The following is a 56612-nucleotide window of genomic DNA, read 5'->3' as shown; positions in this document are numbered from 1 at the left end:
CTCGCTCGACATCCGGGCCAGGCTGGTGGAACGGGAGGCGGCGTACCCGCGCCGCCGGGGCACGCAGGCCCCGCCGCCGACGGTGAAGGTCGCACCGGCGGGATCGCGGCTGGCCACGGTGATCGAGGTCCGCGCGCAGGACGCCCCGGGGCTGCTGCACCGGATCGGGCGGGCGCTGGAGGCGGCGGAGGTGCGGGTACGGAGCGCGCACGTCTCGACGCTGGGCGCCAATGCGGTGGACGCGTTCTACGTGACGTGCGAGAAGGGCGAGCCGCTGTCGGGGGAGCGGGCGGCCGGGCTGGTCCAGGAGATGGAGAGCGCGCTGCGCGAGAGGTGAGGACGGAGCGGTGGGGGCGGGCCGGAACAGGCCCTAACCGGGACAGGGGCAGACCCCACCCACGGCGTCCGGATACCCTGGGGGAAACCGTCCCCCCGCCCCCTGACCCGAGGATCCGCGACCGCCGTGTTCGATACCCTCTCCGACCGCCTTGCAGCGACATTCAAGAACCTCCGTGGCAAAGGGCGCCTCAGCGAGGCGGACATCGACGCCACCGCACGCGAGATCCGCATCGCGCTGCTGGAAGCGGACGTCGCCCTGCCCGTCGTCCGCGCCTTCATCAAGCAGATCAAGGAGCGCGCGGCCGGTGCCGAGGTCTCCCAGGCGCTGAACCCGGCCCAGCAGGTCATCAAGATCGTCAACGAGGAGCTCATCGGCATCCTCGGTGGCGAGACCCGCCGTCTCCGCTTCGCCAAGCAGCCGCCGACCGTGATCATGCTCGCGGGCCTGCAGGGCGCGGGCAAGACCACCCTGGCCGGAAAGCTCGGCCTCTGGCTGAAGGGCCAGGGCCACGCCCCGCTGCTCGTGGCGTGCGACCTCCAGCGCCCCAACGCCGTCAACCAGCTGAGCGTCGTCGCCGACCGCGCGGGTGTCGCGGTCTACGCGCCCGAGCCGGGCAACGGCGTCGGTGACCCGGTCAAGGTCGCCCAGGACTCGATCGAGTACGCGAAGACCAAGCAGTACGACGTCGTCGTCGTCGACACCGCGGGCCGCCTCGGCATCGACCAGGAGCTGATGCAGCAGGCCGCGGACATCCGCGACGCCGTCAGCCCCGACGAGGTCCTGTTCGTCGTCGACGCGATGATCGGCCAGGACGCGGTCAACACCGCGGAGGCCTTCCGCGACGGCGTCGGCTTCGACGGCGTCGTGCTGTCGAAGCTCGACGGCGACGCCCGCGGTGGTGCGGCTCTGTCGATCGCCCACGTCACCGGCCGCCAGATCATGTTCGCCTCCAACGGCGAGAAGCTGGACGAGTTCGACACCTTCCACCCGGACCGCATGGCGTCCCGGATCCTCGGCATGGGCGACATGCTCAGCCTGATCGAGAAGGCCGAGCAGACCTTCAGCCAGGCCGAGGCCGAGCAGATGGCCTCCAAGCTGGCGAGCAGCAAGGGCAAGGACTTCACGCTCGACGACTTCCTGGCCCAGATGGAGCAGGTCAGGAAGATGGGCAGCATTTCCAAGCTGCTCGGCATGCTGCCCGGTATGGCGCAGATGAAGGACCAGATCAACAACATCGACGAGCGGGACGTGGACCGTACCGCCGCGATCATCAAGTCGATGACCCCGGCCGAGCGCCAGGACCCGACGATCATCAACGGCTCGCGCCGGGCCCGCGTCGCCAAGGGCTCCGGTGTCGAGGTCAGCGCGGTGAAGAGCCTGGTGGAGCGGTTCTTCGAGGCGCGCAAGATGATGTCGCGGATGGCTCAGGGCGGCGGGATGCCCGGTATGCCGGGCATCCCCGGAATGGGCGGCGGTCCCGGCCGGCAGAAGAAGCAGCAGAAGCAGGCCAAGGGGAAGCGCAAGAGCGGCAACCCGATGAAGCGCAAGGCCGAGGAGCAGGCGGCGGCCGAGCGCCGTGAGCAGGGCGGCGTGCCGGGGCTGCCGGCCGGTCAGGAAGCGAAGAACTTCGAACTTCCCGACGAGTTCAAGAAGTTCATGGGCTGATCCCGCACCGGTACGCCCCGCTCCCGTGGAGCGGACTCGGCGGAGCGGCCCCCCGCTCGGTGAATTCCACCGAGCGGGGGGCCGCTCCGCTGTGTACTAGGCGGTGCGGGCGACCACGTAACGGAAGACGTTCGGCATCCACACCGTGCCGTCACGCCGCAGATGGGGGTGGAGCGCCTCGGCAACCTCCTTCTTCACCTGGGCCCGGTCCGCCGCCTGTATCGCCGCGTCGAACAGCCCGGTCGACAGCAGCCCCCGTACCGCGCTCTTCATGTCCGCGTACCCGAACGGGCACGCCACCCGGCCGGACCCGTCGAGCTGCAGCCCCGCCCGCGCCGCGACCTCTTCCAGATCGTCCCTGAGCGGGCGGCGCGCCTCGTCCGCCGGCCGGGCGGCGACCCGGAGCACGGCCGAGGTCGCACAGCGCTCCGGCGGCCCCCAGCCGGTCAGGACCACCGCGCTGCCGCGCTCCATGAGGGGCACGGCGTCCTCGACGGCCGGGACCAGCCCGTCGGAATCGCCCGCCGTGCAGCCGATCGGCTCGAAGGCGGTGAGCAGGTTGAAGGGCGGCCCCGCACAGGTGCCGGACCCCGCGTCGGACGCGTCGGCGGGGCCGCCGTGGACCAGGCGCGTTCGGCCCGCCCGGCCGCCCGCCGGGGCCATTTCGCCGTCCGCACCGGGCAGCAGTCGCTCACGGGCCAGCGCGATGCGTTCGGCGTGCGAGTCCACGCCGGTGACGCTCGCGCCCCGGGCGGCGGCGATCAGCAGGGCCAGGCCCGAACCGCAGCCGATGCCGAGCAGCCGGGTGGCGCTGCCCGCGTCCAGCCGCTTGTACACCGCTTCGTAGAGCGGTACGAGCATCCGCTCCTGGATCTCGGCCCAGTCGCGGGCACGCGTGATCGCCTCGGCAGAAGGAGCCGCAGCCGTCTGCCGGTGGTTCCGGACGAGCGTTGATGACATCGAATGCGCCCCAATTCGCCGAGAGATCAGTGGTGCTCCGACTGCAAATCTCCGTGCCGGTGTGCGCGTCCCCGTGAGACGGAGACTTCCCGTAAGCCAGAGAACTCCGCATCCGCACGCAAGTCCAGGGGTGGCGAGGCAATGCTGCGAACCCCGAATATGCGCCCTGGACGTGCGTCCCACGAGGAAAATCGAATCGCGGGCCCCGGGGTACTCGCCGTACCATTCGCGCCATGGCAAAGGCTCCCGTTCTCACGCCCCAGGCGGACGACTTTCCCCGCTGGTACCAGGACCTGATCAACAAGGCCGAACTCGCGGACAACGGACCGGTGCGCGGCACCATGGTCATCCGCCCGTACGGCTACGGGCTGTGGGAGCGGATGCAGCAGGACCTGGACGCCCGCATCAAGGACGCGGGCGCTCAGAACGCCTACTTCCCGCTCTTCATCCCCCAGTCTTACCTGACTCGCGAAGCTGAGCATGTCGAGGGATTCGCACCCGAGCTCGCGGTGGTGACACACGGTGGCGGCAAGGAGCTGGAAGAGCCCATCGTGGTGCGGCCCACCTCCGAGACGATCGTCAACGAATACTTCTCGAAATGGGTGCAGAGTTACCGGGATCTTCCGCTGCTCATCAATCAATGGGCCAATGTGGTCCGTTGGGAGCTGCGGCCGAGGGTCTTCCTGCGTACGACGGAATTCCTCTGGCAGGAGGGCCACACCGCTCACGCGACCCGCGAGGAGGCCCGTGACTACGCTGCGCACATCCACCGGAATGTCTACGCGGATTTCATGGTCAATGTGCTCGGCATCGATGTCGTACTGGGCCGCAAGACCGCCAGGGAGCGCTTCGCCGGAGCGATCAACACCCTGACCCTCGAAGGCATGATGCGGGACGGCAAGGCCCTTCAGCTGGGTACGAGCCATGAACTCGGGACGAACTTCGCCAAGGCCTTCCACACCGAGTACCTGTCGAAGGACGGCAAGCAGGAGCTGGTCTGGCAGACCTCCTGGGGCGCCACGACCCGGCTGATCGGCGGGCTGATCATGTCGCACGGCGACGACAACGGGCTCCGGGTGCCGCCGCGGCTGGCCGCCGTCCAGGTCGTGGTCGTCGCGATCAAGGGGGACGAGGCGGTGACGAAGGTCCGGGAGATCGGCGCGAAGCTGCGGGCGGCGGGCATCCGCGCCCAGGTGGACGACCGCACCGACACCCCCTTCGGCCGCCGGGCGGTCGACTGGGAACTCAAGGGCGTTCCGGTACGGATCGAGGTCGGCCCGCGCGATCTGGCGGAGGGCACCGCGGTCCTGGTCCGCCGGGTGGTGGACCCGCACAGCCCCGGCGGCAAGGAGTCCGTACGGATCGACGAACTGACCGAGCTGCTGCCCACGGTGCTCGAAGAGGCCCAGACGCAGCTGCTGCGGGAGTCCCGCGAGCGCCGGGCGTCCCGGACGAGCGAGGTCGCCACCGTCGGGGAGGCCGTCGAGGCCGCGACCGCCGGGGGCTGGGCGCGCATCCCGTGGGCCGAACTCGGCCCCGACGGCGAGGCGGAGCTCGCCGGGCACTCGGTGTCCGTACGGTGCCTGGTCGCCGAGGACGGGTCGGTGCCCGACTCGGACGATGCTCCCGGTACGGTCGCTCTGGTCGCGCGCGCCTACTGAGAGCGACCGGCCGGTGGCGGCAGCGCCCGACGAGGCCGGAACGGCCCTTGCGCGCAGGAGAGTGTGCTGTACCGGCGTGCGCCCCGGACCGCGCGCCGGGGCGCACGCAACCACGACGACTCCGCGCAGTCCTAAGTACCACCTTGGTGGGAGCTGTGAGGCTTCTCCGCAGATCAGCGCACCCGCCCGCGTCCGGACGCATCAAGGGCAACTGACGGGTACGTGCAAATTATTTGGGATGCCCCGGAATAGGAACACAGCGGCACCCCGGCTCGTTGTCACGACGTGAGCACGACACCAACTGTCCTCGCCGCAGAACTGGCGCAGGCGTGGGCCGACATTCAGCGGTACCACCCCGAGCTGCCGGATCTAGCCGCGCCCGAGTCCCTGATCGGCGAGTCCTCGTCCGCCTGTGGCGCTGAACTCTCCTTCGAGCGACTGCTCCATGAGGCAGTCCACGGCATCGCCGCCGCGCGAGGTGTCCGCGACACCTCACGCGCAGGCCGCTATCACAACCGTCGATTCCTGGCCATCGCAGAGGAGATGGGCCTCGACCACCCTGAGGAGCCGCATCCCAGCAGCGGCTTCTCGCTGGTCTCGCTCAACCCCGAGGCGAAGCGCAGATACCGCCAGACGATCGAGCGACTGCAGCGTGCGCTCAAGGCGCACACCGTCGCGACGGCCGCCGACACCAAGCGTTCCTTCCGCGGACCTGCCGCCCGGCACGGCTCCTCCGGTGGTGGCGTGCGCGTGAAGGCGGTCTGCGACTGCGGTCGCAATGTGCGGGTCGTTCCGTCCGTGCTGGCCCAGGCGCCCATCGTCTGCGGTGGCTGCGGGAAGGCTTTCCGTATCCCGGAAGTGGTGGCCGCGGCCGGGTGATCCCGGACGTCGCCCCCGCTTCCGTGCCACCCCCGGCCGCCGGTCGGCGGTGTGGTGACCGGGGCACCGGGTGCTCCGGACGTATGGCACAATGGCTAGCTGTACTCGACAGCCGCACAGGAACCCTCTCGTCCTCCGGCTGACGCGTCCATCGGGCACCCGAGTACCGCAACCCCACGTGGCATCTCGTTGTGCCCAACCACGTCAAGACCAGGAGACACCACTTCCGTGGCAGTCAAGATCAAGCTGAAGCGTCTGGGCAAGATCCGTTCGCCTCACTACCGCATCGTCGTCGCCGACTCCCGTACCCGCCGTGATGGCCGGGCCATCGAGGAGATCGGCCTGTACCACCCGGTGCAGAACCCTTCGCGTATCGAGGTCAACTCGGAGCGCGCGCAGTACTGGCTGTCCGTCGGCGCCCAGCCGACCGAGCCGGTCATGGCGATCCTGAAGCTCACCGGTGACTGGCAGGCGCACAAGGGCCTTCCGGCCCCCGCGCCGCTGCTCCAGCCGGAGCCGAAGGCCGACAAGCGCGCCGCGTTCGAGGCTTTCGCCAAGTCCATGGAGGGCGACGAGCCGAAGGGTGAGGCCATCACCCCCAAGGCGAAGAAGGCCGACAAGAAGGCGGACGAGGCGGCTCCTGCCGCTGAGTCCACCGAGTCGACCGAGGCCTGAGCATGCTCGAGGAGGCTCTCGAGCACCTCGTGAAAGGCATCGTCGACAACCCCGACGACGTACAGGTCGCCTCGCGCAACCTCCGTCGTGGGCAGGTGCTGGAGGTCCGGGTACACCCCGACGACCTCGGTAAGGTGATCGGCCGTAACGGCCGCACCGCGCGCGCCCTCCGCACCATCGTGGGCGCCATCGGTGGCCGTGGTATCCGCGTCGACCTCGTCGATGTGGATCAGGTTCGCTGAGAACAAGTTGAACACCGGCTCGGGCCGGGGAGGGCTGCCAAGCCGTCCCCGGCCTTTGTCGTCCCCCACCATTCAGGCGCATCGAGGAACCACGACGGTCCTCGGCCACCCGGCGCGAGCGGCGGCGGTTCGGCAGCAAGACGCAGCAAGAAGCAGGAGAAGGAGCGGAACGTGCAGCTGGTAGTCGCGCGGATCGGGCGCGCCCACGGCATCAAGGGCGAAGTCACCGTGGAGGTGCGCACGGACGAGCCCGAGCTGCGGCTCGGGCCCGGTGCCGTACTCGCCACCGACCCGGCGGCCACCGGGCCGCTGACGATCGAGACCGGCCGGGTGCACAGCGGCAGGCTGCTGCTGCGCTTCGCCGGTGTCACGGACCGCACGGGCGCCGAGGCCCTCCGTAACACCTTGCTGATCGCCGAGGTCGATCCGCAGCAGAAGCCGGAGGATCCCGAGGAGTTCTACGACCACCAGCTGATGGACCTCGACGTGGTCCTGGCGGACGGCACGGAGATCGGCCGGATCACCGAGATCACTCACCTGCCCTCGCAGGACCTGTTCATCGTGGAGCGGCCCGACGGCAGCGAGGTGATGATCCCCTTCGTGGAGGAGATCGTGACCTCGATCGACCTGGAGGAGCAGCGGGCGGTCATCGACCCGCCGCCGGGGCTGATCGACGAGAGCCAGGCGGAGACCGCGTCCGGCAGGGACGACGACTGATGCGGCTCGACGTCGTCACGATCTTCCCCGAGTACCTGGAACCGCTGAACGTCTCGCTCGTCGGCAAGGCGCGGGCCCGCGGTCGGCTCGACGTCCAGGTGCACGACCTCCGTGACTGGACCCACGACCGGCACAACACGGTGGACGACACCCCGTACGGCGGCGGCCCCGGCATGGTCATGAAGACCGGGCCCTGGGGCGAGGCGCTGGACGAGACGCTGGCCGCCGGTTACGAGGCGGGCGCGAACCAGCCGGTCCTGGTGGTGCCCACCCCCAGCGGACGCCCCTTCACCCAGCAGGTCGCGGTCGAACTCTCCGAGCGCCCCTGGCTGATCTTCACGCCCGCCAGGTACGAGGGCATCGACCGGCGTGTCATCGACGAGTACGCGACCCGGATGCCGGTGTACGAAGTCTCCATCGGTGACTACGTCCTGGCGGGTGGCGAGGCCGCCGTGCTGGTGATCACGGAAGCCGTGGCACGGCTGCTTCCCGGTGTCCTCGGCAACGCCGAATCGCACCAGGACGACTCCTTCGCCACCGGAGCGATGGCCGACCTCCTCGAAGGGCCCGTCTACACCAAACCGCCCGAGTGGCGCGGCCGGGGCATCCCCGACGTGCTGCTCAGCGGGCACCACGGCAAGATCGCGCGCTGGCGCAGGGACGAGGCCTTCCGCCGTACCGACCTCAACAGGCCGGATCTGCTGGAGCGCAGCGACCCCGCTTCCTTCGGGAAGAAGGACCGGGAAATGCTCTCGATCCTGGGCTGGAAGCCGGGGCCCGACGGGCGATTTGGGCGTGAGCCCGAAGCCGTGGAAGAATAGGCCGCTGCTGTACGTCCGGCGTGCGCCCCTGCCACAGGGGGAACGACGTCCGCCCGACGCGATCAGCTCCCGAAACTCATCACGATGATGCCGTCGATGACCTGTGGCATCGGCGAAGAAAGCAGAAGATCATGTCCAGCTTGCTCAATGACGTCAACGCCGCTTCGCTGCGGAGCGACCTCCCGGCCTTCCGCGCCGGTGACACGGTCAACGTTCACGTCCGCGTGATCGAGGGCAACCGCTCGCGTATCCAGCAGTTCAAGGGTGTAGTCATCCGCCGCCAGGGCGCGGGCGTCAGCGAGACCTTCACGGTCCGCAAGGTCTCCTTCTCCGTCGGCGTCGAGCGCACCTTCCCGGTGAACAGCCCGATCTTCGAGAAGATCGAGCTCGTCACCCGTGGTGACGTCCGCCGCGCGAAGCTGTACTACCTCCGTGAGCTGCGCGGCAAGGCCGCGAAGATCAAGGAGAAGCGCGACCACTGAGTCCACAGGGCGGCCGGATAGGCTCTGGCCGCGATGGACACCGAAGCACAGCACACGGAGCGCGATCTCTCCGCCGAACCGGATACGTCCGGTGAGGCGGCGGGGTCGCGCTCCGCGCGTTTCCCCGCCTGGCTGGAGGGGCCCTGGCGCAGGGCCGGGCTGCTCGTGCTGCTCTGCGCCGTGTTCCTGCTGCTGTTGAGCACGTATGTGATGCAGCCGTTCCTGATCCCCAGCGGCTCGATGGAACCCACACTCCAGGTGGGGGACCGGGTGCTGGTGAACAAGCTGGCCTACCGGTTCGGCGCCGTGCCCCGGCGCGGCGACGTGATCGTCTTCGACGGCACCGACTCCTTCGTACGGGAGAAGCCGCCGCAGAACCCTGTGGCCCGTGTGGTGCACGGTGCTGCTGCGGCGTTGGGGCTGGCGGCGCCCGCCGATACCGACTACATCAAGCGTGTGGTGGGAGTCGGCGGCGATCACGTCGTCTGCTGCGACAAGCGGGGGAGGCTCGAGGTGAACGGGCGGTCGGTGGACGAGGCTTATGTGTATCCGGGCAACCCGCCGTCGCAGGTGCCTTTCGACATCGTCGTGCCCGACGGCACGCTCTGGGTGATGGGTGATCACCGGTCCCGTTCCAGCGACTCCCGCGACCATCTCGGTGATCCGGGCGGCGGGATGGTCCCGGTCGACCATGTGATCGGGCGGGCCGGCTGGATCGGCTGGCCCCCCGGACGCTGGACCGCACTCTCGCAGACCACGGCCTTCACGCGGGTACCGCCTCCCGGCGGGGGTCATGGGTAACCGGGGACGAGCGCGGGGGAGCGCCGAGAGCAGTGGCCGGACGGACCTGGAGCCCCGGCCGCCCGGCGAACGGGCCCTGCCCACACGGGCCGAGCGACGCAGACTCGCGCGCAAGGTCAAGCGGCGACGGCGCAGCTCCACGGTGAAGGAGGTACCGGCCCTCCTCGTCTTCGCGGTCCTGATAGCGCTCGTACTCAAGACCTTCCTGGTGCAGGCCTTCGTCATCCCGTCGGGCTCGATGGAGGAGACGATCCGGATCGGCGACCGGGTGCTGGTGGACAAACTGACACCGTGGTTCGGTTCGGAACCGCACCGCGGCGATGTGGTCGTCTTCAAGGATCCCGGTCACTGGCTGCCGCCGGGGGAGGCGAGGACGACGGATTCCCCGTTCGTGGTCAAGGAGCTCAAGCAGGGCCTCACCTTCATCGGACTGCTGCCTTCCGACGATGAACAGGACCTGATCAAGCGGGTCATCGGAGTCGGCGGGGACACCGTGAAGTGCTGCGACAAGAACGGCCAGGTCACCGTCAACGGCGTACCCCTCGACGAGCCCTATGTGCATCCGGGGAATCCGCCCTCAGAGCTGACTTTCGACGTGAAGGTGCCGGCCGGACGGCTCTTCGTGATGGGGGACCACCGGTCCAACTCGGCGGATTCGCGCTTCCATCTCGACGGGCCGTACCAGGGAACGGTCCCGGTGAGCGGGGTGGTGGGACGGGCAGTGGTCATCGCATGGCCGTTCGGGCACTGGAGCCGGCTCAAGGAGCCGCCCACCTTCTCATCGGTGACGGACGCCTCGGGCTTGCCGTCCGGCGCGGGCGGGACGTCGAATAGTGTGACCTCCCAGGATCGGCACCCAATGGGAGAACTCCCGACTCCTGCGGAACTCCCGCTCGTTATGGGAGTGGTGGGCCTGCGTCTCATCGGACGCGGGCGACGGCACGGAGTGAGGAGTGGATGTGGGGGACGTGGCGGTCGGCGCACGATCCGGACACGAGGAGCCGGAGGACCGGCCCGGATCGCCCGTTGGTGGCGCCGGGACCGAAGCCTTTGACATGGGGCCCTCCGGCCCGGTCGACGGCTCCGGCGAGCACGGCGGAGCCGACGGAGCGGCCGAGGAGAACGAGGCAAGCGGACCGAAGAAGCAACGGTCCTTCTGGAAGGAGCTTCCGCTCCTCATCGGCATCGCGCTGATTCTCGCTCTGCTGATCAAGACATTTCTGGTCCAGGCGTTCTCGATCCCCTCCGACTCGATGCAGGACACGCTGGAGCGTGGCGACCGGGTACTGGTCGACAAGTTGACTCCATGGTTCGGATCGGAGCCGGAGCGCGGCGAGGTCGTGGTGTTCCACGACCCGGGCGGCTGGCTCGAAGGCGAGCCCGCGGCGCATCCGAACGTGGCCCAGAAGTTCCTCAGCTTCATCGGCCTGATGCCGTCGGCCGAGGAGAAGGACCTGATCAAGCGGGTGATCGCGGTCGGCGGTGACACGGTTTCGTGCAAGGCGGGGGGCCCTGTCGTCGTCAACGGCAAGGCGCTCTCCGAGAAGTCGTACATCTTCCCCGGCAACACTCCCTGCAACGACCAGCCGTTCGGCCCGATCCATGTGCCCAAGGGCCGGATCTGGGTGATGGGCGACCACCGTCAGGACTCGCTGGACTCGCGTTACCACCAGCAACTGCCGGGCGGTGGCACGGTCTCCAACAAGGAGGTCGTCGGACGGGCCTTCGTCGTGGCCTGGCCGGTCAACCACTGGACGTGGCTGGGGGTCCCCAGCACCTTCGACCAGAAGGGCATCAACGCCGCTGCGGCGATGGGCCCCGGGGCGTTGGGTCTCGCAGGTGCCCTGCCGATCGTGATCCGCCGCAGGCGCAAGCTGACCCGTGAGGGTACTGCCGGGTAGGGTGCCCTCCCAGATGTCGATCTCCGATGCGGGGGAGCCCTGGGATGAGCGGAACGGTACGTACGAGTGACGGCGGCGGCCGGCTCGGCAGCGCGCTGTCGGGTCTGGCTGTGGCCGTCGGCTGTGTGCTCTTTCTCGGAGGGTTTGCCTGGGGAGCGGTGGAGTACAAGCCGTACACCGTGCCGACCGACTCGATGACCCCGACCGTCAAGGTGGGGGACCGGGTACTGGCACAGCGAATAGACGGCAGCGACGTGCACCGCGGAGACGTGGTGGTCTTCAAGGATCCCGACTGGGGCGACGTGCCCATGCTGAAGCGGGTGGTCGGGACGGGCGGGGACGAGATCGCCTGCTGCGACTCCCGGGGGCAGCTGACCGTCAACGGCAAGGGGATCGCAGAACCGTATCTCCAAGCCAATCCGCTGACCAAGGGGCGGGCCTCGGCGGTCGACTTCACCGCGAAGGTGCCGGAGGGCCAGCTCTTCCTGCTCGGCGACGAGCGCACCAACTCGATGGACTCGCGTGTCCATCTCCAGGACGCGGACCACGGAGCCGTGCCGCGCTCGACGGTGACCGGCCGGGTGGACGCGATCGCGTGGCCGTTGAGCGGCGGGGTGCTGGAGCGCCCGAAAGGGTTCGCCGCGCTGCCGGGCGGGGTCTCGCAGCCGGGGCCGCTGAAACTGGTGCTGGGCGCGGTGCTCGCCGGGGCCGTGCTGATCCTGGGCGGGGCCGCGTACGGGCCGGTGGCGCGACGGCTGGGACGGAAAAAGGTGACTGCTGGTGTCGGCTGAGCCGGCGGCGGAGTCGCCGGGAGCGTTGCGCAGGGTCGCGCGCGTGATTCTGCTCGACCCCGAGGACCGGATCCTGCTGATGCACGGGTTCGAGCCCGCGGATCCGGCGAGTACCTGGTGGTTCACACCGGGAGGCGGTGTCGAGGAGGGCGAGAGCCACGAAGAGGCCGCGCTGCGCGAGGTGCGGGAGGAGACCGGGATCGCCGGCATCGAGCTCGGGCCCGTGCTCTGGACGCGGGTGTGCTCGTTTCCGTTCGACGGGCGGCGCTGGAACCAGGACGAGCAGTACTTTCTCGGTCGAACCATGCAGACGGAGACGGCCATGGACGGGCTGACGCCGTTGGAGCAGCGCAGTGTCGCGGGTCTGAGGTGGTGGACTTCCGCCGAACTGTCCACGACGCGTGAGACGGTGTACCCGACCAAGCTCGCCGGGCTGCTGCGCACGCTGCTCGACGAGGGTCCCCCGGTTGCGCCGGTGGTTCTGGCCCCGGAAATCGTGTAGGGGTGCGGAGGACCGGCGCACAATAGGGGGACGCACGGCTGAAGGGGAACATGCCAATGAGCGCCGAGGACCTCGAGAAGTACGAGACCGAGATGGAGCTGAAGCTCTACCGGGAGTACCGCGACGTCGTCGGTCTGTTCAAATATGTGATCGAGACCGAGCGGCGCTTCTACCTCACCAATGATTACGAGATGCAGGTGCACTCGGTGCAGGGGGAGGTCTTTTTCGAGGTGTCGATGGCGGATGCCTGGGTCTGGGACATGTACAGGCCGGCCAGGTTCGTCAAGCAGGTGCGGGTACTCACGTTCAAAGACGTGAACATCGAGGAGCTCAACAAGAGCGATCTCGAACTTCCGGGTGGCTGAGTTGTCCACAACCGGCGAGTAGTCCACCAAGATCCACTCACTGGAGGCCCGCGCGGCACAGTCGGTACCGGAGGTGGTGCCGATATGAACGCACGGGGGGCACTCGGGCGGTACGGCGAGGAGCTGGCGGCAAGGACGCTGGCCGGGGCCGGAATGACCGTCGTCGAGCGGAACTGGCGGTGCAGGGCCGGCGAGATCGACATTGTGGCGCGCGACGGCGACGTACTGGTCGTCTGTGAGGTCAAGACCCGCAGGGAAGGCTCCTTCGAGCATCCGATGGCAGCCGTCACCCCGGCCAAGGCCGAGCGGCTGGTCCGTCTCGCCGAGCGCTGGCTCGCGGCCCATGGCGGGGCGCCACCCGGCGGGGCACGGATCGACCTGGTCGGCGTGGTGCTGCCGAAGCGCGGGGCGCCGCTGGTCGAGCATGCGCGAGGGGTGGCCTGACATGGGCTTCGCACGCGCGTGTTCGGTGGCGCTCGTCGGTGTCGAAGGTGTGGTGGTGGAGGTCCAGGCGGATCTGGAGCCGGGCGTTGCCGCTTTCGCACTGGTGGGACTGCCGGACAAGAGCCTGGTCGAGAGCAGAGACCGGGTCAGGGCCGCTGTGGTGAACTCCGGCGGCGAGTGGCCGCAGAAGAAGCTCACCGTCGGGCTGAGCCCGGCATCCGTACCGAAGAGCGGCAGCGGGTTCGATCTTGCTGTGGCCGTGGCCATCCTGGGCGCGGCCGAGCGGATCGACCCCCGCGAGATCGCCGACCTGGTGCTCATCGGGGAACTGGGTCTCGACGGCCGGGTCCGGCCGGTGCGCGGGATCCTGCCCGCCGTGCTGGCGGCGGCGGAGGCCGGATACCGCCAGGTCGTCGTGCCGGAACAGACTGCGGGGGAGGCATCGTTGGTGCCGGGGATCTCGGTCCTCGGAGTGCGGAGCCTGCGGCAGCTCATCGCCGTTCTGACCGGCGAACCGGTCCCCGAGGAGGCTGCTCCCGCGGAGGGGCGGCCCGACTCGATACTGGCCGGGCTGATGATGCCGGGCGCCGGCGCGGGTACCGGACTGGCTTCGGGCACAGGGCACGGCAGCGGTCCCGAACTGGCGGATGTGGCCGGGCAGGCGGCAGCACGCAAGGCGCTGGAGGTCGCGGCCACCGGAGGGCACCACCTGCTGCTGCACGGACCGCCGGGCGCGGGGAAGACGATGCTGGCCGAGCGGTTGCCGGGCATCCTGCCGACGCTGACCCGGCGTGAATCCCTGGAGGTGACGGCGGTGCACTCGGTGGCGGGCATTCTGCCACCGGGGGAGCCGTTGGTCAGGACGCCGCCGTACTGCGCCCCGCACCACTCGGCGACGATGCAGTCGCTCGTCGGCGGAGGCAACGGACTGCCCAGGCCGGGAGCGGTATCGCTGGCTCACCGAGGGGTCCTCTTCCTGGACGAGGCTCCTGAATTCTCGGTTCGCGCTCTCGATGCCCTCCGCCAGCCGCTGGAGTCGGGGCACGTGGTGGTCGCGCGCAGCGCCGCAGTGGTGCGGCTGCCCGCCCGATTCCTGATGGTGCTGGCGGCCAACCCCTGTCCCTGCGGCCGGCACACGCTGACCGGCGCCGGGTGCGAATGCCCGCCGTCCGCGGTCCGGCGTTACCAGGCCAGGCTCTCCGGCCCGCTCCTCGACCGGGTGGACCTCAGGGTCGAGGTCGAGCCGGTGCGCCGCTCCGATCTGATGGGGCAGGGGGACGCGGGTGAGTCGACGGCAGCCGTCGCCGACCGGGTGCGGGAAGGCCGGGAACGGGCGACCGCGCGGCTGATCGGTACGCCGTGGACCACCAACAGCGAGGTACCGGGCCACGAGTTGCGGACGCGCTGGACGGTCGCACCCGGGGCGCTCGCCGTGGCGGAACGGGACATGGAGCGGGGGCTGCTCACGGCCCGCGGCCTCGACCGGGTGTTGCGGGTCGCCTGGACGGTGGCCGATCTGGCGGGCCGCGACCGGCCGGGCGCCCCGGATGTCGGGCTGGCCCTCCAGCTGCGAACCGGGGTGGACCGGGGGGCGCTGACGGCTTCGGGAGGCCGGGCCGGATGAACGGGGACGTGGGCGACGGCGAGCGGCTGGCGCGCGCCGCGCTGACCCGGGTGATCGAACCCGGAGACGAACAGGGCGGGCGGTTGCTGCGGCAGTTCGGAGCCGTGGAGTTGTGGCGGCGGCTCCGCACCACGGCGGGTGACGTGCGGGAGCTCTCCGGGGGTGAGAGAGCCCAGCGTTCGGAAGAGGGCGAAAGGGCGCCGCTCCCGCGGGTGAGCGCCCGGCGACTGAGCGGGTATCGGCTTCGGGCCGCCGCGGCGGAACCGGAGCGGGACCTGACGGCCGCAGCGGCCGGTGGCGGGCGGTTCATCTGTCCCGGCGACCAGGAATGGCCGGGCCAGCTCGACGACCTGGGCGATGCCCGGCCGATCGGGCTGTGGGTGCGGGGCCGTCCCCATCTGCGGATATGGGCGCTGCGCTCGGTCGCGGTGGTCGGGGCCCGCGCGTGCACGGCGTACGGCGCGCACATGGCCGCAGCCATGGGGTCGGGGCTCGCCGAGCTGGGCTGGGTGGTGGTGTCCGGAGCCGCGTTCGGGGTGGACGGCGCCGCGCACCGTGGTGCGCTCGCCGCGGGCGGGGCCACGATCGCGGTGCTGGCCTGTGGCGTGGACACGGTCTATCCGCGTGGCCACGCCCAGATGATCGGCCGCATCGCCGAACAGGGGCTGATCATCAGCGAGTTGCCCCCGGGAGACCACCCCTCGCCGAGCCGCTTCATTCTCAGGAACCGGGTGATCGCCGCACTCACCAGGGGAACAGTGGTCGTCGAGGCCGAGTACCGGAGCGGCTCACTGGCCACCGCGCGCAGCGCGCAGCGACTGGGCCGCTTCACCATGGGTGTCCCCGGCCCGGTCACCAGCGGACTGTCCGCGGGGGTGCACGAACTGCTGCGCGGCGAGGGCGTACTGGTCACCGACGCCGCCGAAGTCGCTGAGCTGGTGGGGGACATGGGGGACCTCGCGCCGGACCGACGTGGTCCGGTGCTGGCCAGGGATCTGCTCGAACCGGACGCGGTCCGGGTGTTGGAGGCGCTGCCGGGCCGGGAGGCTGCCGACGGGCGGGACGTTGCCCGCGAAGCGGGAATGACGGCCGATGAAGCGCTCGCGAAGCTGTACGAACTGCACTCGTTGGGGTTTGTTGAACGGCGAAGTGATGGCTGGCAGTTGGTCTCGGGGACGACACAGAGTGCCGACGCGCGGCGAGGCGGTGCTTGACCTGGGGCAATCGGGTGAAAAGGTGATGTCGCAGGCCCGGGAGGGCCTCCCGGCAGCGCCCCCGGAATGCGGTCGCCGGGATGCCGTCGCACGGGCGCGATGACCTGCTCATCGCACCCTGCGACCCCACAGTCACGCTACGCTCACAAGGAATCCAGCACAGAGACACGTCCCACGCAGGTCCCAGCAGAACGGCTCAAGGCAACGAATGCCCCAGCACACGTCCGGGTCTGACCGCGCGGCAGCGCCACCGGCTGCACGTGGCCACATGCGGCCCTCCGCGCCATCGACGCTCGATGAGCTGTGGCGGTCGTACAAGTCCACGGGCGACAGGCGGCTGCGAGAGCAGCTGATCCTGCACTACTCGCCCCTGGTGAAGTACGTCGCGGGCCGGGTCAGTGTCGGGCTGCCGCCCAACGTCGAGCAGGCCGACTTCGTCTCCTCCGGTGTGTTCGGGCTCATCGACGCGATCGAGAAGTTCGACATCGAGCGGGCGATCAAGTTCGAGACCTATGCGATCACCCGCATCCGTGGCGCGATGATCGACGAACTCCGGGCCCTGGACTGGATTCCGCGCTCGGTCCGGCAGAAGGCGCGGGCCGTCGAGCGGGCCTACGCGACTCTGGAGGCGCAGCTGCGCCGTACCCCGTCGGAGATCGAGGTCGCCGCGGAGATGGGGATCGCCGTCGAGGAACTGCACGCCGTCTTCAGTCAGTTGTCGCTGGCGAACGTGGTGGCCCTCGATGAACTGCTGCACGTCGGTGGCGAGGGCGGTGACCGGCTGAGCCTCATGGACACCCTGGAGGACACCGCCGCGGACAATCCGGTCGAGCTGGCCGAGGGGCGTGAGCTGCGCAGACTCCTGGCGCGGGCGATCAATACGCTCCCCGACCGGGAGAAGACCGTGGTCACCCTCTACTACTACGAAGGCCTCACGCTGGCCGAGATCGGCAACGTCCTCGGGGTCACGGAGAGCCGGGTCAGCCAGATCCACACCAAGTCGGTACTGCAGCTTCGGGCCAAACTGGCCGACGTCGGACGTTGACCCGGAGCTGAATCGTCCCTGCCGGGAGTATTTCCGTAAAGTAGGGCCGTGCCCAGGATTCGAGCGGCCTCCGTGGCCGAACACCGAACCATGCAGCGCAGCGCCCTGCTGGACGCGGCCCGCACCCTGCTCTCCGAAGGCGGTACGGAGGCGCTGACCTTCCCCGCTCTCGCCGAGCGCACCGGCCTCGCGCGCTCCTCCGTGTACGAGTACTTCCGCTCACGCGCCGCCGTCGTGGAAGAGCTCTGTGCTGTCGACTTCCCCGTCTGGGCGGCGGAGATCGAGGCTGCCATGGAGCAGGCTCCGACGCCGGAGGACAAGGTCGAGGCGTATGTGCGTCAGCAGTTGGCGCTCGTCGGCGATCAGCGACACCGGGCCGTGGTGGCCATCTCCGCCAGTGAACTGGACGCGGGTGCCCGCGAGAAGATCCGTGCCGCCCACGGCGGGCTGATCGCGATGATCGTCGAAGCGCTCCAGGCGCTCGACCACGATCAGCCGCGGCTGGCGGCGATGCTGCTCCAAGGGGTCGTCGACGCGGCGGTGCGCCGGATCGAGACGGGAGCGGTGGAAGATCCCGGTGCGGTCGCCGACGCTGCCGTCGCGATGGCGCTGAGAGGGGTCCGCGGCTGAAGCCCGTGGGCGGGCCAGCGGTTCGCCGGGCCGGGCCGGTCCTCCTGGTTCCCCCGTCCGGGCGGCGTGAGCGGCGCCGGTGCGCCCAGGCCGCGACCGTTGCCAGGAGCAGCGCCCGGACCGCGTCCGGCGTCCCCGCCGCTGTCCGCACGGGGATCCCGAACACCGGGAGCAGCCGTGACGGACCCGGGTGCAGCATCCCGGGCGGGAGCAGCGTCAGCGGGTTCAGATAGGTCTCCCCGCGCAGCAGCCCCCAGTGCAGGCACCCGGACGGGCAGTGGAACGGCCCGTCCTCCAGGGCCCCGACCACCTGGCCCGCGGAAACCTCGTCGCCCTGTTCGGCGAGCGCCCGTACCGGTTCGAACGTCGTACGCAGCTGTGTGCCGGCCACGGTGATCGTCAGTACCCCGCGTCCGGCCACTCTGCCCGCGAATGTGATCCGGCCCGGGGCTGCGGCGCGTACCGGTGTGCCCGGCGCCGCGGCCAGATCCACCCCGCGGTGACCCGGGCCGTACGGAGAGGCCGGCGGGTCCCAGCCGTGCACGACCCGCGGGCGGCCACCGACCGGCCAGCTGCGGTCCCCACCGGGCAGCGTGTGGGCCACCGGTCGATCAGCTTCTCCGGGTGCGGCCAGCGAAGGAGCCGCCGCGAAGAGCGATCCCGCCAGGAGCGCCACCGCGAGCAGGCCCACCACAGGGAGGGCCACCGCCAGGAGGGTCCCCGTACGCGGGGACGGAGTCGTCGTCTGCCCGGCCGTCCGGGCATTGCGGGTCAGGTACATGGAGGGAACCGTCCCGCAGCGAGTCCATTCGCGGGGATCATGGCCGGTATCTGTGGACTACCAGCCGGTTGTGGACAACGCCGTCACCCGGCGCCCACCGGGTCCCGTACACTTCTGATGGCGATCCGGGTCACCGGGTCGACTTCGCACGCCCCCCATCACCCCTTCTGCGGTCGATGGACGCGCCTCTCGGTCCCAGTGGCACGGCGCGTAGGGGCGTCAGGCGCGGCAGCAATCCTGCGGTCGCGACAACCGAGCACCTCAAGGAGTACGGCCATGGCCGTCGTCACGATGCGGGAGCTGCTGGAAAGCGGCGTCCACTTCGGTCACCAGACCCGTCGTTGGAACCCGAAGATGAAGCGCTTCATCTTCACGGAGCGCAACGGCATCTACATCATCGACCTGCTCCAGTCGCTGTCGTACATCGACCGCGCCTACGAGTTCGTCAAGGAGACCGTCGCCCACGGCGGCTCCATCATGTTCGTGGGTACGAAGAAGCAGGCCCAGGAAGCCATCGCCGAGCAGGCGACGCGCGTGGGTATGCCGTACGTCAACCAGCGTTGGCTCGGCGGCATGCTGACCAACTTCTCCACCGTCTACAAGCGCCTTCAGCGTCTGAAGGAGCTTGAGCAGATCGACTTCGAGGACGTGGCCGCCTCCGGCCTCACCAAGAAGGAGCTCCTGGTCCTCTCGCGTGAGAAGGCCAAGCTGGAGAAGACCCTCGGTGGTATCCGCGAAATGCAGAAGGTGCCCAGCGCCGTCTGGATCGTCGACACCAAGAAGGAGCACATCGCCGTCGGTGAGGCGCGCAAGCTCCACATCCCGGTCGTCGCGATCCTCGACACCAACTGCGACCCCGACGAGGTCGACTACAAGATCCCGGGCAACGACGACGCGATCCGTTCCGTCACCCTGCTCACCCGCGTGATCGCCGACGCCGTCGCCGAGGGCCTCATCGCCCGCTCCGGCGCTGCGACCGGCGACCAGAAGCCGGGCGAGAAGGCCGCGTCCGAGCCGCTCGCCGAGTGGGAGCGTGACCTGCTCGACGGTGAGAAGAAGGACGGCGCCGAGGCCGTCCAGACCTCCGCCGAGACCGAGAAGGTCGCGGACGCCGCGGAGACCCCGGCCGAGGCCGTCGCCGAGGCGCCCGCCGCCGAGGCGCCCGCCGCCGAGGCCGCTCCGGCCGCGGACGCCGAGCAGGCCTGACCTTCACCGGTTCGGTAGTTGACGGCGGAGGCCTCAGGGCCTCCGCCGTTCACCCGTAAGATCTTTCAGACTTCGAGAGAGAATTTCAGGATCATGGCGAACTACACCGCCGCTGACGTCAAGAAGCTCCGTGAGCTCACCGGCGCCGGCATGATGGACTGCAAGAAGGCGCTCGACGAGGCCGACGGCAGTGTCGACAAGGCCGTCGAGGCGCTCCGCATCAAGGGTCAGAAGGGCGTCGCCAAGCGCGAGGGCCGCTCCGCCGAGAACGGCGCCGTCGTCACCCTCATCGCCGACGACAACACCTCCGGTGTCCTCGTCGAGTTGAAGTGCGAGACGGACTTCGTTGCCAAGGGTGACAAGTTCCAGGCCGTCGCCAACGCGATCGCCGCGCACGTCGCCGCGACCTCGCCCGCCGACATCGCGACGCTGCTCGCGTCCGAGATCGAGGCCGGCAAGACCGTCCAGGCGTTCGTGGACGAGGCCAACGCCAACCTCGGCGAGAAGATCGTCCTGGACCGCTTCGCGCAGTTCTCGGGCGCCTACGTGACCTCGTACATGCACCGCACCATGCCCGACCTGCCCCCGCAGATCGGTGTCCTGGTCGAGCTGGACAAGGCCGACGCCGAGCTCGCCCGCGGTATTGCCCAGCACATCGCCGCCTTCGCGCCGAAGTACCTGGACCGGGAAGACGTTCCGGCCGAGGTCGTCGCGGCCGAGCGCCGCGTCGCCGAGGAGACCACGCGCGCCGAGGGCAAGCCCGAGGCCGCCCTCCCGAAGATCGTCGAGGGTCGGGTCAACGGCTTCTTCAAGGAGGCCACCCTCCTTGGCCAGCCGTACGCCCTGGACAACAAGAAGTCCGTCCAGAAGGTTCTGGACGAGGCCGGTGTCTCCCTGAAGCGCTTCTCGCGCATCAAGGTCGGCATCTGAGTCTGTACGCGATCCACCGAAGACCCCGATAGGGTCTGACGCAGTCGTCCGCGTCCGCGCCGGACGGCCGCAGATCTGACGAGGAGGCCATTGCCGCACAGGGAACCGCAAGGACCCCCGGCAATGGCCTTCTTCGTATGCGCACGAGGAGATCTCCATGGAACAGGCCGATAAAGCCGATCAGAGCGACAACGGCAAGAAGTACGGCCGCTTCATGCTGAAGCTGTCCGGCGAGGCGTTCGCGGGTGGCGGAGGCCTCGGCGTCGACCCCGACGTCGTACACGCCATCGCCCGCGAGATCGCGGCGGTCGTCCGTGACGGCGCGGAGATCGCGGTCGTCATCGGCGGCGGCAACTTCTTCCGCGGTGCCGAGCTCCAGCAGCGCGGCATGGACCGGGCCCGCTCCGACTACATGGGCATGCTCGGCACGGTCATGAACTGCCTCGCCCTCCAGGACTTCCTGGAGAAGGAGGGCATCGATTCCCGCGTCCAGACCGCCATCACCATGGGGCAGGTCGCGGAGCCGTACATCCCGCTGCGCGCCGTGCGGCATCTGGAGAAGGGACGCGTCGTCATCTTCGGCGCGGGCATGGGCATGCCGTACTTCTCCACCGACACCACGGCCGCGCAGCGCGCTCTGGAGATCGACGCCGAGGCGCTGCTCATGGGCAAGAACGGCGTGGACGGGGTCTACGACTCCGACCCGAAGAAGAACCCCGGTGCGGTGAAGTTCGACGCGCTGGAGTACAGCGAGGTCCTCTCGCGCGACCTCAAGGTCGCCGACGCCACCGCTATCACTCTCTGCCGTGACAACAGCCTGCCCATCCTCGTCTTCGAGCTGCTCGCCTCGGGCAACATCGCGCGTGCCGTCAAGGGTGAGAAGATCGGGACTCTTGTGAACGACCAGGGCACCCGGGCCTGAACACCGGGGGACGGCCGCCGAAAAGGTGGACAAGAACCTGCCGGTCGGACACCGTGCAGGGCAAGACACGGGTTTACTCCAGGGCCTGAGAGCACAGGGCCCACTCAAGACATGCGGGAGCAAGTGGTGATCGAAGAGACCCTCCTCGAGGCCGAGGAGAAGATGGAGAAGGCCGTCGTGGTCGCCAAGGAGGACTTCGCTGCGATCCGCACCGGGCGTGCGCACCCGGCGATGTTCAGCAAGATCGTGGCGGATTACTACGGCGCGTTGACCCCGATCAACCAGCTCGCCTCGTTCTCCGTGCCCGAGGCGCGGATGGCCGTGGTGACCCCGTTCGACAAGAGCGCCCTGCGCAACATCGAGCAGGCGATCCGTGACTCGGACCTCGGCGTCAACCCCAGCAACGACGGAAACATCATCCGTGTGACGTTCCCCGAGCTGACCGGTGAGCGCCGCAAGGAGTACACCAAGGTCGCCAGGACCAAGGCCGAGGACTCCAAGATCTCGATCCGTTCCATCCGCCGTAAGGCCAAGGAGACGATCGACAAGATGATCAAGGACGGCGAGGTCGGCGAGGACGAGGGCCGCCGCGCCGAGAAGGAGCTCGACGACACCACCGCGAGGTACGTCGCGCAGGTGGACGAGCTGCTCAAGCACAAGGAAGCCGAGCTGCTCGAGGTCTGATGAACGACTCTTCCTGGGGTGCCCCGCAGAGCGGCCACTCCGTCGGGGAATGGCGACAGGCCCCCGACCAGGGGCCTGTCCCGGCGGGTCCCGCCTACGGCGAGCACGAAGTTGAGCAGACTCGGCCCATGCCCATCGTGCCCGACGCAGGCAGAGACGCCGAAGATCACGACCGTGCGGAACACGCACGTGCCGCACACGACCGGGGGGCCACTCGCCCGAGTGGCCCCCTGTTCCGTGACGAGATGCCGCAGGAGCCCATGTCCGCCCCGCCGCCGCCCCCCGAGAAGAAGAAAGCCGGCCGTGATCTGCGGTCCGCGATAGGGGTCGGTGTCGGTCTCGGGGTGGTGGTCGTCGCTTCGCTCTTCATCTGGAAGGCCGCGTTCGTCGGAGTGATCGCGGTCGCGGTGGTCGTCGGTCTCTGGGAGCTGACCTCCCGGCTCGACGAGCGCAAGGGCATCAAGGCTCCGCTGGTACCGCTCGCGGTGGGCGGCGCCGCCATGGTCGTCGCCGGGTACGCCCGCGGTGCGGAGGGCGCCTGGGTCGCCATGGCGCTCACCGCGCTGGCGGTACTGGTGTGGCGGATGGCCGCGTCGCCCGAGGGATACCTCAGGGACGTCACGGCGGGCGTGTTCGCCGCGTTCTACGTGCCGTTCCTCGCGACCTTCGTGGCGCTGCTGCTCACGTCGGACGACGGACCCTGGCGGGTGCTCACCTTCCTGCTGCTGACCGTGGTCAGCGACACCGGGGCGTACGCGATCGGCTGGCGCTTCGGCAAGCACAAGCTCGCACCGCGCATCAGCCCCGGCAAGACCCGCGAGGGACTGGTCGGTGCGGTCACCTTCGCGATGGTGGCGGGCGCGCTGTGCATGCAGTTCCTGATCGACGACGGGCAGTGGTGGCAGGGTCTGCTGCTCGGCCTCGCCGTCGCGGCCAGCGCCACCCTCGGTGACCTGGGCGAGTCCATGATCAAGAGGGATCTCGGGATCAAGGACATGGGCACGCTGCTGCCGGGCCACGGCGGCATCATGGACCGGCTGGACTCCCTGCTGCCCACGGCTCCGGTCGTATGGCTGCTGATGGTGCTGTTCGTGGGCTCCTGACACCGGTTCCGACCTGCGTCTTCACCGGAGGGAGGGGCGTCGTCCACAGGGCGGCGGGCCCTCCCTCCAGTGTCTGTGGCACTGGATGAACCATGTACAAGCTCGTCATGCGTAGGTCTCGGGTTCGGATCCCGAAGGCGTCTCGGAATACCCCAGGACTCACTCGCCGTGACCTGGGGTTTTTCATGCCCGGGGCATGCCGGGCCGCACGACGGGGATGCCGCGGAACTGCTTGCGTGGCGATGCGTGAGCCGAGCGGCCAAGCGGTCCACTTCTTGGGCCGCTTGGCCTTGCCCTTCTGGAGTGGCGTAGGGAGACCCGGTTGGCGAGGGTGTCGGGCGCTTCGGGTACAACGGGGGCCGGCCGTGGGTGCTTCGGAGCGTGGCGCCAGGTGCGGTACGGAGGGGGTCAGCTGTGCGGGTCATCGCGGACAGGTACGAACTGGTGGCGTTGCGTCCTGTACGAACTGCTCACCGGGGAACCGCCGTTCACGGCGAGCGACCCGGTGTCCCTGATGACTGCCCATCTGAACAAGGCGCCTGACACGCCGGGGTCGCTGCGCGCCGGGCTTCCCGCCGCACTCGACGCTCTGGTCCTGCGGCTGCTCGCGAAACGACCGGTCGACCGACCGCAGTCCGCGGCTCTGGTCGGTGACGAACTGCGGGCTCTGACCTGACTTCGGCGCAGGTGGCGATGCCTGCCGCTCCCCTCATACCCCAGGCCACGGCTCACCCGCCCACATATGTGCCGAGCACTCCCGAACAGCCTCCCGCGGCGCACCTAGTTGCCGACGCGGACGGCCGATCCGTTCGCACGCGGGAACGCACCGCGAACCGTCTACTTCGCGTGCCGGGACAAGCACATGTACGCTCGACCCGTCGACGGGACACAAGAAGTGGACCCTCGAGAAGGACCTCTCGACGCCGCACACCACGCAGATCGCGGTGGCGAGGGCCTGGTCTTCGTCGGCAGGACCGACCCCCCGACGGCATCGTTCATGCCTTGTCGACGCCGATGACGGCTCCGAGCGCTGGTCCACCTCGACCTGGTCCGGCAGGTCCGAAGCCACGCTGGGCGACGGCTTGGTCACGGCGTACGGCTTCGTGTATGTCAGCACTGCGGACGGTGTGGTGGCCCTCGACGCGGCCACGGGCGCGGCGCCGAGCCCGGCCTGAGCGCGACAACGGCGTCCGGATGACGTCTTGGCTGGGTCCGGCACCGCTGAAAGCGTTGTTCGACCTGGTGAGGCGTCATGGTCGGGGCAGTGGCTGTGTCGTTTTCCGGGCGCCGCACATGAGTTCGTCCCAGGTGGGACCGGGCCGTACTCGGGCCTCGTGTAATAGGTCTCTGGCCGGGGCGACGGGACTCGGCGACAGGAGTCGACACCATCGTTCACGATCTTGTAGGCCCTCGTCATGCGTAGGTCATGGATTCGGATCCGATAGAAGGGAGGCACCGTGGTTGGCGCGCATCCCATCGAGCCAGGGGCCGTGGAGGAGTCCGCGCCCCAGCACGTTTGGTACACCTCGTACGGCTCGAACATGCACCTTGACCGGCTTGCCGCCTACATCGAGGGTGGTCAGCCGCCCGGTGGGAGCATGACGTATCCGGGGTGCAGGGACCGGCGCATGCCCAGTCGATCCGTGCCCGTGGAGCTGAGAGGCGTCCTCTACTTCGCCACGGAATCGCCGGTCTGGGGCGGCGGACGAGCCTTCTACGACCCGGAACAGGAGGGACGGGTCTATGCCCGCGCCCACCTTGTCTCGGCGGCGCAGTTCGCGGACATCGCCGCTCAGGAGATGTACAGGAGCCCCGGCGAAGACCTCGATCTCAGCGCGGTCCTCACCTCGGGCGTCGCGCAGCTGGGGAGTGGGCGGTACGAGACTCTGGTGTGCGCGGGGCAGATGGACGGACTGCCCGTTCTCACCTTCACAGCCCCTTGGGGAGCCGACGACGTGACCTTGGTGCCGCCCTCTCGTGCCTACGTGAGTTTCGTCGCTTCCGGCCTGCTTGAGGCCGGGGCCTGGGACGCGGACACCGTGGCGGCCTACGTCGCTTCGTCGCGCGGGGCCGCCGGTCACTGGTCGGAAGAGGCGATCCGGGGCCTGATCGCGGAGTGAGCCGCAGCTCAGTCGGCCTGAGCGGCGATGCCGTTCGGGCCGTCTGTGGGCCGTCGGAGGGTGGCCAAGGGTGACCGGCAACGACCAACGACGACCGTCCCGAGCCGGGCTCCCTCACCTCCGAGCAGCGCGACGACCGTGAGTACCACCGGGTGTCTGCGACACTGGATGAACCATGCCTAAGCCCGGAGAACTCACTTTCGTCGCGCCCCGCGGAGCCAAGAAGCCCCCGCTCCACCTCGCCGACCTCACGCCCGCCGAGCGCAAGGACGCCGTGGCCGAGACCGGCGAGAAGCCGTTCCGCGCCAAGCAGCTGTCGCAGCACTACTTCGCGCGGTACGCCCACGACCCCGCCGAGTGGACCGACATCCCGGCCGCTTCGCGCGAGAAGCTGCGGGAGGCGCTGCTCCCCGAGCTGATGAGTGTCGTGCGGCACATCAGCTGCGACGACGACACCACCCGTAAGACGCTCTGGAAGCTGCACGACGGCACGCTCGTCGAGTCGGTGCTGATGCGCTACCCGGACCGGGTGACCATGTGCATCTCCTCGCAGGCGGGCTGCGGTATGAACTGCCCCTTCTGCGCCACGGGGCAGGCGGGCCTGGACCGGAATCTGTCGACCGCCGAGATCGTGCACCAGATCGTCGACGGGATGCGCGCGCTGCGTGACGGTGAGGTCCCCGGAGGTCCCGCGCGGCTCTCCAACATCGTCTTCATGGGCATGGGCGAGCCGCTCGCCAACTACAAGCGGGTCGTCGGTTCCATCCGTCGGCTGACCGATCCCGAGCCCGACGGGCTCGGCCTTTCGCAGCGCGGGATCACCGTCTCCACGGTGGGCCTGGTGCCCGCGATGCTGCGCTTCGCCGACGAGGGCTTCAAGTGCCGCCTCGCGGTCTCGCTGCACGCCCCCGACGACGAGCTGCGCGACACCCTCGTCCCGGTGAACACCCGCTGGAAGGTACGCGAGGTGCTGGACGCGGCGTGGGAGTACGCGGAGAAGTCCGGCCGCCGGGTCTCGATCGAGTACGCCCTGATCCGCGACATCAACGACCAGGCGTGGCGCGGTGACCGGCTCGGCCGCCTGCTCAAGGGCAAGCCGGTGCACGTCAACCTGATCCCGCTGAATCCGACGCCGGGCTCCAAGTGGACCGCGTCCAGGCCGGAGGACGAGCGGGCGTTCGTGTCCGCGATCGCCGCACACGGTGTGCCGGTGACCGTGCGGGACACCCGTGGCCAGGAGATCGACGGAGCGTGCGGACAGCTGGCGGCCTCCGAGCGGTAGGCCCGGTGTAACGTGGGCCGCACATTTTCATATTCCGACAGGGGAGCGCCACAGCGCTGAGAGTGCGGCCATGCCGCAGACCCTCTGAACCTCGCCCGGGTCATTCCGGGTAGGAAGTTCGGTCACTACTCGAGCTGTTGCGCCCTGCCCGTTTTCTGCGGGCAGGGCCGCGTCTCTTCCTGGATGTCCCATCCCAGGAGGAATTCAGTGAGCACCACCACGAGAGCGTCCCGCACCCGGCGAACGCTCACCACGAAGAAGCTGACGGTCACCGCGCTGGCCGCCGCGCTGGGTGTCTCGACGCTCGCCGCGTGCGGGAGTTCGGACAGCGGCTCCGGTGCGTCGGGCAAGACGTCCAAGGCGTCCAAGACCGTGACGCTGGTCAGCCACGACTCCTTCGTCGCTTCTCCCTCCGTGCTGAAGGAGTTCACCGAGGAGACCGGTTACACCGTCCACGTCCTCAAGAGCGGGGACGCGGGCGCCGCGCTGAACCAGGAGATCCTCACCAAGGGATCGCCGCGCGGTGACGTCTTCTTCGGTGTCGACAACACGCTGCTGTCGCGGGCGCTCGACAACGGGCTCTTCACGCCGTACGAGGCGAAGGGCCTGGACCGGATACCCGCCGACGTACAGCTCGACGCGGAGAAGCACCGGGTCACCCCCATCGACACCGGTGACCTCTGCGTCAACTACGACAAGAAGTACTTCGCCGACCACAAGCTCGCCCCGCCGCAGTCCTTCGACGACCTGGTCAAGCCGGCGTACAAGAACCTCCTGGTCACCGAGAACGTCGCCACCTCGTCCCCGGGGCTCGGTTTCATGCTCGGCACCGTGGCGAAGTACGGCGACAGCGGCTGGCAGGACTACTGGAAGAAGCTCAAGGCCAACGGCGTGAAGGTCGTGGACGGCTGGGAGCAGGCGTACAACCAGGAGTTCTCCGGCTCGGCCGGTGGCAGGAAGGCCAAGGGCGACCGGCCGCTCGTCGTCTCGTACGCCTCCAGCCCGCCCGCCGAGGTGCTGTACGCCAAGCCGCAGCCGAAGACCGCCCCGACCGGTGTCGCCACCTCGACCTGCTTCCGGCAGATCGAGTTCGCGGGACTGCTGGACGGTGCGAAGAACGAGGCGGGCGGCAAGGCGCTGCTCGACTTCCTGATCAGCAAGAAGTTCCAGGAGGACATGCCGCTGAACATGTTCGTGGACCCGGTGGCGAAGGACGCGGAACTGCCCCCGCTGTTCACCGAGTTCGGCGCGAAGATCACCGCCCCGCAGAGCGTCGCGCCCGACACCATCGCCAAGAACCGTGACCAGTGGGTCAAGTCGTGGTCCTCGCTCGTCCTGAGGTAGAGCCCGGAGCAGGGGCCGGAGCCGAGTCCGCCGCAGAAGCAGAAGCAGAAGCAGAAGCAGAAGCAGAAGCAGAAGCAGAAGCAGGATCCGGGGCCGTGGCCCGGACCGCACGGCGCGCGAACGCCGTGCGGCTCGGACTGCTGGTCGTGCCCGTCGCGTTCTTCGCGGTCTTCTTCGCCTACCCCGTGGCCGCGATCGTCGGTCGCGGTCTCAAGGTGGGCGGAGCCTGGCAGTTCGGGCGGATAGCCGACGTACTGAGCAGCCCCGACATCCTGCACGTCCTGTGGTTCACCACCTGGCAGGCGGGCGCGTCGACCGGGCTGACGCTGCTGATCGCGCTCCCCGGCGCCTACGTCTTCGCGCGCCTGGAGTTCCCGGGCAAGCAGTTGCTGCGCGCGGTGGTGACGGTTCCCTTCGTACTGCCCACCGTGGTCGTCGGCACCGCCTTCCTCGCCCTGCTGGGCCGGGGCGGGCTGCTCGACCAGTTGTGGGGGGTGCGTCTGGACACCACGGTGTGGGCGATCCTGCTGGCGCACGTCTTCTTCAACTACGCGGTGGTCGTACGGTCCGTGGGCGGCCTCTGGTCGCAGCTCGACCCGCGCCAGGAGGAGGCCGCACGGGTGCTCGGCGCCTCCCGGTTCGCCGCCTGGCGGCGGGTGACGCTGCCCGCGCTGGCCCCCGCCGTGTCCGCGGCCGGGCTGATGGTCTTCCTGTTCACCTTCACCTCCTTCGGGGTGGTGCAGATCCTCGGCGGACCGACCTTCTCCACCCTTGAGGTGGAGATCTACCGGGAGACCGCCGAACTCCTCGATCTGCCGACGGCGGCCGTGCTGACCCTGGTGCAGTTCGCCGCGGTCGGCGTGATCCTCGCGCTGCACGCGTGGACGGTGCGGCGCAGGGAGAGCACGCTGAAACTGGTGGACCCGGCGCAGACCGCGCGCCGGCCTCGCGGCGCCGGCCAGTGGACGCTGCTCGGCGGGGTGCTCGCGGTGATCGTCGTGCTGATCCTGCTGCCGCTGGGTGTACTCGTCGAACACTCGCTGGACACCCCCGGCGGGTACGGCTTCGGGTTCTACCGGGCGCTCCAGTCGCAGGGCGCGAACGGCGGTACGTTCCTGGTCCCGCCGATCGAGGCCATCTGGAACTCCGTGCGGTACGCGCTGGTCGCCACCGGTATCGCGCTGGCCGTCGGCGGACTGGCGGCGGCGGCACTCACCCGGCGCGCGGGTCGGCTCGTGCGCGGGTTCGACGCGCTGTTGATGCTTCCCCTCGGGGTTTCCGCGGTCACCGTCGGCTTCGGCTTTCTGATCACCCTCGACAAGCCGCCGCTCGATCTGCGGGCGTCCTGGATCCTGGTCCCGCTGGCCCAGGCGCTGGTCGGCGTGCCCTTCGTCGTACGGACCATGCTGCCCGTGCTGCGAGCGGTGGACGGCAGGCTGCGCGAGGCGGCGGCGGTCCTGGGGGCCTCGCCGCTGCGGGCCTGGCGGGAGGTGGACCTGCCGATGGTGCGACGGGCGCTGCTGGTCGCCGCCGGGTTCGCGTTCGCCGTGTCCCTGGGGGAGTTCGGTGCGACGGTCTTCATCGCCAGGCCGGACAACCCGACGCTTCCGGTGGCCGTGGCGCGGCTGCTCGCACGGGCCGGTGAACTCAACTACGGGCAGGCGATGGCGCTGTCCACGATCCTGATGCTGGTGTGCGCGGTGTCGCTGCTGGTGCTGGAACGTATCCGCCCCCGGGCTCAGCCCGGGGGGACCCCCTCCGACCGCTCGGGAGAGTTCTGATGCTGCAACTGGACGGCGTGACGGTCCGTTTCGGACAGCGGACCGCGCTGGACGCGGTGGAGCTGACGGTCGGCGCACACGAGACCGTTTGTGTGCTCGGTCCCAGCGGCAGCGGCAAATCCACCCTGCTTCGGGTGGTGGCGGGCCTCCAGCCCACCGCTGCCGGGCGGGTGCTGCTGGACGGCGCCGAACAGACCGGAGTGCCGGTGCACCGCAGGGGCGTCGGCCTGATGTTCCAGGACCACCAGCTCTTCCCTCAGCGTGACGTCGGCGGCAATGTGTCCTTCGGGTTGCGGATGCACTCCGTCCCGAGGCCCGAACGGGACCGCCGGGTAACGGAGTTGCTGGACCTGGTCGGACTGCCGGGCGCCCAGCGGCGCGCCGTGGCCGCGCTCTCCGGCGGCGAGCAGCAGCGCGTCGCGCTCGCCCGCGCCCTGGCCCCGCAGCCCAAACTGCTGATGCTGGACGAGCCGCTCGGCCAGCTCGACCGCAGCCTGCGCGAGCGTCTCGTCGTCGAACTGCGGGAGCTCTTCGGCCGGTTGGGTACGACCGTGCTCGCCGTCACGCACGACCAGGGCGAGGCCTTCGCGCTCGCCGACCGGGTCGTGGTGATGCGGGACGGCCGGATCGCCCAGGTCGGCACGCCGCTGGAGGTGTGGCAGCGGCCCGCCTCGGAGTTCGTCGCGCGCTTCCTCGGCTTCGACAACGTGGTGACCGCGACGGTGGCCGGCGAGGCCGCCGACACCCCCTGGGGCAAGATCCCGGTACCGGGAGGCTCGCCGCAGGGGGAAAGCCGGCTGCTGGTGCGGCCCGCGGGCGTACGCCTCGTACCGCAGGACGAGGGGGTGCGCTGCACGGTGCGGGCGCGGACCTTCCGGGGCAACCACGTGGCCGTGCTCCTGGACCCGGAGCACGGCCCGCAGCTGGAGGCCGAGTGCCCGCTGCTCACCGCGCCCGGAGTGGGGGAGACGGTCGGAGCGGCCTTCGACGCCGCCGATGTGGTGCTGCTCGCGGGGGCGTAGCGGCGGCTCGCCTCCGAACCGCCGCTCCCCCCCCAATGGCCGGTCGGCTACGCCGCGTTCGCGGACAGCTCCTTCCTGCGGTTCGCCACGCCGTGCCGGACCGCGTGGGCCAGGGCTCCGACGGCGAGTGCGAGAGCCACCAGCAGGGTGCTGACCCAGAGCGGCGAGCGGTAGCCGAACCCTGCTCCGATGGCCGCGCCGCCGAACCAGGGGCCGACCGCGGCGCCCACATTGAACGAGGCGGTGGCGAACCCGCCGGCCAGGGCCGGTGCCCCGGTCGCCGCGTAGAGCGCCTGTGAGATCAGGGTGGACCCGACGGCGAACGAGAGGGCCCCCTGGACGAAGACGAGCACGAGCGCCACCACCGGATTTCCGGCGGACAGCGCGAAGGCGGCCCACCCGGCGAGCAGCAGCACCCCACCGGCCGACAGGAGTTGATCCGGCCGCACGTCGGCCACCCGGCCGCCGACGGTGACACCGGTGAACGCGCCCAGGCCGAAGAGCGCCAGCAGCGCGGGAACCCAGCCGGTACCGAAACCGGTCACGGTGGTGAGCAGCGGGGCGAGATACGTGAAGGTGCAGAACGTCGCGCCGTTCACCAGCGCCCCCAGCAGCAGGGTCACCAGCAGCCGGGGGCCGCGCAGCGCCCGCAGTTCGCCACGCACACCCACCCGTACGGAGTCCGGGGCGGCGGCCGGTACCGCGTGCAGGATGGCGAACACGGCAGGCACCGACAGCAGGGCCACCGCCCAGAACGCCGCACGCCAGCCCCAGAGTTGGCCGAGCCAGGCACCGGCGGGCACCCCGATGACGCAGGCGAGGGTGATGCCGCCGAGCAGCGTCGAGGTGGCGCGCCCCTTGGCGTCCGGCCCGACCAGGCCGGCCGCGGTCACCAGGGCCACGGCGAGGAACCCGGCGTTGGCGAACGCCCCGACGACCCGCGCCGCCAGCAGTACCGCGAAGCTGGTGGTCACTGCGCCGACCACATGGACCAGAAGGAACGTGCACAGGAAGACCAGGAGCGCCCTCCTGCGCGACCAGCGCAGACCGAGAACGGCCATCAGCGGCGCGCCCACGACCATCCCCACTGCGAAGGCGGAGGTCAGCGACCCGGCGGCCGGGATGGACACCTGCATCTCTTGCGCGATGTCCGGTACGAGGCCGGACAGCATGAACTCGGATGTTCCCTGGGCGAAAACGGCCAGGCCGAGCAGGTAGACAGCGAATGGCACAGCAGGACTCCACAACCACGTGAGACCGAAAGACAACGGGGTGGCGGTCGGCCGCGGCGTCACCGCCCCGGTGTCGATGACGACTCTCCGGCGGGACGGGCGCGGCCTCCGCGCGGGATCACCCGCACCGGCACGCGGAGGGCGTGGGGCGGATGGAGACCGGTCCTCGACACGGCTGTCCGACAGCGGCGGGGCGCACCCTGCCGTACCCCGGCCACGGCAGTGGAGGGGGCGGCGTGATCGGGCGGGCGGGCCACCGGACGACCGGTGGCTAGAGTCTTGACGCCTCGGGGCTGGACATGGGCGCAGGATAGTGAGCCCGGTCCCGTGGTGTCCATCCGAGGTACTGCGCGCTATATTGAACGTATTGGTTAATTAACGAGGTGGTTAACGACCATGGCGAACCAGCAGGACCCGCTGAGCAGCGTTTTCGCAGCCCTCGCCGATCCGACACGGCGGGCGATCCTCGCCCGGCTCTCCGAGGGCGAGGCCACGGTCACCGATCTGGCGGAACCCTTCGACATGAGTCTCCCGGCGGTCTCCCGGCACCTGAAGGTGCTGGAGCGGGCCGGGCTGATCAGCCGGGGCCGGAACGCACAGTGGCGGCCCTGCAGACTTCAGGCCGCCCCGCTCGGAGACGCCACCCAGTGGCTGGAGACCTACCGGACGTTCTGGCAGGACAGCTTCGACCGCCTCGGAGACCATCTGAATGAGCTCCAGAAAGGGCGAGGACATCATGAGCACCGACAACGAAGCGACTGACGGCATCACCATCACCCGCGTCTTCGACGCACCGCGTGAGCTGGTCTTCCGGGCCTGGACGACACCCGAGCAGTTCGCCGCCTGGTACGGGGGCGACGCGCCGGCCCCCCTGGACCGGGTCTCGATGGACGTCCGTCCCGGTGGCAGCTGGAGCCTGGTGCTGGTCGTCCCCGGCCATGGTGAGATGCCGTTCCACGGGGTCTACCGCGAGGTCGACGCCCCGCGACGGCTGGTCTTCACCCTCAAGGACGGCGGGGCGCCCGCGGACATCGAGGGCGAGATCGTCACCGTTACCTTCGCCGACCTCGGCGGCAGCACCGAGATGGTCTTCCACCAGGGCGGCGGCAACCTCGGCCCCGAGGACTACCAACGTGCCGAGGCCGGCTGGGACACCTTCTTCGACGCCCTGGCCCAGGTGCTGGTCGAGGGCTGAGCGGCGGGGAGCCGACCTCGGGCGGACCGGCCGCCCGGGGTCAGAACGCCATCCGGGCCAGCGCCTCCGGCGCCTCGGCCACCGTGTCGACGAGCGCGATACGGGACTCCATCGCACGGCCCTTCGCCAGCGCCTGGAGCAGTGGCCAGGCGGGCAGTTCCCCGGTCCAGTGGGCCCGGCCCACCAGGACCATCGGGGCGGGTTCGCCGTGCGAGCCGTAGTAGTTGGACGTCGCGTTGTCGAAGATCTCCTGGACCGTGCCCGCCGCACCGGGCAGGAAGATCACACCCGCTGTGGAGCGGGCCAGCAGGCCGTCCTCACGGGTGGCGTTGGCGAAGTACTTGGCGATGTGGCCGGCGAAGGCGTTCGGCGGCTCGTGCCCGTAGAACCAGGTGGGGATCCCCACGGAGTCCCCGCCGTCCGACCAGCGGGCCCGGACCTCGAACGCGGCACGCGCCCAGTCGGAGACGGACGGGGCGAACGACGGTGTCTTGCCCAGGAGTTCGAGGGCCTCGTCCAGCATCCCGTCCCGGTACGGCGACGCGTACGCGCCGAGGTTGGCCGCCTCCATGGCGCCGGGTCCGCCGCCGGTGGCCACGGTCAGACCGGTGCGGGCGAGCGTACGTCCCAGCCGCGCCGCCCCCGCGTACTCCTCGGTGCCACGGGCCATCGCGTGACCGCCCATGACGCCCACCACCCGGGCGCTCTCGAGGTGCTCGTCGAGGGCGTCCGAGATCGCGTCGTCATGGATGGAGCGGAGCATCGAGGCGAGTATGTCGCCGTTGTTCCTGGTCCGTTGGAACCATGCGTAGGCCAGGGCGTCGGGGGTGGCTTCGTAGCCGCTGCCCCGCAGACCTTCGAAGAGCTCGTCGGCGCGGTAGAGGAGTCCGCGGTACGGGGCGAAGGGCAGACCGGGGACGGGCGGGAAGACGAGCGCGCCCGCCGCGCCCACCGCGGCCTCGGCCTCGGGGAGCATCGGGCAGCCGAGGAAGACGGCCCCCGAGGTGTCGGCCGACCGCAGGACGTCCGTACGGTCCGTCAGGTCGACGGCCTGGACGCGGTAACCGCCGAGCGAGCCACGGGCGACGACCCGGTCGAACTGGTCGAGGGTCGCGATCTCGCGGTCACGCTCAGGTGTGGTCGGCATCCGGTCATCGTAAGGGGATGGCAGGTTCACGCCGACAGGGGTGCCGCCGCCAGTGCCGCGACCGCCCAGGTCACCGTGGCGAAGACCATGAACAGGGCCGCCGCACGCAGCGCCGCGGCCGAGCGCAGTACACCGGCCGGAACGCATCCGCGCACCAGGGCGGCCGTCGTCTCCGCCCGGTCCTGACGCGCTTCCACGGCCGAGGTCAGGAGCGTGGCCGTGGTGCAGGCCACCACCAGGGTGGCGCCCAGCGCGGTCAACGGGCCGAAGAGCGGCGGGCCTTCGCCGTGCACGGAAGCGGCGGCGACGACGCCCGAGACCACCGCGCAGAGCGCACCCAGCGGGCGGCCGATCCGCCCGGCCTCGTACTGGAGCACACGGCCCGCGAGCAGACGCACCGCACCCGGGCGCACGGACTGGAGGATCCGGCCGCACAGATGGGTCAGGGCCGGGCCCGCCAGGGCCAGCCCCAGCGCCGTCAGGGTCCAGCCGGCGAGCATCCCCGCGGGGCTGCCGTCGAAGCGACCGGGGACGGGCAGCGGCGCACCGGCCGGACGGCGGCTGGTGTACACCTCGACCGCCAGACCGGCGGCCACCAGCGCCACCCCCCAGGGCAGGCCGGTCGGCGCGGCCTCCGGGTCCGCCCCGGCGCGCTCCGGTCCGTCCTGGCCCGAGCGTGCCCGCGCCGGTCTGCGCGGGCGCAGCGTCCAGGCGCTGCCGACCGCCGCCGCGACCGGTGTGACGGCCAGCAGGGTGAGCGCCGCGGCCACCGGGAGCGCGGAACCCGCCCCGAGCAGCCGTGCGGCGGCGCCGGTGAAGGGCAGACCGGTGACGTCGCCCCGCAGGACGAGGAAGAACAGCAGGGCCACCACGCTGCCCAGCAGGCAGGAGAGCGCCGTGGACACCGCGGAGAGCGCGGAGAGCCCGGCCGGCCCCAGTCCGGCGGCTGTCATCGGGGAGCCGGGCCGGGTGCTCGGATCGGTACGGGCCACCGCGACCGCGAAGTACACCGCCGCGGCCAGCGGGACCAGGCACCAGAGCAGCCGCGGTCCCGATCCGGCCGCCGCGCCGGGATGTCCCGTCGCCCGGCCGAGCGCGGAGAGCAGGAGGAACCCCACACCGGCCGATGCCGCCGCGACCGTCAGCCGCCGCAGCAGGACCACGGGCCGTGCGCCGCGGGCTAGACGGAGAGCGAGCACGCGGCGCGGCCTTCCGTCGTCAGGGAGCCGGTATCGGCGGCGGAGGTGACGAGGCGCCCGTCCCGGAGCCGCACGGTCCGGTCGGCGTGCTCGGCCACTTCGGGGTCATGGGTGGCGAGGACGACGGTGATGCCGTGCGAGCGGGCCGCCGCGACGAGCGTGCGCAGCACCTGGCCGCAGTCCGCCTGGTGCAGCGACGCGGTGGGCTCGTCGGCGAAGAGGACCGAAGGAGCGGAGATCAGCGAGCGGGCGATGACGACCCGCTGCCGCTGGGCCTGCAGCAGGGCGGGCGGGCGCTTGCGCGCGTACGCGCCGATGTCGAGCCGCTCCAGCCATTCGGCGGCGGCGCGCTTGGCCACCCGGTGCGGCGCGCCGTTCAGCAGCAGCGGGAGAGCCACGTTCTCCCAGGCCGTCAGTTCGGGCACGAGCCGGGGTTCGGGGTCGATCCAGCTGAACCGTTCGAGGCGCAGCCGCTCACGGGCCGCCTGGCCCAGGGTGTGGACGGGGCCGCTGTTGAACCACACCTCGCCCTCCTGCGGGACGAGTTGACCCGAGAGGCAGCGCAGCAGGGTCGTCTTCCCGCTGCCGCGCGGGCCGAGTACGGAGAGGATCTCCCCGTCGTGGACGCCGAGCGAGACATTGGTGAGTGCGGGCGAGCCGCTGTGGGAGAAGTGGGCGGAGCGCGTCCAGAGCACGTCGTTGTCGGGCGGGGCAGCCATCGCGAACACACCTCGGTTCTGATCCTGGCCCCCCGCACGGGGGAACGAAAGCGGAGCCGATCGGTCACTGGGCACCGTAAGGACTCCGGACCGGGGTGCGCGGACAGCACGCGGCCCGGCCGTACCCGTATCCACTCGGACGGGTGCAGCCGGGCCGGTTGTCAGCGGGCCGTGCGGAAGGTCAGAGCTTGGCCCAGGCGTCGGTGAGGACCACGCGCAGGATGGACTCGATCTCGTCGAACGTCGACTGGTCGGCGATCAGCGGCGGCGCCAGCTGGACGACCGGGTCGCCGCGGTCGTCGGCCCTGCAGTACAGGCCGTTCTCGAAGAGGCCCTTGGAGACCGCGTTGTAGAGGATGCGCTCGGTCTCCTCCTCGTTGAAGGTCTCCTTGGTGGCCTTGTCCTTGACCAGCTCGATGCCGTAGAAGAAGCCGTTGCCGCGGACGTCGCCGACGATCGGCAGGTCGTGCAGCTTCTGCAGCGTGGAGAGGAAGGCGCCCTCGTTGTCGAGGACGTGCTGGTTGAGGTTCTCGCGCTCGAAGATGTCGAGGTTGGCGAGACCGACGGCCGCGGAGACCGGGTGGCCGCCGAAGGTGTACCCGTGCAGGAAGGTGTTGCCGTCCCGGTAGAACGGCTCCGCCAGCCGGTCGGAGACGATGCACGCCCCTATCGGCGAGTACCCCGACGTCATGCCCTTGGCGCAGGTGATCATGTCGGGGATGTAGTCGAACTTGTCGCAGGCGAACATCGTGCCGAGACGGCCGAAGGCGCAGATGACCTCGTCCGACACGAGCAGCACGTTGTACTTGTCGCAGATCTCGCGCACCCGCTGGAAGTAACCGGGCGGGGGCGGGAAGCAGCCGCCCGCGTTCTGCACCGGCTCCAGGAAGACGGCCGCGACGGTCTCCGGGCCCTCGAAGAGGATCTCCTGCTCGATCTGGTCGGCGGCCCAGCGGCCGAAGGCCACCGGGTCGTCGCCGTGGATCGGGGCGCGGTAGATGTTGGTGTTGGGAACCTTGTGCGCGCCGGGGACGAGCGGCTCGAACGGGGCCTTCAGGGCAGGCAGTCCGGTGATGGACAGGGCGCCCGCCGGGGTGCCGTGGTAGGCCACCGCACGGGAGATGACCTTGTACTTCGTGTGGTTGCCGGTGAGCTTGTGGTACTGCTTCGCCAACTTCCAGGCGGTCTCGACCGCTTCGCCGCCGCCCGTGGTGAAGAAGACCTTGTTGAGGTCGCCGGGCGCGTGGTGCGCGAGGCGCTCGGCGAGCTCCACGGCCTTCGGGTGGGCGTACGACCAGATCGGGAAGAAGGCCAGTTCCTGGGCCTGCTTGTACGCGGTCTCGGCCAGCTCGTGGCGGCCGTGGCCCGCGTTGACCACGAACAGGCCCGCGAGCCCGTCGAGGTAGCGCTTGCCCTTGTCGTCGTAGATGTAGGTGCCCTCGCCACGCACGATGGTGGGAACGGGCGCGTTCTCGTACGACGACATGTCCGTGAAGTGCATCCACAGGTGGTCGTACGCGGTCTGGCTGAGGTCCTTGCTCATGACTATCGGGTGCCCCACTGGTAGGTCTGCTTCTTCAGCTTGAGGTAGACGAAACTTTCGGTCGCACGCACGCCGGGAAGCGCGCGGATCCGCTTGTTGATCAGTTCGAGCAGGTGGTCGTCGTCCTCGCAGACGACTTCCACCATGAGGTCGAAGGAGCCCGCGGTCATCACCACGTAGTCGACCTCGTTCATTGCGGCCAGCGCGTCCGCGACGGGGTCGAGGTCGCCCTCGACCCGCATGCCGACCATGGCCTGCCGCCGGAAACCCACGGTGAGCGGGTCGGTGACGGCGACGATCTGCATGACCCCCTGGTCCTGGAGCTTCTGCACCCGCTGGCGCACGGCCGCCTCGGAGAGGCCGACGGCCTTGCCGATCGCCGCGTACGGCCGCCGGCCGTCCTGCTGGAGCTGTTCGATGATTGCCAGGGAGACGGCGTCGATCGGGGGAGTGCCGTTCCCGTTCCTGGGGTCTGCGCTGCGACTGGCCACGCCCACACTCTGCATGAGGTCTCGCCCGTCCCGCAAGCCCGATGCGATGAAATTCGTTGCGGAAGGGCGTTTTGGGAACTGAATCCGAAGTTCATGGTGGTCAGCTATGTCGAAAGCGACACCTCTGCGATTAGGGTGGGTGTCTCACCCATCGGACATCTGACAGGAGGGGTGGCTGTGACCACCGAGCTTCGCCGGCTGCGTAACTACATCAACGGAGAATTCCGGGACGCCGCTGACGGCCGGACCATCGATGTGGTCAATCCGGCCACCGGCGAGACGTACGCGACCTCCCCGCTCTCCGGGCAGGCGGACGTCGACGCCGCCATGGAGGCGGCTGCCGCGGCCTTCCCCGCCTGGCGCGACACCACGCCCGGTGAGCGCCAGCGCGTACTTCTGAAGATCGCCGACGCCTTCGAGGAGCGGGCCGAGGACCTGATCGCCGCGGAGAGCGAGAACACCGGGAAGCCCCTCGGGCTGACCCGCACCGAGGAAATCCCGCCGATGGTGGACCAGATCCGCTTCTTCGCGGGAGCCGCACGGCTCCTCGAAGGCCGCTCCGCCGGTGAGTACATGGAGGGCCTGACCTCCATCGTGCGGCGCGAGCCGGTCGGTGTCTGCGCGCAGGTCGCGCCGTGGAACTACCCGATGATGATGGCGGTCTGGAAGTTCGCCCCGGCCCTGGCCGCGGGGAACACCGTCGTACTGAAGCCCTCCGACACCACCCCCGCTTCGACGCTCCTGATGGCCGAGATCATCGGGGCCGTCGCACCCAAGGGCGTGTTCAACGTCGTCTGCGGCGACCGGGACACCGGCCGCGCGATGGTGGAGCACAAGGTGCCCGCGATGGCCTCCATCACCGGTTCGGTACGGGCGGGCATGCAGGTCGCCGAGTCCGCGGCCAAGGACGTCAAGCGCGTCCACCTGGAGCTGGGCGGCAAGGCGCCGGTCGTCGTCTTCGAGGACGCCGACATCGCCAAGGCCGTCGAGGACATCTCCGTCGCCGGATACTTCAACGCCGGTCAGGACTGCACGGCCGCCACCCGGGTGCTCGTGCACGAGTCGATCCACGACGAGTTCGTGACGGCACTGGCCAAGGCCGCGTCCGACACGAAGACCGGTCAGCCGGACGACGAGGACGTGCTGTACGGCCCGCTCAACAACGCCAACCAGCTGGCGCAGGTCAGCGGGTTCATCGACCGGCTGCCCGCGCACGCCAAGGTCGAGGCGGGCGGCAAGCGCGTCGGCGAGAAGGGCTTCTTCTACGCCCCCACGGTGGTGTCCGGGCTGAAGCAGGACGACGAGATCATCCAGCACGAGGTCTTCGGACCGGTGATCACGGTCCAGCCCTTCCGCGACGAGGAGCAGGCCCTCGCCTACGCCAACGACGTGGAGTACGCGCTGGCTTCCTCGGTGTGGACCAAGGACCACGCACGGGCCATGCGGATGTCCAAGAACCTGGACTTCGGCTGCGTGTGGATCAACACCCACATCCCGCTCGTCGCCGAGATGCCGCACGGCGGATTCAAGAAGTCCGGTTACGGCAAGGACCTGTCGGCGTACGGCTTCGAGGACTACACGCGCATCAAGCACGTGATGACGTCCCTGGACAGCTGATACGGCGGAGTGTCGCCCGACGGGGCGGGCAGTGGACACCTTGTCCATTGCCCGCCCCACCTGCATGAGGAGAGGCTGTCCGGCATGGCAGATCTTGGTGTTTCCCGGCGTACGGTCCTCCGTGGTTCCGGCGCGCTCGCCGCGCTGGCCGCGCTCACCGGATGCGGGGTGCCCGCGGCGTACGTGAAGCCGGGACAGCGGGCCGGGCAGGACAGTTCGGCGCAGGACAGGAGCCTGGTCTTCGCCAACTGGCCCCTGTACATCGACACCGCGGACGACAACCCGTCGAAACGGCCCACGCTCGACGCCTTCGAGAAGCGGACCGGGATCTCGGTGAAGTACACCGAGGAGATCAACGACAACGACGAGTTCTTCGGGAAGATCAGCCCGGCGCTGATGAACCACCAGCAGACCGGGCGGGACCTGATCGTCATCAGTGACTGGATGGCGGCCCGGTTCGTACGGCTGGGCTGGGTCCAGGAGATGGACCGGGCCAAGCAGCCGAACGTCGCCAAGTACCTGGACCCGCAGCTCCTCTCGCCCGCCTTCGACAAGGGACGCCTGCACAGCGTGCCGTGGCAGTCCGGGATCACCGGCATCGCGTACAACCGCAAGAAGGTCGGCCGCGAGATCAAGCACATGAGCGACCTCTGGGCGCCCGACCTGCGCGGCAAGGTCACGCTGCTCTCCGGGCTCGACGAGGCGTTCGCGCTGCTCATGCAGGGGAACGGCGCCGACATCACCCGGTGGACCGCGCACGACTTCCACACCATGTGCGACCAGGTCGAGAAGCTCGTACGGAAGAAGCAGATCCGCCGCTTCACCGGCAACGACTACATCAAGGACCTGTCCACCGGCGATGTGCTCGCCTGCCAGGCGTACTCCGGCGACGTGATCCAGCTCCAGGCGGACAGCCCGGACATCGAGTTCGTGGTGCCCGAGGAGGGCGGCGAGCTGTGGGCGGAGTCGATGATGATCCCCAACCTCGCCCGCCACAAGGCCAATGCGGAGAAGCTGATCGACTACTACTACGAGCCCGCGGTCGCGGCGGAGCTGGCGGCATGGGTGAACTACGTGTGCCCCGTCCCGGCGGCGCGCGAGGTGCTGGCCTCGTCGAAGGACAAGGACCTGGCCGACCTGGCCGAGGACCCGCTGATCTTCCCCGACGACACGATGCGCAAGCGTCTCGCCATAGCCCGGGACATCACGTCGGCGGAGCGGGTCGAGTTCACCAAGCGGTGGAACAAGATCGTGGGGCTGTGAGCGGCCTGCGGCTGCCGGTCAGGCCGCGCGGACCGCGCACAGTGCGTCGACGCGGTTCGTGGTGATCGAGTCGACGCCGGCGCCGATCAGCCGCCGCATCGCGCGTTTGGTGTCCGGGGTCCAGGCCGAGACCAGCAGCCCGTCCCGGTGCACCCGCTCGCACAGCTGCGGACTCAGCAGCCCGAAACGGTAGTTGAGCCAGCGCGGCTTCACCGCGTCGAGCAGTACCGGACGCGGCGGGGCGAGCGTCGTCCAGGTCATGGCGATCTCGGCGCCGGGATCGGCCTCCCGCACACGGAGCATGGTGGTGGGCCCCGCGCAGTAGTACACGCGCTCGCCCGCGCCGCACTCCCGCACGACGGCGACGACCTCGCGGACCGCGGCCGGTGTGGCATCCGGCAGATCGATCATGACGCGATGGCCGCCGGCCGCCAGGAGCGCCTCGCGGAGCGTGGGGACGCCACCGTCCGTGAGCCCCCGCAGTTCGTCCGCCGACACCCGGGAGAGCGGTCGGTCGTGGCGCCACAGCCGCTCCAGTGTCGCGTCGTGCAGCAGCACGGCCTCGCCGTCGCGGGTCAGCCGGACATCGATCTCCACCGCGTCCGCGCCCCGCTCCACCGCGGAGCGGACGGAGGGCAGGGTGTTCTCACGGAAGAGATAGGGATCGCCGCGGTGGCCGACGGCAGTGACGGTGCGCATGGAGTCATCCTCGCCGACCCCTCCCGTCGAGGGCTACCGCGCCAGCCAGTTCGCGGTGTACGTGTCGATCTCCGTGGTCAGCCGGGCCTTGCCCGCGTCGTCGAGGAAGGACGCGTCGACGGCGTTCTTCGCGAGGGCCGCGATGCCCGCTTCGTCGAGGTCCAGCAGCCGGGCGGCGACCAGGTACTCGTTGTTGAGATCGGTGCCGAACATCGGCGGGTCGTCGCTGTTGATCGTCACCAGGACGCCCGCGTCCACCATCTCCCTGACCGGGTGCTCGTCGAGCGAACGGACGGCCCGGGTCGCGATGTTGGAGGTCGGGCACACCTCCAGCGCGATGCGCTGCTCGGCGAGGTGGGCCAGCAGCTTCGGGTCCTGCGTCGCGCTGGTGCCGTGGCCGATGCGCTCCGCGCCCAGGTGGTTGATCGCGTCCCAGATGGTCTCGGGGCCCGTCGTCTCACCGGCGTGCGGCACCGAGTGCAGGCCCGCCGCGCGCGCCCGGTCGAAGAAGGGCTTGAACTGCGGGCGCTCCACCCCGATCTCGGGGCCGCCGAGCCCGAAGGAGACCAGCCCCTCGGGGCGCAGATCCACCGCGAGCCGCGCGGTCTCCGCGGCGGATTCGAGCCCCGCCTCACCCGGGATGTCGAAGCACCAGCGCAGTACGGTGCCCAGCTCCGACTCGGCCGACTTCCTGGCGTCCTCGATCGCCTCCATGAAGGCGGCCTCGGGGATGCCGCGCCGGGTGGAGGAGTACGGGGTGACCGTCAGCTCCGCGTACCGGATGTTCTGGCGGGCCATGTCGCGCGCGATCTCGTAGGTCAGCAGCCGCACGTCCTCCGGCGTACGGATCAGGTCCACCACGGAGAGGTACACCTGGATGAAGTGCCCGAAGTCGGTGAACGTGAAGTAGTCGGCGAGCGCCTCGGGATCGGTGGGCACTATGGAGTCCGGGTGGTGCGCCGCGAGTTCGGCGACGATGCGCGGCGTCGCGGAACCCACGTGGTGCACGTGCAGTTCGGCCTTGGGGAGCCCCGCGACGAAGGGGTGCAGGTCGGTCATCGGGGGTCCTCCGGGGTGCGGTCGGGGGTGTGGTCGGTGCTGCCGGTCGGAGAACATCGTAGGCACGCTCTCCCGGCGGGTGGTCCGGGGTGCGGGCCCCGGGGCCCGTCCGGCATGCAGGCCTTAGCATGACGAGCCGAGGATGGGGGAGGCCCATGTCAGACCACGTACCGCACCCTTCGGGGGATCCCGAACCGCCGAAGGACCCATGGGCTCCGCCCGGGAACAGCGAGAACAAGGTGCCGCTGGACAAGCTGCAGCCGCAGACACCGCCGCAGCCGCAGAGTCCGGTGCACGATCAGCAGACGGTCACGGCCGTGCCGGAGGCTCCCTCCGGCGCCGTTCCGGGACAGCCGGGTCCCGCGCAGCCGGGTGACCCGCAGCCCGGTTCGGCACCTCCCGGCTATCCGCAGCCCGGGTTCGCGCCGCCCGGGTTCGCGCAGCCGGGCTTCGCACCGCCCGGATTCCCGCCGCCCGGCTCCGTACCGCCCCCGCCGATCGGGCCGAACGGTCCCGGACAGGCCCCCGGGGCGTACGGCTACCCGTCCTACCCGGGGGCGGGCCAGCAGCCCGGCCCCGCTCCCTACGGTGGCTACCCCGGATACCCGGGGTACGGCGGCCAGGGCGGCTGGGGAACCGTCCAGCGTGGTCCGGAGAACGGCTTCGGGACCGCCGCGCTGGTGCTCGGCATCATCAGCGTGGTCTTCTTCTGCGGCTGGGGTCTGGGCATCATCCTGGGCGGACTCGCCCTGATATTCGGGATCCTGGGCCGTAAGCGGGCCAACCGCGGCGAGGCGAACAACGGCGGCATGGCGCTCGCCGGGATCATCCTGGGCTCGGTCGGGATCCTGTTCAGCGCTGCCTTTCTCAGCCTGATGATCTGGACCATCGCGAACAGCGACGACTCCGGTTCGTACGACTACGGGGACGATTCCTCGTACTCCAGCGCGCTGGCCACCGACGCCGGACGGTAACCGGACCGGCCGCGTGCGGCGGTCCGTCAGCCGGTCGCCGTACGCAGCCGGTCCCTGGCGTCCATCAGCGCGAACCCCAGCAGATTGAGCCCGCGCCAGCGGGCCGGCTGCTGGGCCCGCTCGTCGTCCGCGGCCAGCCCGATGCCCCATATCCGGTCCATCGGGCTGGCCTCGACGAGCACGCGGTCCCCGGTCGCCAGCAGGAACTCACGCAGCGCCGCGTCCGCGCCGAACTTGTGCACGCTGCCCTCGACCACGATTCCGTAGCGCTCGCGCTGCCATATCTCCTCGTCGAAGCCGCGCACCAGCCGCCCGGCCTTCTTCGCCAGTGCGGGGTTCGCCGCCGCCAGCACCGCGCGCTCCGCGTCCGCGTCGCCGAAGAGCCGTGCCTTGGCCGCCATCATCCAGTGCTCGGCCGTCGCGTACCGCACGCCGTCGACCTCGAACGGTGACGGCCACCACTGACTGAGACAACTCGTCCCGATACGGCCGTCCGGCCTCGGCGTATGCCCCCAGAAGGCCAGAAACTTGATCCGCTCGCCCGCGTCGATCCGGGCGGCGAGTGCGTCGGTCCTCTCCATGCACGGGAGTCTGGCAGCCGCCACTGACACTCCGTCGTGGATTTCCTGGCCGACGCGACACATGGTCGACCGATTCCGTCGCGTAACCAAAAGGAAACAACGGAATCACTTGTTGCATATCTGTTGCTCTGCCAGGATCGGCACTCAATTCGAGCGTGAGCTACGGAGAGCACGATGGTCAACAGCTTCCAGGTGCAGGACCGCTTCGCGGCGGGCGCACAGTACATCGACGGGCAGCTGCGGCCCGGTTCCTCAGGGAAGACCCAGGACGTGGTCGACCCGGCGACCGGCAAGGTGGTGTTCAGCTACGAGACGGCCGGTGCCGCCGATGTCGACGCCGCCGTGGCGGCGGCCCGCGCGGCCTTCCCCGGCTGGTCCGCGGCGACCCCGGGCGAGCGCTCCGACGCGCTGCACCGCTTCGCGGCGGTACTCGCCGAGCGGGCCGAGGAGTTCGCGTACGCCGAATCCCTCCAGTGCGGCAAACCGATCAAGCTGAGCCGTGAGTTCGACGTCCCCGGCACGGTCGACAACGCCTCCTTCTTCGCGGGCGCCGCCCGTCACCTCCAGGGCCAGTCCGCGGGTGAGTACAGCGGGGACCACACCTCGTACGTACGGCGCGAGCCGATCGGCGTGGTCGGCTCCATCGCCCCCTGGAACTACCCGCTCCAGATGGCCGCCTGGAAGGTCCTGCCCGCCATCGCCGCGGGCAACACCATCGTGCTGAAGCCCGCCGAGATCACCCCGCTCACCTCGCTGATGTTCGCGCAGGCCGCGACCGAGGCGGGCATCCCGGACGGCGTCGTCAACATCGTCAACGGCCTCGGGAAGGAGGCGGGCGAGCACCTCGTCGGCCACCCCGACGTGGTCATGACCTCGTTCACCGGGTCGACGGCCGTCGGCAAGCGCGTCGCCGAGATCGCCACCGACACCGTCAAGCGGATCCACCTCGAACTGGGCGGCAAGGCCCCCTTCCTGGTCTTCGACGACGCCGACCTGGAGGCCGCCGTGCACGGCGCGGTCGCCGGCTCGCTCATCAACACCGGCCAGGACTGCACGGCCGCCACCCGCGCGTACGTCCAGCGCCCGCTCTACGACGCCTTCGTGGAGGGCGTCGCCGCGCTGATGAGCACCCTCAGGCTCGGCGACCCCTTCGACGAGTCGACCGACCTCGGTCCGCTGGTCAGCCATGCCCAGCGCGACCGGGTCGCCGCGTTCGTCGAGCGCGCGCGTGGCTACGCACGGGTGGTGACCGGTGGTGCGGCGCCCGACGGCGACGGCGCCTACTATCTCCCCACGCTGATCGCCGACGCCGCCCAGGACAGCGAGATCGTCCAGGCCGAGATCTTCGGCCCGGTCCTCGTCGTGCTGCCCTTCGACTCCGACGACGAGGGCATCGCGCTCGCCAACGACACCCCGTACGGTCTGGCCTCCTCCGCCTGGACCCGCGACGTCTTCCGCGCGAACCGCGCGACCCGGGAGATCCAGGCCGGCTGTGTCTGGGTCAACGACCACATCCCGATCATCAGCGAGATGCCGCACGGCGGTTACAAGGCCAGCGGCTTCGGCAAGGACATGTCCGTGTACTCGTTCGAGGAGTACACACAGGTCAAGCACGTCATGTACGACAACACCGCGGTGGCCCGCAAGGACTGGCACCGCACGATCTTCGGGGACCGATAAAGAAAGGGCACACCGCCCATGGAGCAGTACGAGCCAGACCGTCTCTCCCCGGCCCAGCTGGCCGCCGCCCACCGCACGCTGACCAGCGGCAGAGGGGCCTTCGGCCGCCGTGCGCTGCTGCGTACGGCGGGCCTCGGCGCGCTGACGGCCGGCGGCCTCGCCACCCTGACCGGCTGCGGTATCCCGGCAGCCAAACGGGACGGCGGGGCCCCGGTCTCCGACGACCACTCGGCCAAGGAGAAGGAGATCAACTTCTCCAACTGGACCGAGTACATGGACGTCACCGACGACGGGAAGCACCGGCCCACGCTGGAGGCGTTCACCCGCCGCACCGGGATCAAGGTCAAGTACACCGAGGACATCAACGACAACGTCGAGTTCTTCGGCAAGATCAAGCCGCAGCTCGCGGCCGGCCAGGACACCGGCCGGGACCTGATCATCCTGACCGACTGGCTGGCCGCCCGGCTGATCCGGTTCGGCTGGGTGGAACGGCTGGACTCGTCACTGCTCCCGCACGCGTACGCCAACCTCTCCGCCCAGTTCCGCAGCCCCGACTGGGACCCGGGCCGCGCCTACTCGTACCCCTGGGCCGGAATCCCCACCGTCATCGCGTACAACAGCAAGGCGACCGGCGGCCGGAAGGTCGACTCGGTCACCCAGCTGCTCGACGACCCGAAGCTCAAGGGCCGGGTCAGTTTCCTCTCCGAGATGCGGGACTCCGTCGGGATGACCCTGCTCGACATGGGCAAGGACCCGGCGAAGGTCACCGACGCCGACTACGACGCCGCGATCGGCCGCCTCCAGAAGGGCGTCGACCGCAACCAGATACGCCGCTTCACCGGGAACGACTACATCAGCGACCTGGACAAGGGCGACATCGCCGCCTGCGTGGCCTGGGGCGGCGACATCACCCAGCTCCAGCACGACAACCCGCACGTCAAGTACGTGATCCCGGCCGCCGGTTACATGACGTCCACGGACAACATGATGATCCCGGTCAAGGCCAGGCACACGGCCAACGCCGAGCGGCTCATCGACTACTACTACGAGCCCGCGGTCGCCGCGAAGCTCACCGCGTACACGAACTACGTCTGCCCCGTCGACGGCGTGCGCGAGGAACTGACGAAGATCGACCCCGCCATGGCGGCCAACGAGCTGATCCTCCCGGACAAGGCGATGGCCGCGAGGTCGCACTCCTTCCGCTCGCTCTCCAGCAAGGAAGAGACGGCGTACGAAGAGAAGTTCGCCAAGCTCATCGGCACCTGACCTCCCCCTTTCTCTGCTTCCTTCTGCTCCTCCTCCCTTACGAACCTGGGACCGTACCCATGACACAGACGAATGAAGGCGGCGACGTCCGTCTCGCCGGGATCAGCAAGACCTACGGGTCCTTCACCGCGGTGCACCCGCTGGATCTGACCGTTCCCCAGGGCACGTTCTTCGCCCTCCTCGGCGCCTCGGGCTGTGGCAAGACCACCACCCTGCGCATGATCGCCGGGCTTGAGGACCCCAGCACCGGAACGGTCCGGCTCGGCGACCGGGACGTCACCGACCTGCCGCCGTACAAGCGCCCGGTCAACACGGTCTTCCAGTCGTACGCGCTCTTCCCGCACCTCGACGTGACGGAGAACATCGCCTTCGGGCTGCGCAGGCGCGGCATCAAGTCCGTGAAGAAGCAGGTCGGCGACATGCTCGACCTCGTCCAGCTCGGCGACTTCGCGCACCGCAAGCCGCACCAGCTCTCCGGCGGCCAGCAGCAGCGCGTCGCCGTCGCCCGCGCGCTCATCAACCACCCGCAGGTGCTCCTCCTCGACGAGCCGCTCGGCGCCCTCGACCTGAAGCTGCGCCGTCAGATGCAGCTGGAACTCAAGCGGATCCAGACCGAGGTCGGCATCACCTTCGTCCATGTCACCCACGACCAGGAGGAGGCCATGACCATGGCCGACGCCGTCGCGGTGATGAACGGCGGCCGGGTCGAGCAACTGGGCGCGCCCGCCGATCTGTACGAGAACCCGCAGACCACCTTCGTCGCCAACTTCCTCGGCACGTCGAACCTCATCGAGGCCGAGGTCGTCACGGCGGGCAAGGACATCACCGTGCACGCGTCCGGCACCGAACTGCGGCTGCCCGCGAGCCGATGTACGGCCGCCACCAGCAGCGGCGGCAAGCTGCTCGTCGGGGTCCGCCCGGAGAAGATCGCCCTGGCGCACGCGGACGACGCCGCGGAGATAGCCGACGGACGCAACCGCGTCACCGGCCGGATAGCCGACTCCAGCTTCATCGGGGTCTCCACCCAGTACGTCGTCGACAGCCCGGTCTGCCCGCAGCTGGAGGTCTACGTACAGAACGTCGAGCGCGACGCACGGCTTCGGCCCGGCGCCGAGGTCGTGCTGCACTGGAACCCCGAGCACACCTTCGGCCTCGACGCGGGCCAGGCAGTGGACGCAGGGAAGTCGGGCACCGCAGGTGTCGAGGAGGCGGCGTGACCGTCACCGAGGCACCGCCCGCCGCCCCCGAGGCCGGGCCCGTGGTCCACAAGCGCCCGGTCCGCAAGCGGCTCGTCCCGTACTGGCTGCTGCTCCCCGGCATCGTCTGGCTGGTGGTCTTCTTCGCCCTGCCGATGATCTACCAGGCGTCGACGTCCGTGCAGACCGGTTCGCTGGAGGAGGGCTTCCGGGTCACCTGGCACTTCCAGACCTACTGGGACGCCCTGCACGAGTACTACCCGCAGTTCATCCGTTCCCTGCTCTACGCGGGCACGGCGACGATCCTCTGTCTGCTGCTGGGCTATCCGCTCTCGTACCTCATCGCCTTCAAGGCGGGCCGCTGGCGCAACCTGGTGCTGATCCTGGTCATCGCGCCGTTCTTCACCAGCTTCCTGATCCGCACGCTCGCCTGGAAGACGATCCTCGCGGACGGCGGCCCGGTCGTGGGCGTGCTGAACACGCTGCACATCCTGGACGTCACCAGCTGGCTCGGCTGGACCGAGGGCAGCCGGGTGCTGGCGACCCCCATGGCGGTGGTCTGCGGACTCACGTACAACTTCCTGCCGTTCATGATCCTGCCGCTCTACACCTCGCTGGAGCGGATCGACGGACGGCTGCACGAGGCGGCCGGGGACCTCTACGCCACCCCGGCCACCACCTTCCGCAAGGTGACCTTCCCGCTGTCCATGCCGGGTGTCGTCTCCGGAACCCTGCTCACCTTCATCCCGGCGGCCGGTGACTACGTCAACTCCGAACTGCTCGGCTCGACCGACACCAAGATGGTCGGCAGCGTCATCCAGTCGCAGTTCCTGCGCGTGCTCGACTATCCGACAGCCGCCGCGCTCTCCTTCATTCTCATGGCGATCGTGCTGATCATGGTCACCGTCTACATCCGCCGAGCCGGCACGGAGGACCTGGTCTGATGCTGAGGAACTCCACGCGCTGGCTCCGCCGCCATCTCGTCACCATCGCGGGCCTGATCACCCTCGCCTATCTGATCCTGCCCAACATCGTCGTGATGGTGTTCTCGTTCAACAAGCCCAACGGGCGCTTCAACATCACCTGGCAGCGGTTCTCCCTCGACGCCTGGAAGGACCCCTGCGGCGTCGCGGACATGTGCGGCTCGCTCAATCTCTCGCTGGAGATCGCGGTCTGGGCCACGATCGGCTCCACCGTGCTCGGCACGATGATCGCCTTCGCGCTGGTCCGCTACCGGTTCCGGGCGCGCGGTGCGATCAACTCGCTGATCTTCCTGCCGATGGCGATGCCCGAGGTCGTCATGGCCGCCTCGCTGCTGACGCTCTTCCTCAACATGGGCGCCCAGCTGGGCTTCTGGACCATCCTCATCGCGCACATCATGTTCTGCCTCAGCTTCGTCGTCACGGCGGTCAAGGCACGTGTGATGTCGATGGACCCCCGGCTGGAGGAAGCCGCGCGCGATCTCTACGCGAGCCCGGTGCAGACCTTCCTGCGGGTCACCCTGCCCATCGCCGCACCGGGGATCGCGGCGGGCGCACTGCTCGCCTTCGCGCTCTCCTTCGACGACTTCATCATCACCAACTTCAACGCGGGCTCGACCGTGACCTTCCCCATGTACGTCTGGGGATCGGCGCAGCGCGGCACGCCCGTGCAGATCAACGTCATCGGTACGGCGATGTTCATCATTGCGGTACTGGTGGTACTCGGCGGTCAGCTGATCAGCAACCGCCGCAAGAACAGCACACAGCACTGAAGCAGTCCCTGAAGGAGTGGAACCCATGGCCCCAGCCGCCATGACCCGTGCCCTTGCCGCATCACTCGCCGACGCCGAGCCGGTGTCGTTCTGGCTGGAGGACCCGGGCAAGCCCGCCGCCCTGCCCGCGCTCACCGGCGACACCAGCTGCGACCTGCTGGTCGTCGGCGGCGGCTACAGCGGTCTGTGGACCGCGCTGCTCGCCAAGGAGCGCGACCCCGGCCGGGACGTCGTACTGATCGAGGGCAACGAGATCGGCTGGGCCGCGTCGGGCCGCAACGGCGGCTTCTGCGCCGCCTCGCTGACCCACGGCCTCGCCAACGGGCTGGAACGCTGGCCCGGCGAGATCAAGAAGCTGGAGGAACTGGGCGCGCGCAACCTCGACGCCATCGAGGCGGCCGTCGCCCGGTACGGGATCGACTGCGAATTCGAGCGCACCGGCGAGATCGACGTGGCCACCCAGCCCTACCAGGTCGACGAGTTGCGCGAGTGGCACCAGGAGGTGACCGAACTCGGCCTCGGGGGCGGTGAGTTCCTCGACCAGGACGCGCTGCGGTCCGAGGTCGACTCACCGACCTTCCTCGGCGGGCTGTACGACCGGGACGGGGTGGCGATGCTGCACCCCGCCAAGCTGGCCTGGGGCCTCAAGCAGGCCTGCCTCGGTCTCGGCGTACGGATCCACGAACGCACCCGGGGGCTCGACCTGGCCCGCTCGGGCACCGGGATGGCGGTCCGTACGCCGTACGGCAGGGTCTTCGCCCGGCACGTCGCGCTGGGTACGAACATCTTCCCCTCGCTGGTCAAGCGGGTGCGTCCGTACACCGTCCCGGTCTACGACTACGCGCTGATGACGGAGCCGCTCACCGAGGAGCAGCAGGCCGCGATCGGCTGGCGGAACAGGCAGGGGCTCGGTGACAGCGCCAACCAGTTCCACTACTTCCGGCTGACCGCCGACCACCGCATCCTGTGGGGCGGCTACGACGCGATCTATCCGTACGGCGGGCGGATGAGCGCCGATCTCGACCACCGCCCCGACACCTATCTGAGGCTCGCCGAGCACTTCTTCCAGTGCTTCCCACAGCTCGAAGGGATCCGCTTCAGTCACGCCTGGGGCGGCGCGATCGACACCTGCTCACGGTTCTCGGCCTTCTTCGGTACGGCGCACGGCGGCCGGGTCGCCTACGCGGCGGGCTTCACGGGCCTGGGCGTCGGGGCCACCCGGTTCGGCGGCGACGTGATGCTCGACCTGCTCTCCGGCGAGCGGACGGAGCGCACCGCGCTGGAAATGGTGCGCACCAAGCCGATGCCGTTCCCGCCCGAGCCGTTCGCCTGGGCGGGGATCGGGCTGACCAAGTGGTCGCTGGCGCGGGCGGACGAGCGGGACGGGCGGCGCAATCTCTGGCTGAAGTCGATGGACAAGCTGGGACTCGGCTTCGACTCCTGAGCGCTCTCCGGCTCCGGAACGATCCGGGACGTCCGAGCGCTCCGGACGTCCGAGCGCTTCCGAGTGAAGCCTGACCGGGTGCTGAGCAGAGCCTGACCCGGTCCTGGGCGAAGCGGGCCCCGAGGGGACCGGCCGCGATCCGGATGTGACCCGGTTCACCGCAGGAAAGGTGCGGAACCCGCGTCATGGATCACGGCCGGGCCCCTCTCTCCTTGTGCACGCAACATCTGCGCGTACACGAATGGAGGCCGGGCGATGGTTGGCACGGGGGCAAGGACCGCGGTGGAGTGGCTCGTTTCGGTGGCACCGGACCCTGATGCGTGCCGGTGGGAGTGGGAGCGCAACCCGTCGGGGGTCGCGCTCCTGCCCGCCGGACTGCGCTGGGACGTACTCATCGTTCCGGGGGAGCTCGGCTATCCGACCCTGGACGTCCTGACCCGCCTCGTCGACCGGCCGGGTCCGGTCCTCGCGGACTTCGGGGAGGCCAGGACGGGCTTCTTCGTACCCCCGGGCACCGCCTCCCGCTGGATCGGTACGGGCGTACGCGGCGTTGGACACGGCACCTGGATCGTGGTGCCGCATCCCGGACGTCCGGCCTTCCGGCCGGTCGGCGGGGTGCGCTGGCTGATCGCCCCGGACGGTTCGGGGACCCTCATCGATCCGGCCCTTCTCGAACTGGCCATGCACGAGGCGGCGGCCCTCATGGCGGACGACATTGGTGACGGATTGGTCTGAACCACCGTCGGCACGTGCGGGAAGTCTTGACAGTCCAATTGGTCTGGACCATGTTGAGCGCGCTTCACCACATCAATCCCCCCATGTCCGGAGGCAGTTGTGGAACGCTCAAGACTCCTGGCCGTGCTCGCCACGGCCGCGCTCGCGGCGGGCGGACTCGCCGCGACGGCCCAGGTCTCCCACGCGGCCGACTCGGAACTCGCCGGGAACGGCGGTTTCGAGTCCGGCCTGGACGGCTGGAGCTGTACGGCGGGCAGCGGCGCCGCCGTGAGCTCGCCCGTGCACGGCGGCAGTTCGGCCCTCAAGGCGACCCCGGCCGGTGGGGACGACGCCCAGTGCGCACAGACCGTCACGGTCGCGCCCGACTCGACGTACACACTCAGCGCCTGGGTGCAGGGGAGCTACGTCTATCTCGGCGCCTCCGGCACCGGAACCACCGACGTCTCCACCTGGACCCAGTCGGCGGGCAGCTGGCAACAGCTCAAGACCACCTTCAAGACCGGCGCGAGCACCACATCGGTGCAGATCTACACGCACGGCTGGTACGGCACCCCCGCCTACTACGCCGACGACGTCAGCCTGGTCGGCCCCGGCGGTCCCGCCGTACAGCTCCCGGCCGCTCCCGACGGGCTCAGGACCGGCACCGTCACCGCCACCGGTGTCGGCCTCTCCTGGAACGCGGTGCCCGGGGCGACCGGCTACACGGTCTACCGCGACGGCGCCAAGGCCCTCTCGGTGAGCGGCACTTCGGCCACCGTGAGCGGGCTCACCGCGCAGACCGCGTACAACTTCCAGGTCACCGCGACCAACTCCGCGGGCGAGTCGTCGAAGTCGGCGGCCGTCACCGCCACCACCGGCGCGACGGGCGGAGGCGGCACCGGCGCGGGGGCGCTGCCCGCGCACGCGCTGGTCGGCTATCTCCACTCCAGCTTCGCCAACGGCTCCGGCTACACGAAGATGGCCGACGTCCCGGACTCCTGGGACGTGATCGACCTGGCCTTCGGCGAACCGACGTCGCCCACCTCCGGCGACATCCGCTTCAACCTGTGCCCGGTCACCGAGTGCCCCGGTGTCGAGTCGGCGGACGCCTTCAAGGCCGCCATCAAGGCCAAACAGGCGGCGGGCAAGAAGGTGCTGATCTCCATCGGCGGCCAGAACGGCCAGGTGCAGCTCACCACCACCGCCGCCCGCGACACCTTCGTCTCCTCCGTCTCGAAGATCATCGACGACTACGGACTCGACGGCCTGGACATCGACTTCGAGGGCCACTCGCTCTCCCTGGACACCGGCGACACCGACTTCCGCAACCCGACCACCCCGGTCGTCGTCAACCTGATCTCCGCGCTGAAGACGCTCAAGGCGAAGTACGGCGACACGTTCGTCCTGACCATGGCGCCGGAGACCTTCTTCGTCCAGCTCGGGTACCAGTACTACGGCTCGGGCCCCTTCGGCGGACAGGACCCGAGGGCCGGCGCCTACCTGCCGGTGATCAACGCGCTGCGCGACGACCTGACCCTGCTGCACGTCCAGGACTACAACTCGGGCTCGATCATGGGCCTCGACAACCAGTACCACTCCATGGGCGGCTCGGACTTCCACATCGCCATGACCGACATGCTGCTCACCGGCTTCCCGGTGGCCGGCGACCAGACGAAGATCTTCGCCCCGCTCCGCCCGGACCAGGTGGCCATCGGTCTTCCGGCCTCGACCAACGCGGGCAACGGCTTCACCTCGACGGCCGATGTGAACAAGACGCTCAACTGCCTGACGAAGAAGACCGACTGCGGTTCCTACGCCACCCACGGCAGCTGGCCGGACCTGCGCGGCCTGATGACCTGGTCCATCAACTGGGACCTGTTCAACAAGGAGGAGTTCTCGAAGAACTTCGACGCATACCCGTGGAGCTGATCAGCAGCAGCGCACCGCACAGGCACCAACTGGCCACCACGTCCAGCGGCCAGTGGTAGCCGTGCAGCACCAGACCGGTACTCGTCGCCAGCGTCAGGACGACGGCGGCGGGTACCGGCCAGTTCCGCCGCGTGTACGGCGCCAGCAGCAGGGCCGCTCCGCCGTACGCGACCATCGCGGTCGCCGTGTGACCCGAGGGGAAGTACCCGGTGGACGGGTCGAGCGGTCCCGGCCGCGCCACCCAGAGCTTCAGCGGGACCACCAGGGCGGGCACCGCGGCCATCGCCAGCCCGGCGGCCAGCACGTCGAAACGGCTGCCGCGCCACAGCGCGTACGCCATCGCGGCCACCAGGACCACCACGGCGACCTGCGCGTTGCCCAGGTCCGAGAGGTACGCGCTCAGCCGGCCGGGGCCGGTGCCGACCAGCTGGTGGTCGACGCGCACGTCCAGCCGCAGCAGCGGCCCCGTGGACATGACCTGCCAGGTGATCAGCGCGAAGAGGACCGCACAGCCGAGCGCGGAGAACAGCACACGCCGCAGCGGGGTCCGGGGAGGAAGGGAAGCCGGCCGCCCGGGAACAGGGGGGGTAGTTCCGGGGCGGCCGCCAGGACCGGTGTGCCGCGCGCCCCGGGGGGTGTGGGGCGAGCGGCCATCCGATCGGTGAGGAGACCCGGAGTCCGAAGCTCCGGTGGTGTGCGCGAAGGCACAGCCAGGCGTGAGCTGGGGAGGCCCTTGCCTGGAATCGCTCACAGTCACCTGTGAGCGGGGTGTTTCTCTCATCTGCCGCAACCGTACGGCAGATGCCCCGGGGGCCGACAGACGGAACTCCATCCCGCCATCGGCCCCCCACACGTTCTTCACAGTGCCCGACTGTAGCCGGAGGTCACACGCCTGCGAAGGCCTGTTCCAGCAAGTCGAGACCCTCGTTCAGCAGGTCCTCACCGATGACCAGGGGCGGCAGGAAACGCAGCACGTTCCCGTAGGTGCCACAGGTCAGGACCAGCAGTCCCACGGAGTGGCAAGCCTTGGCCAAAGCTGCGGTCGCCTCCGGGTTCGGGTCCTTGGTGCCGGACTTGACCAGCTCGATCGCGATCATCGCGCCACGGCCGCGGATGTCGCCGACGATGTCGTACTTCTCCTGAACGGCCGCCAGGCGGGTCTTCATGACCTCCTCGATGCGCTTCGCCTTCGCGTTGAGGTCGAGCTCCCGCATCGTCTCGATGGCGCCGAGAGCCGCGGCGCAGGCCACCGGGTTGCCGCCGTACGTACCGCCCAGGCCGCCGGAGTGCGCGGCGTCCATCATCTCGGCGCGGCCGGTCACCGCGGAGAGCGGCAGCCCGCCCGCGATGCCCTTGGCGGTGGTGATCAGGTCCGGGACGATGCCCTCGTCCTCGCACGCGAACCACTGGCCCGTACGGCAGAAACCGGACTGGATCTCGTCGGCCACGAAGACGATGCCGTTGTCCTTGGCGAACTGCGCGACGGCGGGCAGGAAGCCCTTCGCGGGCTCGATGAAGCCGCCCTCGCCGAGCACCGGCTCGATGATGATCGCGGCGACGTTGTCCGCGCCGATCTGCTTCTTGATCATGTCGATGGCCTGGGCGGAGGCCTCGGCTCCGGCGTTCTCCGGGCCGGTCGGCCAGCGGTAGGCGTACGCCACGGGCACCCGGTAGACCTCGGGCGCGAACGGGCCGAAGCCGTTCTTGTACGGCATGTTCTTGGCGGTCAGCGCCATCGTGAGGTTCGTACGGCCGTGGTAGCCGTGGTCGAAGACCACGACGGCCTGCCGCTTGGTGTACGCGCGGGCGATCTTCACCGCGTTCTCGACGGCCTCGGCGCCGGAGTTGAAGAGCGCCGACTTCTTGGCGTGGTCGCCGGGGGTCAGCTCGGCGAGCTGCTCGCAGACCTCGACGTACCCCTCGTACGGCGTGACCATGAAACAGCTGTGGGTGAAGTCGGCGAGCTGCGCGGACGCC

At 69.7% G+C, this 56612-nt stretch carries 56 protein-coding genes, 1 pseudogene and 1 riboswitch (2 of these 58 cut by a window edge); of the genes and pseudogenes, 44 read left to right on the top strand and 13 right to left on the bottom strand.

Annotated elements, in window-relative coordinates:
* Both NBY69_RS00515 and ffh read left to right on the top strand, forming a co-directional pair.
* On the top strand, positions 1–337 hold the 3' end of the coding sequence (locus tag NBY69_RS00515) for a [protein-PII] uridylyltransferase (protein WP_250297543.1). 2135 nt of this gene lie to the left of the window's left edge; 337 of the gene's 2472 nt are visible here — the last part of the coding sequence; the start codon falls outside the window, past its left edge; its stop codon occupies positions 335–337.
* Between the two features lie 126 nt (positions 338–463).
* Positions 464–2005 carry a signal recognition particle protein gene (gene ffh, locus NBY69_RS00510; RefSeq protein WP_250297542.1) on the top strand — a complete coding sequence of 514 codons (1542 nt, stop codon included), beginning with the start codon at positions 464–466 and terminating at the stop codon, positions 2003–2005.
* Positions 2006–2101: 96 nt separating this feature from the next.
* Here the strand turns inward: ffh and NBY69_RS00505 are convergent, their stop codons facing one another.
* Positions 2102–2965, bottom strand: a complete 864-nt coding sequence (locus NBY69_RS00505; RefSeq protein ID WP_250297541.1) for a methyltransferase domain-containing protein — start codon at positions 2963–2965, stop codon at positions 2102–2104.
* A 233-nt stretch (positions 2966–3198) separates the two neighbouring features.
* Here NBY69_RS00505 and proS point away from each other — a divergent pair, with 233 nt between their 5' ends.
* The 18 genes from proS to NBY69_RS00415 all read left to right on the top strand — a co-directional run bounded on the left by proS (position 3199) and on the right by NBY69_RS00415 (position 17759).
* Positions 3199–4626 (top strand): proline--tRNA ligase, encoded by a 1428-nt coding sequence (gene proS / locus NBY69_RS00500; RefSeq protein WP_250297539.1) that lies wholly within the window; start codon positions 3199–3201, stop codon positions 4624–4626.
* Between the two features lie 285 nt (positions 4627–4911).
* Positions 4912–5505, top strand: a complete 594-nt coding sequence (locus NBY69_RS00495; RefSeq protein WP_250297538.1) for a hypothetical protein — start codon at positions 4912–4914, stop codon at positions 5503–5505.
* Between the two features lie 228 nt (positions 5506–5733).
* Positions 5734–6180 carry a 30S ribosomal protein S16 gene (rpsP, locus tag NBY69_RS00490; protein ID WP_250297537.1) on the top strand — a complete coding sequence of 149 codons (447 nt, stop codon included), beginning with the start codon at positions 5734–5736 and terminating at the stop codon, positions 6178–6180.
* A gap of 2 nt (positions 6181–6182) precedes the next feature.
* Entirely contained in the window at positions 6183–6422 is a 240-nt protein-coding gene (locus tag NBY69_RS00485) for an RNA-binding protein (protein WP_164265900.1), read from the top strand.
* Between the two features lie 171 nt (positions 6423–6593).
* A complete protein-coding gene (gene rimM, locus NBY69_RS00480; RefSeq protein WP_250297536.1) occupies positions 6594–7139 on the top strand; it encodes a ribosome maturation factor RimM in 546 nt (181 codons plus the stop codon).
* Positions 7139–7960 carry a tRNA (guanosine(37)-N1)-methyltransferase TrmD gene (gene trmD / locus NBY69_RS00475; RefSeq protein ID WP_250297535.1) on the top strand — a complete coding sequence of 274 codons (822 nt, stop codon included), beginning with the start codon at positions 7139–7141 and terminating at the stop codon, positions 7958–7960. The genes rimM and trmD overlap by 1 nt, the downstream gene beginning before the upstream one ends.
* A 131-nt stretch (positions 7961–8091) precedes the next feature.
* Complete coding sequence (gene rplS, locus NBY69_RS00470; protein ID WP_250297533.1) at positions 8092–8442, top strand: 50S ribosomal protein L19; 351 nt, start codon at positions 8092–8094, stop codon at positions 8440–8442.
* 33 nt (positions 8443–8475) lie between these two features.
* The gene (gene lepB / locus NBY69_RS00465) at positions 8476–9243 is read left to right on the top strand and encodes a signal peptidase I (RefSeq protein ID WP_250297531.1); all 768 of its coding nucleotides are present in this window, start codon (positions 8476–8478) and stop codon (positions 9241–9243) included.
* A complete protein-coding gene (lepB, locus tag NBY69_RS00460) occupies positions 9236–10297 on the top strand; it encodes a signal peptidase I (protein WP_250297530.1) in 1062 nt (353 codons plus the stop codon). The genes lepB (NBY69_RS00465) and lepB (NBY69_RS00460) overlap by 8 nt, the downstream gene beginning before the upstream one ends.
* Entirely contained in the window at positions 10212–11144 is a 933-nt protein-coding gene (gene lepB / locus NBY69_RS00455) for a signal peptidase I (protein WP_250297611.1), read from the top strand. The genes lepB (NBY69_RS00460) and lepB (NBY69_RS00455) overlap by 86 nt, the downstream gene beginning before the upstream one ends.
* Before the next feature lie 44 nt (positions 11145–11188).
* Positions 11189–11935 carry a signal peptidase I gene (gene lepB, locus NBY69_RS00450; RefSeq protein ID WP_250297529.1) on the top strand — a complete coding sequence of 249 codons (747 nt, stop codon included), beginning with the start codon at positions 11189–11191 and terminating at the stop codon, positions 11933–11935.
* Positions 11925–12437 (top strand): NUDIX hydrolase, encoded by a 513-nt coding sequence (locus tag NBY69_RS00445; RefSeq protein ID WP_250297528.1) that lies wholly within the window; start codon positions 11925–11927, stop codon positions 12435–12437. The genes lepB (NBY69_RS00450) and NBY69_RS00445 overlap by 11 nt, the downstream gene beginning before the upstream one ends.
* A 56-nt stretch (positions 12438–12493) precedes the next feature.
* Positions 12494–12802: a DUF2469 domain-containing protein gene (locus tag NBY69_RS00440; RefSeq protein WP_003965949.1), complete on the top strand. Its 309-nt coding sequence runs from the start codon at positions 12494–12496 to the stop codon at positions 12800–12802.
* Between the two features lie 84 nt (positions 12803–12886).
* Positions 12887–13246 carry a YraN family protein gene (locus NBY69_RS00435; RefSeq protein WP_250297527.1) on the top strand — a complete coding sequence of 120 codons (360 nt, stop codon included), beginning with the start codon at positions 12887–12889 and terminating at the stop codon, positions 13244–13246.
* A 1-nt stretch (position 13247) separates the two neighbouring features.
* Positions 13248–14870, top strand: coding sequence for a YifB family Mg chelatase-like AAA ATPase (locus NBY69_RS00430; RefSeq protein WP_250297524.1), 1623 nt, complete (start codon positions 13248–13250; stop codon positions 14868–14870).
* Positions 14867–16084 carry a DNA-processing protein DprA gene (gene dprA, locus NBY69_RS00425; RefSeq protein WP_250297522.1) on the top strand — a complete coding sequence of 406 codons (1218 nt, stop codon included), beginning with the start codon at positions 14867–14869 and terminating at the stop codon, positions 16082–16084. The genes NBY69_RS00430 and dprA overlap by 4 nt, the downstream gene beginning before the upstream one ends.
* A 208-nt stretch (positions 16085–16292) precedes the next feature.
* Positions 16293–17129: an RNA polymerase sigma factor WhiG gene (whiG, locus tag NBY69_RS00420; RefSeq protein WP_250297521.1), complete on the top strand. Its 837-nt coding sequence runs from the start codon at positions 16293–16295 to the stop codon at positions 17127–17129.
* A 72-nt stretch (positions 17130–17201) separates the two neighbouring features.
* Positions 17202–17759 carry a TetR/AcrR family transcriptional regulator gene (locus tag NBY69_RS00415; protein WP_250297610.1) on the top strand — a complete coding sequence of 186 codons (558 nt, stop codon included), beginning with the start codon at positions 17202–17204 and terminating at the stop codon, positions 17757–17759.
* A gap of 280 nt (positions 17760–18039) precedes the next feature.
* On the opposite strand, the pseudogene NBY69_RS00410 reads toward NBY69_RS00415, so the two are convergent.
* A pseudogene (locus NBY69_RS00410) lies at positions 18040–18540 on the bottom strand (peptidoglycan DD-metalloendopeptidase family protein); the annotation flags it as partial.
* Positions 18541–18816: 276 nt separating this feature from the next.
* Here NBY69_RS00410 and rpsB point away from each other — a divergent pair.
* The 11 genes from rpsB to NBY69_RS00355 all read left to right on the top strand — a co-directional run bounded on the left by rpsB (position 18817) and on the right by NBY69_RS00355 (position 30934).
* Entirely contained in the window at positions 18817–19746 is a 930-nt protein-coding gene (rpsB, locus tag NBY69_RS00405) for a 30S ribosomal protein S2 (RefSeq protein ID WP_250297520.1), read from the top strand.
* A gap of 93 nt (positions 19747–19839) precedes the next feature.
* On the top strand, positions 19840–20676 hold the full coding sequence (tsf, locus tag NBY69_RS00400) for a translation elongation factor Ts (protein ID WP_250297518.1): 837 nt from the start codon (positions 19840–19842) through the stop codon (positions 20674–20676).
* Between the two features lie 157 nt (positions 20677–20833).
* Positions 20834–21598, top strand: a complete 765-nt coding sequence (gene pyrH / locus NBY69_RS00395) for a UMP kinase (protein WP_250297517.1) — start codon at positions 20834–20836, stop codon at positions 21596–21598.
* Positions 21599–21724: 126 nt separating this feature from the next.
* Positions 21725–22282: a ribosome recycling factor gene (gene frr, locus NBY69_RS00390; RefSeq protein ID WP_250297609.1), complete on the top strand. Its 558-nt coding sequence runs from the start codon at positions 21725–21727 to the stop codon at positions 22280–22282.
* Positions 22282–23385, top strand: a complete 1104-nt coding sequence (locus tag NBY69_RS00385; protein WP_250297516.1) for a phosphatidate cytidylyltransferase — start codon at positions 22282–22284, stop codon at positions 23383–23385. Before frr ends, NBY69_RS00385 begins: the two co-directional genes overlap by 1 nt.
* A 514-nt stretch (positions 23386–23899) precedes the next feature.
* Positions 23900–24061, top strand: a complete 162-nt coding sequence (locus NBY69_RS00380) for a hypothetical protein (RefSeq protein ID WP_250297515.1) — start codon at positions 23900–23902, stop codon at positions 24059–24061.
* A 952-nt stretch (positions 24062–25013) separates the two neighbouring features.
* Complete coding sequence (locus tag NBY69_RS00375; protein WP_308409454.1) at positions 25014–25505, top strand: histone deacetylase; 492 nt, start codon at positions 25014–25016, stop codon at positions 25503–25505.
* Positions 25506–25680: 175 nt separating this feature from the next.
* The gene (gene rlmN, locus NBY69_RS00370) at positions 25681–26787 is read left to right on the top strand and encodes a 23S rRNA (adenine(2503)-C(2))-methyltransferase RlmN (protein ID WP_250297514.1); all 1107 of its coding nucleotides are present in this window, start codon (positions 25681–25683) and stop codon (positions 26785–26787) included.
* Positions 26788–26816: 29 nt separating this feature from the next.
* Positions 26817–26921: riboswitch (TPP riboswitch) on the top strand.
* A gap of 73 nt (positions 26922–26994) precedes the next feature.
* A complete protein-coding gene (locus tag NBY69_RS00365; RefSeq protein ID WP_374211172.1) occupies positions 26995–28131 on the top strand; it encodes a thiamine ABC transporter substrate binding subunit in 1137 nt (378 codons plus the stop codon).
* Between the two features lie 125 nt (positions 28132–28256).
* Positions 28257–29912: an iron ABC transporter permease gene (locus NBY69_RS00360; RefSeq protein ID WP_250297607.1), complete on the top strand. Its 1656-nt coding sequence runs from the start codon at positions 28257–28259 to the stop codon at positions 29910–29912.
* Positions 29912–30934, top strand: a complete 1023-nt coding sequence (locus NBY69_RS00355) for an ABC transporter ATP-binding protein (protein ID WP_250297511.1) — start codon at positions 29912–29914, stop codon at positions 30932–30934. The genes NBY69_RS00360 and NBY69_RS00355 overlap by 1 nt, the downstream gene beginning before the upstream one ends.
* Before the next feature lie 47 nt (positions 30935–30981).
* Here NBY69_RS00355 and NBY69_RS00350 read toward each other — a convergent pair whose 3' ends face one another.
* Complete coding sequence (locus NBY69_RS00350; protein ID WP_250297509.1) at positions 30982–32166, bottom strand: Cmx/CmrA family chloramphenicol efflux MFS transporter; 1185 nt, start codon at positions 32164–32166, stop codon at positions 30982–30984.
* 396 nt (positions 32167–32562) lie between these two features.
* Between NBY69_RS00350 and NBY69_RS00345 the strand changes: the two genes are divergently transcribed.
* Both NBY69_RS00345 and NBY69_RS00340 read left to right on the top strand, forming a co-directional pair.
* Positions 32563–32928: a helix-turn-helix transcriptional regulator gene (locus NBY69_RS00345; RefSeq protein WP_250297507.1), complete on the top strand. Its 366-nt coding sequence runs from the start codon at positions 32563–32565 to the stop codon at positions 32926–32928.
* Positions 32903–33361 (top strand): SRPBCC domain-containing protein, encoded by a 459-nt coding sequence (locus tag NBY69_RS00340; protein WP_250297505.1) that lies wholly within the window; start codon positions 32903–32905, stop codon positions 33359–33361. The genes NBY69_RS00345 and NBY69_RS00340 overlap by 26 nt, the downstream gene beginning before the upstream one ends.
* A gap of 40 nt (positions 33362–33401) precedes the next feature.
* Here NBY69_RS00340 and NBY69_RS00335 read toward each other — a convergent pair whose 3' ends face one another.
* The 5 genes from NBY69_RS00335 to NBY69_RS00315 all read right to left on the bottom strand — a co-directional run bounded on the left by NBY69_RS00335 (position 33402) and on the right by NBY69_RS00315 (position 38475).
* Positions 33402–34508: an LOG family protein gene (locus NBY69_RS00335; RefSeq protein ID WP_250297503.1), complete on the bottom strand. Its 1107-nt coding sequence runs from the start codon at positions 34506–34508 to the stop codon at positions 33402–33404.
* Positions 34509–34534: 26 nt separating this feature from the next.
* A complete protein-coding gene (locus NBY69_RS00330) occupies positions 34535–35707 on the bottom strand; it encodes a hypothetical protein (protein ID WP_250297502.1) in 1173 nt (390 codons plus the stop codon).
* Positions 35689–36426 carry an ABC transporter ATP-binding protein gene (locus NBY69_RS00325; protein WP_250297501.1) on the bottom strand — a complete coding sequence of 246 codons (738 nt, stop codon included), beginning with the start codon at positions 36424–36426 and terminating at the stop codon, positions 35689–35691. The genes NBY69_RS00330 and NBY69_RS00325 overlap by 19 nt, the downstream gene beginning before the upstream one ends.
* Before the next feature lie 181 nt (positions 36427–36607).
* On the bottom strand, positions 36608–37969 hold the full coding sequence (locus NBY69_RS00320) for an aspartate aminotransferase family protein (RefSeq protein WP_250297499.1): 1362 nt from the start codon (positions 37967–37969) through the stop codon (positions 36608–36610).
* 2 nt (positions 37970–37971) lie between these two features.
* Positions 37972–38475 carry an Lrp/AsnC family transcriptional regulator gene (locus tag NBY69_RS00315; RefSeq protein WP_250297497.1) on the bottom strand — a complete coding sequence of 168 codons (504 nt, stop codon included), beginning with the start codon at positions 38473–38475 and terminating at the stop codon, positions 37972–37974.
* Positions 38476–38637: 162 nt separating this feature from the next.
* On the opposite strand from NBY69_RS00315, the gene NBY69_RS00310 reads away from it, so the two are divergent.
* Together NBY69_RS00310 and NBY69_RS00305 are read left to right on the top strand one after the other, a co-directional pair.
* Complete coding sequence (locus NBY69_RS00310) at positions 38638–40077, top strand: gamma-aminobutyraldehyde dehydrogenase (RefSeq protein WP_250297495.1); 1440 nt, start codon at positions 38638–38640, stop codon at positions 40075–40077.
* An 84-nt stretch (positions 40078–40161) separates the two neighbouring features.
* Positions 40162–41340 (top strand): spermidine/putrescine ABC transporter substrate-binding protein, encoded by a 1179-nt coding sequence (locus NBY69_RS00305; RefSeq protein WP_250297493.1) that lies wholly within the window; start codon positions 40162–40164, stop codon positions 41338–41340.
* An 18-nt stretch (positions 41341–41358) separates the two neighbouring features.
* On the opposite strand, the gene NBY69_RS00300 is transcribed toward NBY69_RS00305, so the two are convergent.
* Together NBY69_RS00300 and NBY69_RS00295 are read right to left on the bottom strand one after the other, a co-directional pair.
* Positions 41359–42039 (bottom strand): glycerophosphodiester phosphodiesterase, encoded by a 681-nt coding sequence (locus NBY69_RS00300; protein WP_250297492.1) that lies wholly within the window; start codon positions 42037–42039, stop codon positions 41359–41361.
* A gap of 33 nt (positions 42040–42072) precedes the next feature.
* The gene (locus tag NBY69_RS00295) at positions 42073–43098 is read right to left on the bottom strand and encodes an adenosine deaminase (protein ID WP_250297490.1); all 1026 of its coding nucleotides are present in this window, start codon (positions 43096–43098) and stop codon (positions 42073–42075) included.
* 155 nt (positions 43099–43253) lie between these two features.
* Between NBY69_RS00295 and NBY69_RS00290 the strand changes: the two genes are divergently transcribed.
* Positions 43254–44072, top strand: a complete 819-nt coding sequence (locus NBY69_RS00290; protein ID WP_250297489.1) for a DUF4190 domain-containing protein — start codon at positions 43254–43256, stop codon at positions 44070–44072.
* Between the two features lie 26 nt (positions 44073–44098).
* Here the strand turns inward: NBY69_RS00290 and NBY69_RS00285 are convergent, their stop codons facing one another.
* Positions 44099–44653, bottom strand: a complete 555-nt coding sequence (locus tag NBY69_RS00285; protein ID WP_250297488.1) for an NADAR family protein — start codon at positions 44651–44653, stop codon at positions 44099–44101.
* Positions 44654–44827: 174 nt separating this feature from the next.
* Between NBY69_RS00285 and NBY69_RS00280 the strand changes: the two genes are divergently transcribed.
* The 8 genes from NBY69_RS00280 to NBY69_RS00245 all read left to right on the top strand — a co-directional run bounded on the left by NBY69_RS00280 (position 44828) and on the right by NBY69_RS00245 (position 54635).
* Positions 44828–46333, top strand: coding sequence for a gamma-aminobutyraldehyde dehydrogenase (locus NBY69_RS00280; protein WP_250297487.1), 1506 nt, complete (start codon positions 44828–44830; stop codon positions 46331–46333).
* 18 nt (positions 46334–46351) lie between these two features.
* Positions 46352–47599: a spermidine/putrescine ABC transporter substrate-binding protein gene (locus tag NBY69_RS00275; RefSeq protein WP_250297485.1), complete on the top strand. Its 1248-nt coding sequence runs from the start codon at positions 46352–46354 to the stop codon at positions 47597–47599.
* 59 nt (positions 47600–47658) lie between these two features.
* Positions 47659–48816 carry an ABC transporter ATP-binding protein gene (locus NBY69_RS00270; RefSeq protein ID WP_250297484.1) on the top strand — a complete coding sequence of 386 codons (1158 nt, stop codon included), beginning with the start codon at positions 47659–47661 and terminating at the stop codon, positions 48814–48816.
* The gene (locus tag NBY69_RS00265) at positions 48813–49739 is read left to right on the top strand and encodes an ABC transporter permease (RefSeq protein WP_250297482.1); all 927 of its coding nucleotides are present in this window, start codon (positions 48813–48815) and stop codon (positions 49737–49739) included. The genes NBY69_RS00270 and NBY69_RS00265 overlap by 4 nt, the downstream gene beginning before the upstream one ends.
* Positions 49739–50548 (top strand): ABC transporter permease, encoded by an 810-nt coding sequence (locus NBY69_RS00260; RefSeq protein ID WP_250297480.1) that lies wholly within the window; start codon positions 49739–49741, stop codon positions 50546–50548. Before NBY69_RS00265 ends, NBY69_RS00260 begins: the two co-directional genes overlap by 1 nt.
* 25 nt (positions 50549–50573) lie before the next feature.
* Positions 50574–51992: an FAD-binding oxidoreductase gene (locus NBY69_RS00255; protein ID WP_250297479.1), complete on the top strand. Its 1419-nt coding sequence runs from the start codon at positions 50574–50576 to the stop codon at positions 51990–51992.
* 255 nt (positions 51993–52247) lie between these two features.
* Entirely contained in the window at positions 52248–52727 is a 480-nt protein-coding gene (locus NBY69_RS00250; RefSeq protein ID WP_250297477.1) for a hypothetical protein, read from the top strand.
* A 99-nt stretch (positions 52728–52826) separates the two neighbouring features.
* Complete coding sequence (locus NBY69_RS00245; RefSeq protein WP_250297476.1) at positions 52827–54635, top strand: chitinase; 1809 nt, start codon at positions 52827–52829, stop codon at positions 54633–54635.
* On the opposite strand, the gene NBY69_RS00240 is transcribed toward NBY69_RS00245, so the two are convergent.
* The gene (locus NBY69_RS00240) at positions 54586–55416 is read right to left on the bottom strand and encodes a phosphatase PAP2 family protein (protein ID WP_250297475.1); all 831 of its coding nucleotides are present in this window, start codon (positions 55414–55416) and stop codon (positions 54586–54588) included. The two genes, NBY69_RS00245 and NBY69_RS00240, sit on opposite strands and share 50 nt — an antisense overlap.
* Positions 55417–55519: 103 nt before the next feature.
* Positions 55520–56612, bottom strand: the 3' portion of a protein-coding gene (gabT, locus tag NBY69_RS00235; RefSeq protein ID WP_250297474.1) for a 4-aminobutyrate--2-oxoglutarate transaminase. It continues 239 nt past the right edge of the window; 1093 of the gene's 1332 nt are visible here — the last part of the coding sequence; its start codon lies off the right edge, out of view — the gene reads right to left on this strand; the stop codon is at positions 55520–55522.

It is taken from the genome of Streptomyces sp. A 4/2 (assembly GCF_940670765.1).
GTDB lineage: Bacteria > Actinomycetota > Actinomycetes > Streptomycetales > Streptomycetaceae > Streptomyces.
This window is presented reverse-complemented; position numbering and strand designations above follow the sequence as displayed.

Coding starts and splice junctions, on each gene's coding strand:
- NBY69_RS00505 (WP_250297541.1), bottom strand. CDS start 2,965: ATGTCATCAACGCTCGTCCGGAACCACCGGCAGACGGCTGCGGCTCCT.
- proS (WP_250297539.1), top strand. CDS start 3,199: ATGGCAAAGGCTCCCGTTCTCACGCCCCAGGCGGACGACTTTCCCCGC.
- NBY69_RS00485 (WP_164265900.1), top strand. CDS start 6,183: ATGCTCGAGGAGGCTCTCGAGCACCTCGTGAAAGGCATCGTCGACAAC.
- trmD (WP_250297535.1), top strand. CDS start 7,139: ATGCGGCTCGACGTCGTCACGATCTTCCCCGAGTACCTGGAACCGCTG.
- rplS (WP_250297533.1), top strand. CDS start 8,092: ATGTCCAGCTTGCTCAATGACGTCAACGCCGCTTCGCTGCGGAGCGAC.
- lepB (WP_250297531.1), top strand. CDS start 8,476: ATGGACACCGAAGCACAGCACACGGAGCGCGATCTCTCCGCCGAACCG.
- lepB (WP_250297530.1), top strand. CDS start 9,236: ATGGGTAACCGGGGACGAGCGCGGGGGAGCGCCGAGAGCAGTGGCCGG.
- lepB (WP_250297529.1), top strand. CDS start 11,189: ATGAGCGGAACGGTACGTACGAGTGACGGCGGCGGCCGGCTCGGCAGC.
- NBY69_RS00440 (WP_003965949.1), top strand. CDS start 12,494: ATGAGCGCCGAGGACCTCGAGAAGTACGAGACCGAGATGGAGCTGAAG.
- NBY69_RS00435 (WP_250297527.1), top strand. CDS start 12,887: ATGAACGCACGGGGGGCACTCGGGCGGTACGGCGAGGAGCTGGCGGCA.
- NBY69_RS00430 (WP_250297524.1), top strand. CDS start 13,248: ATGGGCTTCGCACGCGCGTGTTCGGTGGCGCTCGTCGGTGTCGAAGGT.
- dprA (WP_250297522.1), top strand. CDS start 14,867: ATGAACGGGGACGTGGGCGACGGCGAGCGGCTGGCGCGCGCCGCGCTG.
- whiG (WP_250297521.1), top strand. CDS start 16,293: ATGCCCCAGCACACGTCCGGGTCTGACCGCGCGGCAGCGCCACCGGCT.
- rpsB (WP_250297520.1), top strand. CDS start 18,817: ATGGCCGTCGTCACGATGCGGGAGCTGCTGGAAAGCGGCGTCCACTTC.
- tsf (WP_250297518.1), top strand. CDS start 19,840: ATGGCGAACTACACCGCCGCTGACGTCAAGAAGCTCCGTGAGCTCACC.
- pyrH (WP_250297517.1), top strand. CDS start 20,834: ATGGAACAGGCCGATAAAGCCGATCAGAGCGACAACGGCAAGAAGTAC.
- NBY69_RS00385 (WP_250297516.1), top strand. CDS start 22,282: ATGAACGACTCTTCCTGGGGTGCCCCGCAGAGCGGCCACTCCGTCGGG.
- NBY69_RS00380 (WP_250297515.1), top strand. CDS start 23,900: ATGACTGCCCATCTGAACAAGGCGCCTGACACGCCGGGGTCGCTGCGC.
- NBY69_RS00375 (WP_308409454.1), top strand. CDS start 25,014: ATGCCCAGTCGATCCGTGCCCGTGGAGCTGAGAGGCGTCCTCTACTTC.
- rlmN (WP_250297514.1), top strand. CDS start 25,681: ATGCCTAAGCCCGGAGAACTCACTTTCGTCGCGCCCCGCGGAGCCAAG.
- NBY69_RS00355 (WP_250297511.1), top strand. CDS start 29,912: ATGCTGCAACTGGACGGCGTGACGGTCCGTTTCGGACAGCGGACCGCG.
- NBY69_RS00345 (WP_250297507.1), top strand. CDS start 32,563: ATGGCGAACCAGCAGGACCCGCTGAGCAGCGTTTTCGCAGCCCTCGCC.
- NBY69_RS00340 (WP_250297505.1), top strand. CDS start 32,903: ATGAGCACCGACAACGAAGCGACTGACGGCATCACCATCACCCGCGTC.
- NBY69_RS00335 (WP_250297503.1), bottom strand. CDS start 34,508: ATGCCGACCACACCTGAGCGTGACCGCGAGATCGCGACCCTCGACCAG.
- NBY69_RS00325 (WP_250297501.1), bottom strand. CDS start 36,426: ATGGCTGCCCCGCCCGACAACGACGTGCTCTGGACGCGCTCCGCCCAC.
- NBY69_RS00320 (WP_250297499.1), bottom strand. CDS start 37,969: ATGAGCAAGGACCTCAGCCAGACCGCGTACGACCACCTGTGGATGCAC.
- NBY69_RS00315 (WP_250297497.1), bottom strand. CDS start 38,475: ATGCAGAGTGTGGGCGTGGCCAGTCGCAGCGCAGACCCCAGGAACGGG.
- NBY69_RS00305 (WP_250297493.1), top strand. CDS start 40,162: ATGGCAGATCTTGGTGTTTCCCGGCGTACGGTCCTCCGTGGTTCCGGC.
- NBY69_RS00300 (WP_250297492.1), bottom strand. CDS start 42,039: ATGCGCACCGTCACTGCCGTCGGCCACCGCGGCGATCCCTATCTCTTC.
- NBY69_RS00295 (WP_250297490.1), bottom strand. CDS start 43,098: ATGACCGACCTGCACCCCTTCGTCGCGGGGCTCCCCAAGGCCGAACTG.
- NBY69_RS00290 (WP_250297489.1), top strand. CDS start 43,254: ATGTCAGACCACGTACCGCACCCTTCGGGGGATCCCGAACCGCCGAAG.
- NBY69_RS00285 (WP_250297488.1), bottom strand. CDS start 44,653: ATGGAGAGGACCGACGCACTCGCCGCCCGGATCGACGCGGGCGAGCGG.
- NBY69_RS00280 (WP_250297487.1), top strand. CDS start 44,828: ATGGTCAACAGCTTCCAGGTGCAGGACCGCTTCGCGGCGGGCGCACAG.
- NBY69_RS00275 (WP_250297485.1), top strand. CDS start 46,352: ATGGAGCAGTACGAGCCAGACCGTCTCTCCCCGGCCCAGCTGGCCGCC.
- NBY69_RS00270 (WP_250297484.1), top strand. CDS start 47,659: ATGACACAGACGAATGAAGGCGGCGACGTCCGTCTCGCCGGGATCAGC.
- NBY69_RS00260 (WP_250297480.1), top strand. CDS start 49,739: ATGCTGAGGAACTCCACGCGCTGGCTCCGCCGCCATCTCGTCACCATC.
- NBY69_RS00255 (WP_250297479.1), top strand. CDS start 50,574: ATGGCCCCAGCCGCCATGACCCGTGCCCTTGCCGCATCACTCGCCGAC.
- NBY69_RS00250 (WP_250297477.1), top strand. CDS start 52,248: ATGGTTGGCACGGGGGCAAGGACCGCGGTGGAGTGGCTCGTTTCGGTG.
- NBY69_RS00240 (WP_250297475.1), bottom strand. CDS start 55,416: ATGAGAGAAACACCCCGCTCACAGGTGACTGTGAGCGATTCCAGGCAA.